Origin of the sequence: Lactobacillus corticis, assembly GCF_018327645.1 — a bacterium.
Classification (GTDB): Bacteria; Bacillota; Bacilli; order Lactobacillales; family Lactobacillaceae; genus Lactobacillus; species Lactobacillus corticis.
Map to the genome: position 1 here is coordinate 1 of NZ_BMAY01000012.1, position 48907 is coordinate 48907.

General features: G+C 40.9%; 48 protein-coding genes, 10 tRNA genes and 2 pseudogenes. 13 read left to right on the forward strand and 47 right to left on the reverse strand.

The genetic code is table 11. The features are described 5' to 3' along the window. Window positions 1-287: 287 nt before the first annotated feature. The 22 genes and pseudogenes from KI210_RS07010 to KI210_RS07115 all read right to left on the reverse strand — a co-directional run bounded on the left by KI210_RS07010 (window position 288) and on the right by KI210_RS07115 (window position 13594). On the reverse strand, window positions 288-803 hold the full coding sequence (locus KI210_RS07010) for a TetR/AcrR family transcriptional regulator (protein ID WP_212781181.1): 516 nt from the start codon (window positions 801-803) through the stop codon (window positions 288-290). 165 nt (window positions 804-968) lie between these two features. Further along, window positions 969-1424 (reverse strand): SsrA-binding protein SmpB, encoded by a 456-nt coding sequence (smpB, locus tag KI210_RS07015; RefSeq protein WP_212781182.1) that lies wholly within the window; start codon window positions 1422-1424, stop codon window positions 969-971. A gap of 12 nt (window positions 1425-1436) precedes the next feature. After that, complete coding sequence (gene rnr, locus KI210_RS07020) at window positions 1437-3758, reverse strand: ribonuclease R (protein ID WP_212781183.1); 2322 nt, start codon at window positions 3756-3758, stop codon at window positions 1437-1439. Between the two features lie 76 nt (window positions 3759-3834). Further along, window positions 3835-4068, reverse strand: coding sequence for a preprotein translocase subunit SecG (gene secG, locus KI210_RS07025; protein ID WP_212781184.1), 234 nt, complete (start codon window positions 4066-4068; stop codon window positions 3835-3837). A gap of 67 nt (window positions 4069-4135) precedes the next feature. Beyond that, window positions 4136-6199: an LTA synthase family protein gene (locus tag KI210_RS07030; RefSeq protein ID WP_212781185.1), complete on the reverse strand. Its 2064-nt coding sequence runs from the start codon at window positions 6197-6199 to the stop codon at window positions 4136-4138. Between the two features lie 20 nt (window positions 6200-6219). Further along, window positions 6220-7233, reverse strand: a complete 1014-nt coding sequence (locus KI210_RS07035; protein ID WP_212781186.1) for a lysylphosphatidylglycerol synthase transmembrane domain-containing protein — start codon at window positions 7231-7233, stop codon at window positions 6220-6222. A 3-nt stretch (window positions 7234-7236) separates the two neighbouring features. Beyond that, window positions 7237-8283, reverse strand: a complete 1047-nt coding sequence (locus tag KI210_RS07040) for a glycosyltransferase family 4 protein (RefSeq protein ID WP_212781187.1) — start codon at window positions 8281-8283, stop codon at window positions 7237-7239. Continuing rightward, entirely contained in the window at window positions 8261-9442 is a 1182-nt protein-coding gene (locus tag KI210_RS07045; protein ID WP_212781188.1) for a glycosyltransferase family 4 protein, read from the reverse strand. The genes KI210_RS07040 and KI210_RS07045 overlap by 23 nt, the downstream gene beginning before the upstream one ends. A 123-nt stretch (window positions 9443-9565) precedes the next feature. Next, window positions 9566-9650, reverse strand: a tRNA-Leu gene (locus tag KI210_RS07050). 38 nt (window positions 9651-9688) lie between these two features. Beyond that, window positions 9689-9759, reverse strand: a tRNA-Cys gene (locus tag KI210_RS07055). 40 nt (window positions 9760-9799) lie between these two features. Then, window positions 9800-9872, reverse strand: a tRNA-His gene (locus KI210_RS07060). An 11-nt stretch (window positions 9873-9883) separates the two neighbouring features. Next, a tRNA-Trp gene (locus KI210_RS07065) sits at window positions 9884-9954 on the reverse strand. Between the two features lie 4 nt (window positions 9955-9958). Then, window positions 9959-10040 (reverse strand) — tRNA-Tyr (locus KI210_RS07070). A gap of 7 nt (window positions 10041-10047) precedes the next feature. After that, window positions 10048-10120 (reverse strand) — tRNA-Phe (locus KI210_RS07075). Between the two features lie 6 nt (window positions 10121-10126). Further along, window positions 10127-10200: transfer RNA gene (locus tag KI210_RS07080), tRNA-Asp, on the reverse strand. Window positions 10201-10203: 3 nt separating this feature from the next. Further along, a tRNA-Met gene (locus tag KI210_RS07085) sits at window positions 10204-10277 on the reverse strand. Window positions 10278-10283: 6 nt separating this feature from the next. After that, window positions 10284-10372 (reverse strand) — tRNA-Ser (locus KI210_RS07090). A 40-nt stretch (window positions 10373-10412) separates the two neighbouring features. Beyond that, window positions 10413-10484: transfer RNA gene (locus KI210_RS07095), tRNA-Glu, on the reverse strand. Between the two features lie 555 nt (window positions 10485-11039). Further along, window positions 11040-11246 carry a hypothetical protein gene (locus tag KI210_RS07100; RefSeq protein ID WP_212781189.1) on the reverse strand — a complete coding sequence of 69 codons (207 nt, stop codon included), beginning with the start codon at window positions 11244-11246 and terminating at the stop codon, window positions 11040-11042. A 318-nt stretch (window positions 11247-11564) separates the two neighbouring features. After that, window positions 11565-12536 (reverse strand): annotated as a pseudogene (bsh, locus tag KI210_RS07105) (choloylglycine hydrolase). A 124-nt stretch (window positions 12537-12660) separates the two neighbouring features. Beyond that, a complete protein-coding gene (locus KI210_RS07110; RefSeq protein WP_212781190.1) occupies window positions 12661-13032 on the reverse strand; it encodes a pyridoxamine 5'-phosphate oxidase family protein in 372 nt (123 codons plus the stop codon). 1 nt (window position 13033) lies between these two features. Continuing rightward, a complete protein-coding gene (locus tag KI210_RS07115) occupies window positions 13034-13594 on the reverse strand; it encodes a hypothetical protein (RefSeq protein WP_212781191.1) in 561 nt (186 codons plus the stop codon). A gap of 97 nt (window positions 13595-13691) precedes the next feature. Between KI210_RS07115 and KI210_RS07120 the strand changes: the two genes are divergently transcribed. Beyond that, entirely contained in the window at window positions 13692-14333 is a 642-nt protein-coding gene (locus KI210_RS07120; protein ID WP_212781192.1) for a Crp/Fnr family transcriptional regulator, read from the forward strand. A 1-nt stretch (window position 14334) separates the two neighbouring features. Here KI210_RS07120 and KI210_RS07125 read toward each other — a convergent pair whose 3' ends face one another. Both KI210_RS07125 and KI210_RS07130 read right to left on the reverse strand, forming a co-directional pair. Beyond that, window positions 14335-14919: a uracil-DNA glycosylase family protein gene (locus KI210_RS07125; RefSeq protein WP_212781193.1), complete on the reverse strand. Its 585-nt coding sequence runs from the start codon at window positions 14917-14919 to the stop codon at window positions 14335-14337. Window positions 14920-15033: 114 nt separating this feature from the next. Then, a complete protein-coding gene (locus KI210_RS07130; protein ID WP_212781194.1) occupies window positions 15034-16104 on the reverse strand; it encodes a carotenoid 1,2-hydratase family protein in 1071 nt (356 codons plus the stop codon). 169 nt (window positions 16105-16273) lie between these two features. Here KI210_RS07130 and KI210_RS07135 point away from each other — a divergent pair, with 169 nt between their 5' ends. Then, the gene (locus KI210_RS07135; RefSeq protein ID WP_212781195.1) at window positions 16274-16816 is read left to right on the forward strand and encodes a glutathione peroxidase; all 543 of its coding nucleotides are present in this window, start codon (window positions 16274-16276) and stop codon (window positions 16814-16816) included. A 393-nt stretch (window positions 16817-17209) separates the two neighbouring features. Here KI210_RS07135 and KI210_RS07140 read toward each other — a convergent pair whose 3' ends face one another. Both KI210_RS07140 and KI210_RS07145 read right to left on the reverse strand, forming a co-directional pair. After that, a complete protein-coding gene (locus KI210_RS07140) occupies window positions 17210-17455 on the reverse strand; it encodes a hypothetical protein (RefSeq protein ID WP_212781196.1) in 246 nt (81 codons plus the stop codon). Window positions 17456-17682: 227 nt separating this feature from the next. Further along, window positions 17683-19017: a PTS sugar transporter subunit IIC gene (locus KI210_RS07145; RefSeq protein WP_212781227.1), complete on the reverse strand. Its 1335-nt coding sequence runs from the start codon at window positions 19015-19017 to the stop codon at window positions 17683-17685. A 194-nt stretch (window positions 19018-19211) separates the two neighbouring features. On the opposite strand from KI210_RS07145, the gene KI210_RS07150 reads away from it, so the two are divergent. The 3 genes from KI210_RS07150 to KI210_RS07160 all read left to right on the forward strand — a co-directional run bounded on the left by KI210_RS07150 (window position 19212) and on the right by KI210_RS07160 (window position 22693). Next, a complete protein-coding gene (locus tag KI210_RS07150) occupies window positions 19212-19943 on the forward strand; it encodes a MurR/RpiR family transcriptional regulator (RefSeq protein WP_212781197.1) in 732 nt (243 codons plus the stop codon). 132 nt (window positions 19944-20075) lie between these two features. Beyond that, window positions 20076-21503: a 6-phospho-beta-glucosidase gene (locus KI210_RS07155; protein ID WP_212781198.1), complete on the forward strand. Its 1428-nt coding sequence runs from the start codon at window positions 20076-20078 to the stop codon at window positions 21501-21503. A 185-nt stretch (window positions 21504-21688) separates the two neighbouring features. Then, window positions 21689-22693 (forward strand): aldo/keto reductase, encoded by a 1005-nt coding sequence (locus tag KI210_RS07160; protein ID WP_212781199.1) that lies wholly within the window; start codon window positions 21689-21691, stop codon window positions 22691-22693. 35 nt (window positions 22694-22728) lie between these two features. Here the strand turns inward: KI210_RS07160 and KI210_RS07165 are convergent, their stop codons facing one another. Together KI210_RS07165 and KI210_RS07170 are read right to left on the reverse strand one after the other, a co-directional pair. Further along, window positions 22729-23322: a PepSY domain-containing protein gene (locus KI210_RS07165; protein ID WP_212781200.1), complete on the reverse strand. Its 594-nt coding sequence runs from the start codon at window positions 23320-23322 to the stop codon at window positions 22729-22731. A 157-nt stretch (window positions 23323-23479) separates the two neighbouring features. After that, window positions 23480-24391 (reverse strand): LysR family transcriptional regulator, encoded by a 912-nt coding sequence (locus KI210_RS07170; RefSeq protein WP_212781201.1) that lies wholly within the window; start codon window positions 24389-24391, stop codon window positions 23480-23482. A gap of 114 nt (window positions 24392-24505) precedes the next feature. Between KI210_RS07170 and vprA the strand changes: the two genes are divergently transcribed. Beyond that, window positions 24506-25948, forward strand: a complete 1443-nt coding sequence (gene vprA, locus KI210_RS07175; RefSeq protein WP_212781202.1) for a vinyl phenol reductase — start codon at window positions 24506-24508, stop codon at window positions 25946-25948. Between the two features lie 68 nt (window positions 25949-26016). Here vprA and KI210_RS07180 read toward each other — a convergent pair whose 3' ends face one another. The 6 genes from KI210_RS07180 to KI210_RS07205 all read right to left on the reverse strand — a co-directional run bounded on the left by KI210_RS07180 (window position 26017) and on the right by KI210_RS07205 (window position 31740). Further along, window positions 26017-26442 (reverse strand): Rrf2 family transcriptional regulator, encoded by a 426-nt coding sequence (locus KI210_RS07180; protein ID WP_212781203.1) that lies wholly within the window; start codon window positions 26440-26442, stop codon window positions 26017-26019. A gap of 60 nt (window positions 26443-26502) precedes the next feature. Beyond that, window positions 26503-27351, reverse strand: coding sequence for an NAD(P)H-binding protein (locus KI210_RS07185; protein ID WP_212781204.1), 849 nt, complete (start codon window positions 27349-27351; stop codon window positions 26503-26505). 397 nt (window positions 27352-27748) lie between these two features. Further along, window positions 27749-29590: a beta-glucoside-specific PTS transporter subunit IIABC gene (locus tag KI210_RS07190; RefSeq protein WP_212781205.1), complete on the reverse strand. Its 1842-nt coding sequence runs from the start codon at window positions 29588-29590 to the stop codon at window positions 27749-27751. 21 nt (window positions 29591-29611) lie between these two features. After that, a complete protein-coding gene (locus KI210_RS07195) occupies window positions 29612-30532 on the reverse strand; it encodes a DUF7916 family protein (protein WP_212781206.1) in 921 nt (306 codons plus the stop codon). Between the two features lie 18 nt (window positions 30533-30550). Then, window positions 30551-31081 (reverse strand): ribose 5-phosphate isomerase B, encoded by a 531-nt coding sequence (gene rpiB / locus KI210_RS07200; protein WP_212781207.1) that lies wholly within the window; start codon window positions 31079-31081, stop codon window positions 30551-30553. Window positions 31082-31083: 2 nt separating this feature from the next. Further along, entirely contained in the window at window positions 31084-31740 is a 657-nt protein-coding gene (locus KI210_RS07205) for a ribulose-phosphate 3-epimerase (protein ID WP_212781208.1), read from the reverse strand. Between the two features lie 183 nt (window positions 31741-31923). Between KI210_RS07205 and KI210_RS07210 the strand changes: the two genes are divergently transcribed. After that, on the forward strand, window positions 31924-32907 hold the full coding sequence (locus tag KI210_RS07210) for a LacI family DNA-binding transcriptional regulator (protein ID WP_212781209.1): 984 nt from the start codon (window positions 31924-31926) through the stop codon (window positions 32905-32907). Window positions 32908-32960: 53 nt separating this feature from the next. On the opposite strand, the gene KI210_RS07215 is transcribed toward KI210_RS07210, so the two are convergent. From KI210_RS07215 to KI210_RS07240, 6 genes are read right to left on the reverse strand one after another with little or no spacing between them, the layout of a single operon-like run. After that, the gene (locus KI210_RS07215) at window positions 32961-33320 is read right to left on the reverse strand and encodes an MmcQ/YjbR family DNA-binding protein (RefSeq protein ID WP_212781210.1); all 360 of its coding nucleotides are present in this window, start codon (window positions 33318-33320) and stop codon (window positions 32961-32963) included. Window positions 33321-33324: 4 nt separating this feature from the next. Then, the gene (locus KI210_RS07220; protein WP_212781228.1) at window positions 33325-33603 is read right to left on the reverse strand and encodes a DUF1905 domain-containing protein; all 279 of its coding nucleotides are present in this window, start codon (window positions 33601-33603) and stop codon (window positions 33325-33327) included. A 55-nt stretch (window positions 33604-33658) separates the two neighbouring features. Further along, on the reverse strand, window positions 33659-34972 hold the full coding sequence (locus KI210_RS07225) for a Y-family DNA polymerase (RefSeq protein ID WP_212781211.1): 1314 nt from the start codon (window positions 34970-34972) through the stop codon (window positions 33659-33661). 27 nt (window positions 34973-34999) lie between these two features. Next, complete coding sequence (locus KI210_RS07230) at window positions 35000-35362, reverse strand: hypothetical protein (protein ID WP_212781212.1); 363 nt, start codon at window positions 35360-35362, stop codon at window positions 35000-35002. Window positions 35363-35395: 33 nt separating this feature from the next. Further along, window positions 35396-35827: an ImmA/IrrE family metallo-endopeptidase gene (locus KI210_RS07235; RefSeq protein ID WP_212781213.1), complete on the reverse strand. Its 432-nt coding sequence runs from the start codon at window positions 35825-35827 to the stop codon at window positions 35396-35398. Between the two features lie 2 nt (window positions 35828-35829). Beyond that, window positions 35830-36156, reverse strand: a complete 327-nt coding sequence (locus tag KI210_RS07240) for a helix-turn-helix domain-containing protein (protein WP_212781214.1) — start codon at window positions 36154-36156, stop codon at window positions 35830-35832. Window positions 36157-36344: 188 nt separating this feature from the next. Between KI210_RS07240 and KI210_RS07245 the strand changes: the two genes are divergently transcribed. Then, the gene (locus tag KI210_RS07245) at window positions 36345-36680 is read left to right on the forward strand and encodes a winged helix-turn-helix transcriptional regulator (protein ID WP_212781215.1); all 336 of its coding nucleotides are present in this window, start codon (window positions 36345-36347) and stop codon (window positions 36678-36680) included. Then, window positions 36680-37690, forward strand: coding sequence for an NADP-dependent oxidoreductase (locus KI210_RS07250; protein WP_212781216.1), 1011 nt, complete (start codon window positions 36680-36682; stop codon window positions 37688-37690). The genes KI210_RS07245 and KI210_RS07250 overlap by 1 nt, the downstream gene beginning before the upstream one ends. Window positions 37691-37814: 124 nt before the next feature. Here KI210_RS07250 and KI210_RS07255 read toward each other — a convergent pair whose 3' ends face one another. The 5 genes and pseudogenes from KI210_RS07255 to KI210_RS07275 all read right to left on the reverse strand — a co-directional run bounded on the left by KI210_RS07255 (window position 37815) and on the right by KI210_RS07275 (window position 40698). Then, window positions 37815-38924, reverse strand: a complete 1110-nt coding sequence (locus KI210_RS07255; protein ID WP_212781217.1) for an agmatine deiminase family protein — start codon at window positions 38922-38924, stop codon at window positions 37815-37817. A gap of 93 nt (window positions 38925-39017) precedes the next feature. Continuing rightward, on the reverse strand, window positions 39018-39344 hold the full coding sequence (locus tag KI210_RS07260; RefSeq protein ID WP_212781218.1) for a putative quinol monooxygenase: 327 nt from the start codon (window positions 39342-39344) through the stop codon (window positions 39018-39020). An 18-nt stretch (window positions 39345-39362) separates the two neighbouring features. Continuing rightward, a pseudogene (locus tag KI210_RS07265) lies at window positions 39363-39899 on the reverse strand (NAD(P)H-dependent oxidoreductase). A gap of 10 nt (window positions 39900-39909) precedes the next feature. After that, window positions 39910-40317, reverse strand: coding sequence for a MerR family transcriptional regulator (locus KI210_RS07270; RefSeq protein ID WP_212781219.1), 408 nt, complete (start codon window positions 40315-40317; stop codon window positions 39910-39912). A gap of 63 nt (window positions 40318-40380) precedes the next feature. Then, window positions 40381-40698: a DMT family transporter gene (locus KI210_RS07275; RefSeq protein WP_212781220.1), complete on the reverse strand. Its 318-nt coding sequence runs from the start codon at window positions 40696-40698 to the stop codon at window positions 40381-40383. Window positions 40699-40973: 275 nt separating this feature from the next. Here KI210_RS07275 and KI210_RS07280 point away from each other — a divergent pair, with 275 nt between their 5' ends. The 4 genes from KI210_RS07280 (at window position 40974) to glyA (ending at window position 45687) form a co-directional block, all read left to right on the forward strand. Further along, a complete protein-coding gene (locus KI210_RS07280; protein WP_212781221.1) occupies window positions 40974-41822 on the forward strand; it encodes a hypothetical protein in 849 nt (282 codons plus the stop codon). Window positions 41823-41957: 135 nt separating this feature from the next. Then, window positions 41958-43259 carry a glycosyltransferase family 2 protein gene (locus tag KI210_RS07285; protein ID WP_212781222.1) on the forward strand — a complete coding sequence of 434 codons (1302 nt, stop codon included), beginning with the start codon at window positions 41958-41960 and terminating at the stop codon, window positions 43257-43259. Window positions 43260-43270: 11 nt separating this feature from the next. Beyond that, window positions 43271-44395: a glycosyl hydrolase family 8 gene (locus tag KI210_RS07290; RefSeq protein WP_212781223.1), complete on the forward strand. Its 1125-nt coding sequence runs from the start codon at window positions 43271-43273 to the stop codon at window positions 44393-44395. Between the two features lie 56 nt (window positions 44396-44451). Further along, window positions 44452-45687 (forward strand): serine hydroxymethyltransferase, encoded by a 1236-nt coding sequence (gene glyA / locus KI210_RS07295; protein ID WP_212781224.1) that lies wholly within the window; start codon window positions 44452-44454, stop codon window positions 45685-45687. A gap of 47 nt (window positions 45688-45734) precedes the next feature. Here the strand turns inward: glyA and KI210_RS07300 are convergent, their stop codons facing one another. Together KI210_RS07300 and KI210_RS07305 are read right to left on the reverse strand one after the other, a co-directional pair. Further along, window positions 45735-46811 (reverse strand): mandelate racemase/muconate lactonizing enzyme family protein, encoded by a 1077-nt coding sequence (locus KI210_RS07300; protein WP_212781225.1) that lies wholly within the window; start codon window positions 46809-46811, stop codon window positions 45735-45737. Beyond that, entirely contained in the window at window positions 46804-48744 is a 1941-nt protein-coding gene (locus KI210_RS07305; protein WP_212781226.1) for a serine hydrolase domain-containing protein, read from the reverse strand. Before KI210_RS07305 ends, KI210_RS07300 begins: the two co-directional genes overlap by 8 nt. Window positions 48745-48907: the final 163 nt, after the last annotated feature.

Sequence of the window (48907 nt, forward strand, 5' to 3'; positions counted from 1 at the left end):
GGCTTCTTTGTCAACTGCTTTTTTTGATATCTGCTCGCCGCCTTGGCTCCTCGCCAAGCGACGTATATTACTTTACAGGTCCTCGCCTCTTTCGTCAACTCCTGCTTTTTCTCTCCTTTTTCCGCTATGTTCGTTCTTTGACGCTTTTATCCTGCTGTTCCTGGTGTTTTATTTTTATTTTGTGAAACATTTTGGCCTATCGTCCTGGTTTTCAACTTGTTTTTTCTGCAAATTGCGAACTTAATTTTTTTTGCAAAAAAAATACTTGGACATCGTCCAAGTAGCTTTTACAGGTTAACCCACTTCTCTTGACGCAATTGCAAGATCACGGCGCGGTATATATCATGAATATCCATGTTGCGACAGCGATGCCGAATCCAGTCGCGCACGATCACATAAATATTATTAGCAATAATCCGCAGACTCCGCACTTGCAAGCTCTCTTCGATTTGTGCTTCACGTGCCAATGCACGATAAACGGCATTCTTGATTGATCGACATTGGCAGCCGCCAGTTTGAACCTGTTTAGATAAATTTTGATAAAATAGCGCATTTTCTTGCAAATACTCTAAATATTCATAGATTCTTTTGCTTAATGTTGCTTCCTTTTGGCGCTTTTCATTAAATCGAACCTCAAATTCATGCACAATAACATCTACACAGAGATAATTAATGTCAGGATAAGCCCAGTAGAAACTTGAGCGAGAAATTCCAACAAGTTGGCAAAATTTGGTAACCGTTACTTTTTTAAAAGAACGATCGGCTAAAAGGCTCATTAAAGTCATTCTTCCTTTTGTCAGCATTTGCTTTCCTCTCTTCCCTAATTTCGGTTTTTTAAATATATCAAACCATTAATATATCTGCAATAGTATTGTATTAATAATAACAAGTACTTTGCATAAAATTGTTGGTAGATCAATGCTCGGCGCGGATAAAATAAAAAGACCAAGTAAAAAATACTTGATCTTTTACACCCGATATTTTCTTCGCAATTCGCGTTCTTGGTCTCTTTTTTTAATAGTCTCACGTTTATCATATTGCTTCTTACCTTGTCCAACACCAATTAAGACTTTGGCAAAGCCATGTTTTAGATAAACTTTCAACGGCACAATCGCAATCCCGCGCTCAGCTTGGGCCTTGGCTAAATGGGCCAATTCGCGCTTATGCAGCAATAGTCGCCGAGACCGTAAAGGTTCATGGTTATAGCGATTTCCTTGCTTATATTCACTGATATGCACGTTTTCCAAAAAAGCCGAGCCATTAACAATTTGCACATAGCCATCACGCAAATTGATCCGCCTAGCCCGCACTGATTTAATTTCGGTACCGGTTAAAGCGATGCCGGCTTCATAAGTTTCCTTAATAAAGTAGTCGTGACCGGCTTTTTTATTTTGGGCAATCAAATTCTCTGCTTTTTCTTTCATTTGCTTCCACCCTTAGTGGCGATTACGCCCACGCTTGCCTCGATAGCCATTTCGAGACCGATTTTGGCCATGTCCGCGCCGATTATTATTTCCTCTGCCAGGACGCCGATTGCGACCTTGTCCGCGGTCAGTGTGCGCCTTTTTAGGAGCATTTGGATCATAAATTTCAAAATCCAACTGATGTTGTTCGACATTGGCATTGATCATGGTAACCTTGATCGGCATCCCAATCTTATATTGCTTATGGGTAGTTCGGCCCGTTAGCGTTAAGGTCTTTTCATCAAAGCTGTAGAAATCATCAGTTAAATTAGAAATATGGACTAGGCCTTCAACCGTGTTTGGCAATTGAATAAACATCCCAAAACTGGTTACTGAAGAAACAACTGCATCAAAAGTTTCACCAACGCGGTCAGCCATGTACTCGGTCATCTTTAAATCATTAACTTCGCGCTCAGTATCGATCGACCGGCGTTCTTGAGTTGAGGTTTGCTCTGCTACTGCTTCTAACTGGTTGGCAAAGTGGCTCGTAACCTTCTCGCCCATCCCGGCATCAGCATATTGGTGAATCATCCGGTGAACCATCAAGTCTGAGTACCGTCTAATTGGCGAGGTAAAGTGGGTGTAGTAGGTAGCTGCCAAACCAAAGTGTCCCAGTGGCTGATCGGAATAATGAGCCTGCCGCATGCTGCGCAGCATCATAATTTGAATAACTGCAGCTTCTGGCGTGTCTTCTGTTTTAGTTACGACCTCTTGCAAGTTCTTTGGAACCACGTTATTTGGATCAGCATGAATGTTTAACCCTAAGGCCGAGCAAAATTCAAAGAAATGCGCCATTGTTTCGCCGTCGGGCGTTTCGTGTACCCGGTACAAAAATGGAACATGCTTTTTGAAATAAGCTTCCGCAACCGTTTCATTAGCAATCAGCATGAAACTTTCGATCATTTTTTCTGCTGTGCCCCGTTCATGCAAAACGATGTCGGTTGGCTTACCCTTGGCGTCAACAATAATTTTTGCTTCGGGTTCTTCAAAGTCAATGGCTCCGCGAGCATGCCGCTTTTGATACAAAGCTTCATGCAGCTTAGCCATATCTTTCAGCATTGGTTGCAGTTTTTGGTATTTTTCTTCCAAATCGCTAATTTCGCTTGGATCATTGGCTGCTAAAGCTTGATTTACTTTGTTGTAAGTCAAACGACCATGTGACCGCATCAAAGATGGGTGAATATCATAGCTTACCCGGTCGCCGTCAGGAGTAATTTCCATATCACAACTTAAAACCAGGCGTTCAACCCCTTCATTCAAAGAACAAATTCCGTTTGATAAACGAAATGGCAGCATCGGAATTACGCGGTCAACCAAGTAAGTCGAATTGCCTCGTTCAAAAGCTTCCTTGTCTAGTGGGGAGCCTTCCGTGACATAGTGAGCCACATCAGCGATGTGCACGCCTAAATGATAGTTGCCATTTGGCAAACGCCAAAGGACTACCGCATCGTCAAAGTCTTTGGAGTCATCTCCGTCAATCGTTACGGCCGGTTGATCGGTGATATCAATTCGGCCCTGTTTTTCAGCTTCCGTCACGTGGTCAGGAATCTGGTTGGCTTGTTCCATTGCTTCTTTTGGCCAGTCGGTAATGACGTCGTGGGCAGCAACAATCGACATAATATCGACTCCAGGGTCGTTTTTATTGCCGATTACTTTGATGACTGCGCCCACCATGGCTTCAGGCATATCTTCAGAAGGATAATCCTTCAAAGTAACCTTAACCATGTCACCCATTTGCGGAATTAAGCCATTATCGCCAACATAAACCCGATATTTGGCTAATTTCTTATTGCTCGGAACAACGTAACCAATGAAGTGGCTCAACTTTACTTGCAAATCAGATAGCGGATGGTATTCTCCAACTAGGCTGTCGACACTGTGTTCCAGCACTTCAATGACTTGCCCTTCAGGGCCTTTGCCATTCCAAGGGTTGCCGCCAGCGGTAATTTTTACCTTAACCCGATCGCCTTGAATTGCGAAATGGGTATAATCACTGGCCACAAAGACATCATCGGCTTCTTCATCGTCCAACTTAACAAAGCCAAGGCCCTTATCATTAGCCCGAAATTCACCTTCAACCACTGTATTTTCTTGAGCTAATTGGTATTGCCCTTGGCCATCGGTAATAATCATTTTTTCTTGTTCTAAATAAGCCAGTGCCTTGACCAGTTCAGTAAAATTGCCTAAATGATCACGGCGCAGCATGCGTTCAATCTGGTCAACGCGGAACTGTCTTTGGGGATTGTGCCGAAAGAGTTCCAAAACCCCAGCTAGCATTTTTTCGTTTTGTCCCATTAATCAAACTCCGTTCTGCTCTTAATAAAAATAAAATAAAAAACCTCCCGTCAATTTGATCGGGAGGTACACAAGACTATTTTGAAGATAAGTACGCCAAAATTAGTGAAAGCGCGAAAAATAGCACTAATAAGACGGAAGTTACCTTTTCCATAAATGCTTCAAAACCACGCTTCTTAGACTGGCCGCTGAAAACAGCACCGCCAGATAAAGCGTTCAAGGCATCTTGTTGTTTTTGTGGCTGCATCATTGTTGCAATGATAATTAAGATTGAAACAATGATTAGTAGCGTCATACATACATTATACAAAGCGCTGCCTCCATTAATCAGATACGTTACTCGACTCATTCTACCATAAGTCTTAGCATTTTAATAGTTATTTTTTCAGTTCGGGAGCATCAGTCTTGTAGTCTTTGGCAGTTGATTTATCCTTATTGCGTGCATATAAACTAGTGGTTGTTTTATCCTTCAGCAATTTCTTCAAAGCCTCAGTCTTGTTATACGAGTAGTCGCTAGTTTTAACATATTTAAACCACTTTGGCTTGTAAAACCGAAGCAAATTGCCTTCAATTACCCGGTCCGATAAGGAAAGCTCGGTGGTCACTTTGTTGTTGATGGTGCTCAATTCGCGCTTTTGCTTTTTGCTTAGCTTGGTTAGTTTTTCACCGGTTTTCGTATCGTAATAGCCGCCGTCAACCTTGGTATAAGTTGGCGTGATAAAATCACCATTTCGCTGCGCAACAATTTGGGGTGCCTGTTTGCTCAAAAGGTCATGTCCAAATTGGATCATCCCTTTGTTGGAAACCCCTAATAAGTTAAGCAAGGTTGGCAAGACATCAATCTCTCCGCCATAAGTGTGGTTAATTTCACCCTTTAGCCCCTTCATGTTAATTATCAAAGGGACGCGCTGGAATTGCACATTATCAAAGTCGTTAAATGTTTTTTGACCAAGCAATTCAGCACTGGCCGCATGGTGGTTGCCACTAATGCCGTAATGATCGCCATAAAAGACCAGCATGGTGTTTTTCAAAAGACCGGTTTTCTTCAGATACTTCATCAATTCTCCAACTGCCTGGTCCAAATAATGGGCAGTTTGGACATAGCCGTCAACCGTTTCGTCCCCAGTCTTAGTTTTAGAAATTGTTTGGTTAGGCTTGTCCAGTTGATATGGATAGTGATTCGTAACGGTAATCATCTTCAAATAAAATGGTTGGGGCAACCGTTCCAAAAAAGGAACTGATTCTTTGAAAAAAATTTTATCTTTTAATCCGTAGCCAATTGAATAATCCGCTTTGTTTTTGTAGTAATTCAGTGAGAAAAAGTAATCATAGCCAAACGACTTGTAGGCATTGTTCCGGTTCCAAAAACTAGCCGTTCCGCCGTGCATGACTGCCGTCGTATAACCAAGTTTTTGGCTTAAAATTGCCGGTGCGCTTTCAAAGGTGTTGGTCGTACCATAAGTCGACATGGCTGAACCTGATTGCAATCCAAAAAGTGAATTTTCCAACATCATTTCGGCATCACTGGTTTTGCCTTGCCCAACTTGATTAAAGAAATTATCAAAACTCAAGCTATTCTTGCTATGATAGATCTTATTTAAATTGGGAGTTACATATTTACCTTTATATTTATAGTCAATCAGAAATTGTTGAAAACTCTCCAAGTGAATGATCAACACGTTTTTTCCCTTAGCTACTCCGGTATATTGACTATTTGGCTTGACATAATTGGCTTTTAAATAGTTTTTAACCGCCTTAATGTCCGAAACGTTGGCCCGTGCCATTTGCGCACTTGACTTGGCCGTCTTTACGCCATCATAAACGGCATATTCGTTAATTCCCAAATATTTAACAATATAGTTATTGTCAAAAGTCCGTGTCAATAAACCTGACCGGTCATGCTGGGCCAGTAATAAATTGACTCCCATCAAAAGCAAGGCAACAACTTCAACCAACATTTTCCAGCGCAAGCGCCAGGCGTGAGTTTCCATTTTGATCAGCTTAAAACTCAGTAAAAGCAAGATAATCAGCACATCCAAATAGGCTAAAAAATCAGTCGGCAAAAGGATGCCAACAATGCTTTTACCTAAGTTTTCACTGGTTGAACCAGAAGTTTTGATAATTGAGATCGAAAGAAAATTGGAAAATTCGCGATAATATAAAATATTGGCAAATAACCAAGTAGTTAATAGTAAATCAATAATCCAGGTAATCCAATAGGCCTTGCGCCCTTTGAAGAACATCCCCACCCCTAATAGCAGCAAAGCTGAAGGCAGGGGATTTATGAACAGTAAAAACTGTTGCATCGCGCCAGTGGCGCCTAAATTGAACTTGGTCTGGTAAATCAGATAGGTTTTTAACCAATAGGAAAGCACCATAATCGTTAAAAAGCCTGCTCTAGTTTGCGTTAACCAGCCCAATCCCCGTTTTAGACGTGACATTAAGTTTCCTTTCTAATAACTCAGTCTGCTACCTTCTTCGGTCTGATGATCCAGCCAAAAATTCCTAGAAGCATGCCAAAGAAGTAAGTAACAAAGCGCCAAATAAACATCCCTAAGACTAATTGACCGGAATCAGCAATAAACATCGAAAATAAGGATTGAAAACTAAATTCTGCCCCGCCACTAGCTCCAGGGATCGGGATAACGGCCATAAACATGATAATCATTAAAGTTGTTTCAGTAACGGTCAACCAAGATGCGTGAATGCCTAAAGCTTGGATGGTCATAAAAGGAATTGAGTAGTAGCACAATAACTGCAAAACCGTCAGGCCAGCGGCTTTCACCAGTCTGCCCTTGTCTTGCTTCAGCTTTTGACTTTCAGTGTAAAAAGTAGCTATTTTCTCCATTGTGGCTTTTTCCCACTCGGCAACTTTTTGCGGATTGATAAATTTAGCTAACAAGCTCATGAGCCATTTAACAAATTTTACCGTCCAATCATGGGCAAACATTACTGCCAGCAAAAAGATAATCGAACTGACATGCATGACAAAGCCAAGCAAAATTAAGACCGCAATACCAGAAAACTTGGTAACTACCAAATGATAACCAGAGGCAAAGGCCCAAATGTAGGCCACAAAAACCGCTAATTGATAAATAATGAACTTCATCATTAAAACTGAAGTAGCCCGGCCGCCTTCAATCCCCATTTGCACCATGGCTGCTAATTGGGAAGCCTGTCCCCCACTGGCCAAGGGCGTAATTGCATTAAATAGCGATTGGATGATTGGGATGCGGCACCAGGCCCAAATTGAATGCTTGGGTGAAGCCGGTCTTTTGGCTAATAAATGCAGGATCATGGCCTCGCAAGCATACGATCCGAGCATCAGGATAAAGACCAATACCACCTTGCTCCAAACCAAGCTATCGGCTGCTTTCAGCAAAACCGCAAATGATGTAGCTTTAATTTCGCTGTAAATAACATAGGCACTGATTGCCAAAACAATCAAGATGCCCCATAAGTGTTTTTTATTCATATGCTAAACGTGAATTTGTCCCAGTTTCTTACCTAACTGATACTGTTCTAGATAAAATTCTCGCCAAATCTTGGCTAAGTGCTCTTCAGAATATTCTTCACTAGCTGCTAGTGATTTGGCTTGATAGTCCTTTAATAGCGCTGGATTCTTCACTGCTCCGCGCAAGGCTTCGTTCAGCTGGTCAAAATCTGCACCCTTTAGGTAATAGCCATCCAAGATTGCCTTATACAAATCAAGGTCGCGCAAGAGCACCGGCGTGCCGCAACTGAACGCCTCTAACACGGACATCGGGAAAAGCTCATCAAATGATGGCAAGAAGAACAAGTCGGCAATGTTTAAATAGTGAACTAATTCTTGCCGATCAATAATCCCGGTAAAAGTTAAATTCTTTGGTGGGTTTTTCACCAAATCCCGATAGTGATCATAGCCATCGGTAATTTTTCCAAAAGAAAAACCACCAGCCCAAATAAATTGCAAGTCAGGATGGGCTTCCGCCATTTTAGCAAAGTCGTCAACTCCTTTGCGTTCTTGAACTTGTCCATCGCCAAAGACCACAAATTTATCATGGGGAATTCCTAACTTATTCCTGAAAGCATTCTTTTCAGCCAGGCTTTCCGGATAAAATTCTTGTTTGGAGACAAAGTTGGGAATATAGCGAACCTTATCCCGATCGATGCCATAATCAACTAATTTATCAATAAATACCGGATTGACCACGACAATCTGATCCATGCGATCGTAAAAGTCGATCACATACTTGCTGAATACCTTAAAGGCAAAACCGGGCAATTTAATCGACCCTTCCAGCGTATCAGGCAGAAAATGCACGTAGCCAATCTTCCGCCCCCGAGCCGGAGAAAAACTATTGGCGTAATAAGTTGGATTGATCGTGTGGTAGTGCGTTAAATCTGAATTGCCATAACGATTAACCGTCACATAAAAATCATCCACTAAGTCAGTTCTTAAAAGGCGCATCAGTTCCTGGTAGGCACTGCCAACTCCCTGGCCTTTTACAGAGTCAGCTTGACTAAACATGTTTATCCGTATCATTTACATTGTCCTTTGGTTCATAGTGAGCTATTGCATATTGATAAAAATCTGCTACTGAATCGGCAAAATGTTTGGCAGAAATTTCTGCTAATTTGCTTTTTAATTCAGCCGGTGGGATGACAGAATCTGGTTTACGCAGGTAGGCCAAAATCTGATCTAACATTTCTTCCTTAGTAGTAAAGACTGCGCCAAATTCTGGTCGATTGAAGACATGTTCGGTGTAATCCGTATCGTAAACCACGCACCTGGTCCCTGAAGCTAAGGCTTCGATGTAGGTTAAGCCTTGAGTTTCAGTATCACTAGCTGAAACAAATAAGTCAGCCATCCGGTAGTAGTTGCCAACTTCTTCGTGATTAATTTCTCCGGTGAAAATGACATAGTCTTCCAGCGTTAATCGTTCTACTTGGTCTTCAAGCAAGTTAACATCCGGTCCATCACCCGCAATTACCAATTTAACATCTGGAAATTCTTCAATTATTTCCGGCATCACATTTAAAATGCGATCAATTTTCTTTTCCTGAGCAATTCGGCTTAAAGTCAGAATTACCGGTGCATCTTCACTGATACCATAATCTTTCCGGATATCACGCTTTACGGGGGTGTTAATCGCCTCAATGTCCACACCAGTAGGAATGACCCTAATTGGAATCTCTACTTTATAGCGATTTAGCAAAGCCTCAACCCGTTTAGAAGGAGCAATCACCCCATCCATGTTTTTCAAATAAGAATGGGTAAACTGTTTAACGTGGATGGGCTTGATCAAGTGCCCATTTAACACATAATGTAAATAATCTTCATACATGGTGTGGTAAGTGTGAATGGCGGGAATGTCCAATTGGTGAGCAACATACTTGCCGATTGCCCCCAAGGCAAATTCAGTTTGTGTATGGACCACATCCAGCTGCACTTCTTTGGCCACTTTGGTTGCCTCAAACAATCCCCGGACGGCGATCCGTCGATCCGTAAACGAAACAAACGGCATCGAGCCAAAGCGAAACACGTTGGGCTCAACTGTTCCCTTTGGGACATGAGGATCAGTCGTCGTAAAAATAAATACATTATGACCTTCTGCTTCCAGTGCCTCTTTCAAGGTCTTAACCGACGTTGCTACTCCACTAAGTTGTGGAAAGTATGTATCAGTAAATAAGCCGATATTCATAAAAAATCCTCCATGCTTTTCATTATAAGGATTCAAAAGAAGGCTTGCAATTCACCTACCAAGTTTGACAAGAAATTTAGTAGAAAAACAAAAAAACGATCTACCACAGTAGATCGTTCTTTATAGCGGTGATCGGGGTCGAACCGATACGTCCAAAATGGACACCAGATTTTGAGTCTGACGCGTCTGCCAATTCCGCCACACCGCCATATTCATATGTAACTTAACTCAGGCTGAGCTAAGGAAAGGCGGGGATCGGATTCGAACCGACGATTAAGGTTTTGCAGACCTCTGCCTTACCACTTGGCTACACCGCCATGAGTTTCAAATTTTAAAGGATCAACATAGTTGATCAAGGGCGGAATGTGGGAATCGAACCCACGTATGTCGGATCCACAAACCGATGTGTTAACCACTTCACCAATTCCGCCATGGTTTTAACAGGGATAGTAGGAATTGAACCCACACTAGCGGTTTTGGAGACCGATGTACTACCTTTATACTATATCCCTATTATGGAGGAGGGTGGATTCGAACCGCCGAACTCAGAGAGAACGGTTTTACAGACCGTCGCGTTTAGCCACTTCGCTACTCCTCCAGGTTGATGGCGCGGGACGGAATCGAACCGCCGACACAAGGAGCTTCAATCCTTTGCTCTACCAACTGAGCTACCGAGCCATCTTACGGTCCATGCGGGATTTGAACCCGCGATCTCCTCCGTGACAGGGAGGCGAGATAAACCACTGCTCCAATGGACCATATTGCGGGAGCTGGATTTGAACCAACGACCTTCGGGTTATGAGCCCGACGAGCTACCAGACTGCTCCATCCCGCGATATTAAGGAGGATGTGGGATTTGAACCCACGCGCGAGCAGAACCCGCCTGACGGTTTTCAAGACCGTTCCCTTAAGCCACTTGGGTAATCCTCCAAAGATGAAAAGTACCAATAATATTCAATTGTATTGGCAATGACCCGTACGGGATTTGAACCCATGTTACGGCCGTGAAAGGGCCGTGTCTTAACCACTTGACCAACGGGTCGAATTGTCATTTTGTGTTATGTCTTTCGCAGAACACTTTTATTATGTTACATTGATCAGAAGTTTTTGTCAACAACTTTTTTCAACTAATTTTTTGAGTTAATTGTGAGAAAAACCTCTTAGCAGTTGCCGACTTGCTTCATCACAAGTGCGTATTTAATACTACTAGAAACTTTTAGGTCTTGCAAGTAAAAATTGCAATTTTTTTGATTTTTCTGCTGAAAGCTTGATCAAAGCCCGTTATCATGCCTGATTGTCAAATTCCTTAACCACCCCCAAATTCTGGCTATTTCTTGCTATTTCTTGCTAAATTTGAAAGTATCATTTGTTATTTTTACTCCGCTTCAGTAGCTAATACAGCAGTATTTCTAGGCTTTTTGTGACTTTATTAAATGCAAATTACTGGTACCTGCTAACCTAATACTCTACAATGAACCCTGGGTTATTAAGTTGAAACTAATAATCCAAGTCATTCATAAAACCGCACCAACTTCGGTGTCTCTCATGTTTTAGCAATGACAAATTCTCACACACACATTTCGAATGAAAAGGCGCCCTACTGGACGCCTTTTTGTTTATTTTCTGCTAACAAGGAAAGTCTGGTCTCGATATAACCCTTAATCGCCTCCAAATCTTCCTTAGTCGCTTTTTTTAGAATAAAGTTTTTACAAGTCGAACGCTGCGTTAAATAAAGTTTGCGTTCTTTGTTTTTTGCGTCCCAGCGCCGATTTGCTCGTGCGTGGGCCTCGGTGATCTTGGACATATTGTCTCCTCATATCTTTACATTACACATTACTTGTGTCCACAAATCTTCTGTAGACAAAACAATAATATCACAACATCAAACAAAATTTAGTTTATGACAGAACTTCTAATCCTTCCGTAAAATAGTCAAACAAACGGCTACAATTAAATTATTACTTCTGACTATAAAACTACAATTTTTATTATGACAGCAAAAAAGACCTAGATTATCCTCTTCAGATTTAGGTCTCTCACTCAAATGTTTGAATTTGTTGATTCATATTTACTTACGCAAAGATAATTGTAACCGATTTCATAAAATTTTGCAATAACCCTGCTAATTTTGAAAATTGATTTGGTTAGCTGCTTGGAGCGGATAGCGGCCGAGCTGCTGCGATTTCAACTCATAGCGATCTAAGCTAACACAATTGATTTGCGGGTTGTGATAAGTCGTGTAATAGTACCGGCCTTTCGTGGCATTAGCACAAGACGAATAAATCGTATACTCAAAATTTCCATTATCCAATTGGTTGGTGCCCTTAACTTGGGCCGTGCTTGCCAATATATGGAAAAATTGACTCACGCGCTCGCCCTCATTGGCTCCGAGCGTTGCGTGCATTTTCGTAAAAGCTGCGCGCACAAACCGGCCAGGCGAACTTAAATCACCAGGCAGGCCGAGGCTGCCCAATCCAGAACAGTAATTTCGGACTATCAAGGAACCAAATTTTCCTTGTGGATTTTGCACCTGCAAGCCTTGATAATTGTTTAAATTAAACTGCTGCAAGTCAAAACTGGGATTGTTGGTCAAAACGCCTATAGGATTATCATAAACGTACAAACCAGTCTTATTTTGTTCAAGCACGATTGATCCTTTTCGATCGCTCACCAGCCAGTGCAGAGTACCGGGTGCTAGATCTGGCATAAAGGCATCATCAGTAATGTTCAACTGCTTCACTAATTCACGGGCATCTTTGACCGATTTAGCCTGTCCTAAAATCCAGGGAATTAATTCAAACGAAGCAACATTGGCTTTTTTATCCACAGGTGCAAAATATTGGGCATTCCCAGGATAATTAAGTCCTGCCATCCCTAACCCTTGTTCGTTCACGGCATCAAAATACAGGGGATAATCCTTCATGACTGTAGCCATGCCAATCATTGCCAAGTGATGTTCCTGCGCAGGCAGATGACGAAAAGTCAGCGGAAAATTCCGTGGACAAATCACAACTTCTTAGCCATAGCTCGTATCCAGATCCAAATTTCGGCCAAAGTAATGGTCTCCGGCGACCCAACTAATTCCCGTGCACATAAGCAGCGTCCTTTCAGTAAAAAAATATTTTTTCTATTAGTTTACCACGGGCTGATCCAGGCAAAAGAAAAAAGCCGAGCTTCAGCTCAGCTTTTATTGACCAATTCAGATGTTCAACCGGCCCTTAAATTTTCTGGGTCACGGCAGTAATTTTTACGGCTAAAACCTTCCGCAGCCATGGGAATTGCTCTTTCATTTCTTCGTAGATTGGTCCATCAGCAATGAAATAGCCTTTTCCACTCACATGAAAGCCAGCTCCAGGTCCTTCTGTCCCCATGACTGCTTTTGAACCAAAAGTCAAAAGCAGCCGGTCGTCATCAGGCAAGACGTGCTCAATTGAGCGCATCCCCGCTGCCGGCAAGTAGAGCTCGGTTTGCTCTGAATTTAGTTTTACGTAACTCATCCAGGTATTAACTACAGGAGCGGGGCTAGCATACGGTGCAATGATCGTAACAGGCCCTTCATGCTCCAAGACCTGTAAAAAAGTTTGATCCATCCTAATCCACCTTCACAATCTTTCCACAAGCAATCGGCAAGGTCGTGTGGCAGGTATACTTTTCGTTCAAGTTGCCACCAACACTTGCTGGCATGGGCATTTCTGGGCTCACTCCGTGAACGTAAACTACCCGCTTGTCCAAAGCTAAATCACTAGTCTTAAAAGTCTTTTCAAACTGTGCTTGTAAGTTAGCTAGGGGAACTTCCTTTTCATACTTGTAGTGTCCTGCTTGGTCACTCACAGGATAGGTATCATTAGGAATGTTCATCGCATCAGGTTGGTCGTCAAAAGGAACCATTGTTGTCCCTGATACTGGAAAAGTTTCTTCCAAGTCAATAAAACCATCGCCATTAACATCTTGGACCATGGTCGGCACTTCGGCTTCCCGGCCATCAGGAAAACCGTGGAAGTGTTCCCAGTGCTGCATGGAAGCAGGAGTATCAAACATTTCTACCACGATCTTTAAGGTCGTGGCAGTCAGTTCAAATTCTGCTGTTCCATGAGCACGTGTACCGATCTTGTCCGCATTTAACGGCTTAATTTCAGCACGATATTTTGTCATTTTTCTCACCATTGTTGTCACATTTCGAATTTACAATTGTATTTTAGCAAGCTAAAATAGAATAAAAATTGATCTATGTCAAATTGAGGCAAAAAAAATGGCACATTCAGAAATAAATTGCATCAGAAATATTAGTTTCTTCCGCGACTTGCCTGAAAAGACCCTAAAGCGCTTAGTCAAAATCTCGCGCCACCGGCAATTTTTCAAAAAAGGCGACTTCATTACCACCCCGGCCGACCCCAAAGCCTTGATGTTCATTGATGAAGGCCGCGCAAAAGTTTACACAATTGGCGCAAATGGCAAAGAAAAGCTGCTTTATTTTATCAGTGCTGGAACGATTGAAGGCGTTGAAAATCTCTTTGATCCAGCTGACTTTCCCAAATATGTGCAAGCTACCCAAGATTCTTGGGTTTGTTCCATGCAGCATGATGATTTTCAGAATCTCCTCAAAAGCGCGCCAATTTTAACTTTAGAATTATTAAACGAAATCGGCTCAAAGCTTTCAGCCACCGAAGTCAGCATCTCAAGACGCAACTTGTTGGAAGCCCGCGACCGGATTCTCGCCTATTTCCAAGATTGGTCATTGGAAGCTGACAGCAATGAATTTGATCTTCCCTTGAAAAAGCAAGAATTTGCCAGTTTGATCGGCGTCAGTCCGGAAACGCTCAGTCGCAACCTCCGAGCTTTAGAGCAGCAAGGAGAAATAAAAATGCAGGGTAAACATATTACCCTGCTATAAATTATTTCATTGCTTGTGCTACTTCCTGTTTAAGAACGGGCAAAACCTCTGCAGCAAACCAAGGATTGCGTTTCATCCACAACTGATTGCGCGGTGAAGGGTGAACCAGTGGGAAGTAGTCAGGCTGATAAGTTTGATAATTTTTTACAACCTCAGTCAATTTGGCTGAGCTTTTTAATTTCAGATATTTCTTAACGGCATAGCTGCCCACGAGCATCGTTAACTCAAGTTTGGGCATCATTTTTAACAACTGGGGATGCCATTTAGCCGCAAAATCAGCCCGCGGCGGCAAATCGCCCGACTTGCCCTTTCCTGGATAATAAAAATCCATCGGCAAAATTGCGACTTTTCCTGAATGATAAAACTGATCCCGGTCGATTCCCATCCAGTCCCGCAAACGGTCACCAGAAGGATCATCCCAAAAGATCCGCTTTTCTTGGGCAATCCGGCCTGGAGCCTGGCCGATAATTAAAATCGTCGCTTCAGGATCAACAAAAAACAAAGGATCAATCCCTGCCTGGGTAAACTCCTGATTTTCAGGATCACGTTTAATTTCTTCGATAATTTTTGCAACTTCTGAATTCATACCTAATGCCTCTTTGATCTAATAATTCGAATTTAGCACATCCTTAGAAAAAGTAAATTGATGTACATCAATAAATTAAAAAAAGCCGCCCAATTAAGCGGGTGGCTTATTGCTTTAGACATTGCGATCACGTTTAAAATACATTAATTCCCAGGTTGCCGGACCTTGGTACTTTTCGACAACTTTGCCATCTTCAATTTTTTCTAAAACTGCTTCCCCACTGAAGCGATCATAAGTTGGATCCATGCCTGTTAAACGGAAAATTCTCACTTTAAGCAATGAAGGCTGGTGCTGCTGATCGCCTAACAAAGAAAAACTCGAAATATCTTCTCGCTCATGATAAGTAATGCGGTAGTGGCCATCGGCGCCTTGGTATTCGTAAACCAATCTTTGATGATAATGTTTACGCGTCTTATGAGAATAATGGGGATCAAGCTGGCTAAACTGCAAATTGGCGGGATTATCGCAAACTAATTGTTTGCCCTTAGCCAACATAAAAATTGGAAAATGATGATAGCCATATTTCTTGGTACTGGTAATGTAACTATTAATCGCGGTATAAGGGCCTATTTTAGCTCTTCCCCAGTACCAGTGGTGCAGGATTGAAATTAACGAAACATTGCCCCAGTTATGGTCATGGTAACCAGTACCACGATAATGTTTTTCCTGACCATTGAGCGTAATGTCGGCCTCGGTAGTACCTTCAGGAACTGCCGGCAGCCAGGCAAAGTAGCCATCATTGCCATATTTTTGAAATCCCGTTGCCGGACGCCAAGGTTGGGTCCGACTTTTGAGCGTAATTTTTGCCGTTAATTTACTAGTGCGAACGTAAATCCGGTATTGGTCTAAATCCCCCATAAACTGATTTATCCCCATGCGAATATGGCAATGCCTTGGAGAAAAGTAACAATTCTCGGCGTCAAAAAATAAGCGATCACTGACCTGAGTGCCATCAGGATTGGTCAAATTGACCTGCATGCTGGGATTGAAGCCAGCAGTACCAGCAGTGGGATCCGTCGTAAAAAACGTAATTGTGATGGCAGTTCCGTCGGTCATTTTGGCGTCATAGTACCACCACTCAAATTCACCTTCCTTGCCACTAGTGCGCAATCCATCCTCCCAAACGGCAACTTGTTGACCTAAGTTTAGTTTTTGATAATTGGTCTCTAAATACGCTTTAGCCATACGCATCCCCTCAATCCAAATTACGCTTAGTAAAAACCTAGTCCTATAATTTTATTGTACACTATTAATAAGATAAATGCTCATTTTTCTGTAAGCCTTTTAATTAGCTCTAAATGTACGACAATAAACGTGGTACAATAACAATAAAATTTTTCAAGGAGGATTTTTAATGGGTATTTACGACTACACCATCCCCACTCCTACCGGCAAGCCTTACTCTTTGGCACAGGACAAAGACAAAGTACTCTTAATTGTCAATACGGCGACTGAATGTCGCTTTACCCCGCAATATAAGGACTTGGAAAATATTTATGAAAAATACCATAAAGCCGGACTGGAGATTATCGATATTACCTGCAATCAGTTCGCTGGTCAAACACCTGGCGACGATGAGGAAATCGAAGAATTTTGCAAAGGTGAATATCATACCAAGTTTAACCAAATGAAAAAGTCTGACGTTAATGGCGAACATGAACTGCCCCTTTATACTTATTTAAAGTCCCAGCGTCCGTTTATCGGTTTTGGCAGCGGACCTGGAGCAATGAGAATGGCAATTATGCTGCGCAAATATGATCCGGATTATCGTCATAACAACAAGATCAAATGGAATTTCACTAAATTTTTGATTGATCGCAATGGTAACGTAGTTGATCGCTTTGAGCCGAATTTTAAAATGAGCCAAGTTGAAGAAGCGATCAAAGAAATTTTATAAAAGTTATAGAACAGAATTTTCAGGGCACGCATCCCGCAAAAGATTCTGTTCTTTCTTTTTGCTTTTGGAACAAATATGGAAAGCCTATGGAGAGTTTACCTATGCAATTTGGAAGATTTCCATAAACCAAAGGTAAGCAGCAAAACAAAAAAGACTTGGCAGATTAACCAAGACTTTTCATGTTGCAGGTTCAGTACTGTGCTGTTCGAGAATGACTGCTATTTTCTGCATAATATACGCACCCTTAAGATACAAAACATGACCAAAGATCGCCCTCTTGGGTTGATCAACTACTATTGACAGCCCCTCTGGATATTGAATCCCTTGGAATTTCTGCTTTACGTCCTCAAGCACATATCTGTTGACGGCTATAATTTCCGCTCCGTTTAAAAATCATTCGCCCTTTAGCCGTTCCATTAATTCTTTATTTTCATCAAACAGTTCTTTGATCATTTCCATCGTCTCTGAACTAACAGTTTGTTTTTTGCGGAAAGTAATAGTTTGTCCATCAGGAGAGAGCGTTTTTTCAAATTCATCTCCGATATTTGCGCCTAAATATTTTTTATCACTTTTCGTTAAACGCAATCCAAATGAATTGCCTGTTTTAAACAGTTTGGATTTTCCTTTTAGTTCTTGCATGTTTTCCACCTCGTAATTACATTATGCTTGGTCGTGATTACCAAATTCAACTATTAACAGTCATAATTCTATTATTCCAAGTCCACTGCCCTGGCACAAAAAATGTGTCTATTGACAAGTCTAACTTGTCCGTTGTTTCTTTAAATGAAAAGTTAGAGGGGGTGCAAGTTATGTTTGTCTGCCTTCAAAAAAGGCGCCCCCTGCGGGCGCCTTTTTAGTAGACAATATTATTTATCATTAACAACTGCATTTTGTTCCTTTTCATATAGCATATTGTCATAGCTCCGAGCGAACGGAAGGTAAACAAAGAATGAAACAACAAGTATTATGGCTTGCCAAATTGCGACTTTCCATCCTCCAATTAAGAAACCTGATACAATTGGCGGTGTTGTCCATGGAACTTGTACACCGTTTAGATAAGGTAAAATACCGGCCTTAATCAAGAGATAAGTAGAGCCTGCCGACAATGGTGGCATTATAAAGAATGGTAATGCCAATAGAGGGTTCATCACAATAGGAATACCAAATAAAACTGGCTCATTGATATTAAAGATTCCTGGGATTAAGGCTAGCTTACCAATGCTCTTCATTTGTTGAGACTTGGCAAAAAAGCACATGAATACTACCAATCCAATTGTCATCCCTGCACCAGTAACAGTTGAGAACTGGTCAAATAACCCTTGAATTACAATATGGCCACCGTGAGCACCATCAACGTAACCCATTTTTTTGAAAATAGCTGCATTTTCTAACGCATTTGCACTCAAAATAGGTCCCGCAATACCACCTACCAAAGTAGAGCCATGGACACCAAAGAACCAGAAGAATGGTACCAACAATGTCAACAGCAAGATCCCTCCGAATGAATCAGTTACACCTTGTAGTGGAGTTTGAATTGTTGAATAGATCCATTGGGTCATTGTGGTGTGAGCAACTTTTTCAAAGAAAATGTATACTAAAAGCCACCAACAGGTTAAGACAGCAGAAGGAATCAAGGCGATAAAAGAGTTAGCAACTGCTGGTGGAACTTGATCAGGTAACTTAATAGTAATCTTATGAGTTACAAACCATGAATAAATCCAACCGGTAAAAAGGCCAACAATAATAGCAGCAATCATACCTTGGCCACCAAGCCAAGTTCTATCAATAAATCCTTGTAATAAAGTAGGTGCTTGGCTAGCTGAAATTACTGTTTTACTACCATTCATTACGGCAGTCGTCGGATTCATAATAATCAAAAAGCCAACAAAGGCTGTCATTCCTGCCGGTAGTCCCTCTACACCATCATTTTTTGCCCAAGTATTAGCGATACCAATAACAGCAAACACAGCTACTATTCCAAATGATGCATTATATGCTTGATTCCAATATTGGGTCAAGCCAGTTGCTGTCATCCAATTAGCAACTGCTGGAATTGGAAATGAAGCAAGGAGCAAGAAAACCGATCCTACCATAATAAATGGTAATGAAAGGACCATACCATCCTTCAAGGCAACAATAGGCCTTGTATTTACAAATTTCATGATAGGAGGCAGTATTTTTGTGTTTATGAAGTTTTGCATTTTTTTCTCCCCTCTAACCTTTACATCCTTTTCAACTACAATTTTATGTAAGCGATTTCTTATAATCAATAGTTTTAACATCCTTAGGTATGTAAGTTTTTTTTAGCTCAATATTTCATAGATGAAACACTATGTTCCAAAAATAATTAGAGTATGATAACCTATCCTTAATAGATATCTATGGAGATTTAAGTATGGCATTTTTTGGATTTAAGAATTTATCATCACTTTCTGACGTCGACATGACAATTTATCGCTACGTCACTCAAAATGTGAATGAAGTTGTATATATGCGCGTCCGCGATATTGCAACTAACGCAAACGTTTCTAGTTCATCGGTAATGCGTTTTATTCATAAAATAGGATTTAATAGATTCCCAGAATTTAAAGCCTATCTAAAAAATACCAATCTACATACAGACACTAGTTCACTATCATTCAAATTTGTGGATGAGAACAGCTTTCCTAAAGACATTGAAAGTCGTCTTATTGTAGTAGCTAATGAAATTTATCAAAGTGATAATGTGACAACTTTGGGAATGGGTGAATCTGGATTTTTAGCTGAGTATGCCGCTAGAAGATTGGCTTCTCTGGGAATCAACACTACTCCCGTTTCCGATCCTTTTTATCCTTTAAGTTCGAAATTAAAAAATACCACAAATGATATACTATTATGCTTTTCCGTTTCAGGTAACTCTGTTGAATTAATTGAGCTAATAAATGACTTTGTAAATAATGAGGATGTAACTATTATCTGTATTACAAGTGACGAGAAAAGTTCCATTGCTAAAATGAGTCGCTATGTGTTGCCTTACTACGAAGAGACTCATAGATTAGTTAATGGAAATGATCTATCCTCACAAGTTCCTGTAATGTACATAATTGAAAAAATTGATAGTATTTTGGAAAGCATGTTGTCAAATTAATGGAACACTGCGTTTCAGGATTGATAATCCAACCTTTTTTACTGTCCTATGCCAAAAGCTCCTCTATTACTGTAATCTACCATTTAATTACCATATAATCTTGGTTAAAAGCAGCAAGAAAGGAGTTTTTTTATGCAAAAAAGTTTCAATAATAATTTTTTGTGGGGTGGTGCTGTTGCAGCTCATCAATTGGAAGGTGCTTATGACAAAGACGGAAAAGGCTTATCAATTGCTGACTTTATGACATTGGGTAATAAGGACCAGCCCAGGAAAATAACAAAAACAATTGAGTCAGATAAATATTATCCTAATCACGTTGGAAATGACTTTTACCATCATTATAAAGAAGACGTTAAATTAATGTCTGACATGGGATTTAAAGCATTTCGAACTTCAATTGCTTGGACCAGAATCTTTCCAAACGGTGATGAACAAACTCCAAATGAAGCAGGATTGAAGTTTTACGACAATCTATTTGACGAGCTTCTCAAATACAACATCCAACCAGTCGTAACTTTGTCACATTTTGAAATGCCAATTCATTTAGTAAATAAGTACGGTGGATGGTCAAACAGAAAAGTAATTGACTTCTTTGTTCGCTTTGCTCATGTTTGCTTTGAACGGTACCACAGTAAGGTCAAATATTGGATGACTTTCAATGAAATTAATAATCAGACCAATTACCAAAGTACTCTTTCGGTTTATGAAAACTCAGGAATAAAATTCAAGCCTAATGATGACCGACAGAAATTAATGTATCAAGCTGCACATTATGAATTAGTAGCAAGTGCAGAGGCCGTTCAAATTGGTCATGCAATTGATCCATCATTGCAAATAGGATGCATGTTAGCCTTTTGCCCTATTTATCCTAACTCATCCAAACCAGAGGATGTGCTGTTTGCTCAACGTGCGATGGATACTCGCTTATATTTTGGAGATGTTCATGTCAATGGGCATTATCCCAACTTTTTATTATCATATTTCCAAAAGAAACAATACGATATGGACATTACTAAAAACGATCTCCAAATTCTAGAGAACGGAACCGTTGATTATGTTGCTTTTTCATACTATATGTCATTTAGTGTTAAGTATACTGATCATATGGATTATCGGGAATATCAAGATCTTGTTCCAAATCCCAATATAAAAACTAACGACTGGGGTTGGGCCATTGATCCAGTCGGTTTACGATATTCTTTAAATTGGATGACCTCCAGATGGCATAAGCCCTTGTTCATTGTGGAAAATGGAGTTGGCGCATACGATGAATTAACACCTGATTTAAAAGTACACGACACTTATAGAATAGAGTATCTTCGAAATCATATTAGAGAAATGAAGAAAGCTGTAGTTGAAGATGAAGTCGATTTAATAGGATATCTCCCATGGGGATGTATTGATCTTGTCAGTGCCTCAACTGGAGAAATGAAAAAACGATATGGCTTCATATATGTAGATGCAGACGATTACGGTAATGGTTCTTATAAAAGATATCCAAAAGACTCGTTCTACTGGTATAAAAATGTTATTGCTACAAACGGTAATGAAATAGATTAATAAAAAAATCTCGCTTACACCTAAATCTATTTCAAAGAAATTTTGTAAAGAAGACGCCTCCCGCAGGCGTCTTTTTTAGTGAACCATACTCCCTGCTTATCTTTAACGATAAGTTCTTGGTATTGGAAGCCACTTGTAATAACTTTTATGCTTAAGATGAACAGTTTTATAGAAAGGATTTTGCTATGAAATATACAACTTTAGGCAATACCGACCTCAAGGTCTCGCCGCTTGCCGTTGGCTGCATGAGTTTTGGACAACCGGGCTCTATGCATGATTGGACCTTAAACTACCAAGATTCCAAAACTGCCATCGAACACGCACTCGACTTAGGACTAAACTTTTTCGATACGGCAAATGTTTACTCGAAAGGTACCAGCGAAGAGTATTTAGGTCGGGCATTGAAAGACGCAAAAGTAGATCGCTCTAAGGTAGTTATTGCATCGAAGGTTTACTTTAACCCTGGCCGGCTCTCAAAAGCAGCCATTAACCGGGAAATTGAAGGCACGCTCAAGCGGCTAGGAACAGACTACTTAGACCTATATATAATTCACCGCTTCGATTATGATACGCCAATTGAGGAAACCATGACGGCTTTAAATGATTTGGTAAAAGCAGGAAAAGTCCGGGCTATCGGTGCTTCTGCCATGTATGGCTATCAATTCCACAATATGCAGGTTTTTGCCCAAGAAAATGGTTTAGCTCAATTTCAAACCATGGAAAACCACTACAATTTACTCTATCGTGAAGATGAACGAGAATTAATTCCGATCTGCAAACAATATCATGTTTCTTTGATGCCTTATAGTCCTTTAGCAGGAGGTCACCTAGCCCATTTAGGTTGGACCGTCAATACCAAGCGCAGCCAAACCGACCGCGTAATTCGGGGAAAGTATGACCGAATGGAAGATGCTGATTATCCAATTGTTGAACGCGTCCATGAAATTAGTGAAAAGCATCATACCACTATGGCAGCAGTAGCCTTAGCTTGGCAATGGGCTAAAGGGGTAACTGCCCCGATTATCGGAACCAGCAAGCCTCACCACTTGGACGACGCCGTAAGTGCGCTTGACGTCCAGCTCTCACCAGATGAAATCACTTATCTTGAAGAATTGTACCAACCACATCCAATTGTTGGCGCAATTAAAAGCAACCCGCCCCAAGGGACGGTTCTCTTAGATAAAAAATAAGCAAAAAGGCAGCTCACTCATGTGAACTGCTTTTTTTAATCATCATATTCTTTTTTCAAGACCTTGCCAGTTTGAGCGTCCAAGCTAATTTCTGTTTCTTGATGGTTGTGACTCAGCTTGACTTCCCACTTTAGCGTGCCATTGTCATTTTCCAAATCAGCTGATTTTACTACACCGCTTGCTTGAGTTTTAGCTTTTGCAAACGCCGTTTTAAGTGAAATGACCTTGGCTGGATTAATGGCATCGGCTTTCCAGTTAAGTTCATCGTTAAGCTCGCGATTCTTTCTGATTAATTTGCCGCTTTGATCAAAAACTAAAGTGTATTCGTGCTTCTGATCTTGTCCTTCTACTTCAACCTGTGTGCCACCATATTCTTCTTCCCAGCTAAAAGCTGTGATTACGGCCTTAGGATGATCAGCTTTAAATTTTGCAATTGCTTGGTCAAATAATTTATCAGCTGAAATAGCCTTAGCTCTAGTCGAAGATGATTGGCTGCTAGATTTTTTACTAGACTGAACTGATGTACTTTGACTGCTTGTTTTTTGACTTGCCGAGTTTTCTTGTTGGTTTTGACACCCGGTTAAGATGAGACCGCCTAATAAGACGGTTGTAAGCCATAATTTACGCATTACCCTTCCTCCTATTTGGCTATAATTTGTATATTTTTCTTTATATGATTATAATAACTTAATTGGTCCGCAATTTCCACTTTATGTGAAATATTTGTTCGCAATTTTAACAAAATTTAAAAAGGCCAAAAGTCACAACTGACTTTTGGTCTTTTGGTTAATCAATATTTTTCAGACTAGCAATAAACTTTTTTAAAGCTAGTGAATCATCATCCTTACGGTAAATCAGTTGCATAGTATATGTTTGATCGATCTTTTCCGATGCCAATGATTTAAAAACTATATTATCGTCTGGAGCCAAAAATTTTTCTGCCAATCCTTTAGTAATATACGCAAGACCATGGTTTAATGAGCAATTAAACATCAATTGTTCTATTGAAGAAACTCTCTTAATATGAAATGAACTCCATTGTTTTCCCAAAGTTTCTAAGAAAGTATCCCTCATGAAATCACTTGTCTCAACACTATAATAAAGCAATCTCTGACCAACTAAATCACTTTCGGTAATTATCTCTTTCTCTGCAAGTGGATTTTGTTTGCTTATCCCTAACACCATTTCATTTTGATAAACATTCACAAAATTATATAAATTGCGATTGATAAAACGATACTTACCATACTGATTTATATAGCCACAATCTAACCTATGCAAAGATAAATCAGCCAGGATATGCTCAACTGATTCCTCAACCGTTGTAAACGATATCTCTGGTTTGAGTTTACTAGCTTGATAATGTAAAATCTCATCTCGCATTAAAACCCCGTCAAATATTGAAAAATAGCCAATTTTCAAATTTTCTTTTTGTTTATTTTCGATGTCTTGTGCAACATAAATAGCATCATCCATGACATCGAGATATTCTTCAGCTCTTTTAGCAAAGTATTCACCACTGGGTGTTAATTTGATCCGATTTGCCCCACGTTCAAAAAGTTTTAAACCAATTTCATTTTCAAGACGTTTTACCAGTCTCGAAACAGCACGTTGGCTAACATAATTTTGGTCTGCCACACGATCAAAACTACCTTCTTGTGCAACTTGAATAAAAATTCTTAATTGATTTGAATCCATTACCCGTACCTTAATGTTCTACTGCTGACCACTTTACACATACATTCTACCGTGAAACCGTTTTAAAATAAATGTGTAAATGATAACAAACTATTTAGGAAGCAGGTATATTTCATGGAATTCAAATCACAATATGACTTAATCATTGTTGGTAGTGGTGCGAGTGGCGCAGCTTGTGCCTATGAGGCAGCTAAGAATGGAAAAAGCGTATTAGTTGTCGAAAAAGGTCACAAGACCGGTGGTAGCGGCAACTACGTTGAAGGTATTTTCGCAGTTAATTCATATATGCAAAAACAACACAAAGATTACCATTTAACTAAAGAAGCAGCCTTAGCTGAGGAATTAACATATTCTCACTATAAGGCCGATACCAACACTTGGAAACAATACATCGATGGCTCAGCTGACATTATTAAATGGTTAAGTGACTTAGGCGTGGAATACATCGACGTTGCTCCTTTAGGAAGCGGAGAACGGACTTGGCATTTGTTCGAAGGCCGCGGAGATGCTGTTATTAACGAAGTCCTTTTACCAAAGGCAAAAGAATTAGGTGCTGATATCATTACGGAAACCAAAGTAACAGATCTAGTTACTGAAAACGGTAAAGTAACTGGTGTCAAAATTAAGAATACTAAATCTAATGATGAAATGACGGTTAAAGGAGATAACGTTGTTTTAGCCACCGGTGGTTACTTGAACAATTCTGAAATGATTGCTGACTACACCAATTATGATGAAAAGCAATTGATTCCAGTTAACTCAGGCAAAAATACCGGTGATGGACTTTCATTAGCTTGGAAAGCTGGCGCTCAGCGATACAATATGGGAATGGCAATGTTATTTGGTGGGTACATTAAGGATCCAGACAAGCCAATTTATGTTTACCGCTATGATGAACTTAATGGTGCAGCCAACCAACAATCCCTGCTCTGGGTAAATGAAATAGGTAAACGCTTTGTCAACGAAGAAGTAGTTGACAACTTTTCTGAAGCCGGCAATGCTTTGTTTACGCAAAACAAGTTCTATACTATTTTAGACCAAAAAACAGTTGACCATCTGCAAAACGTTGGCCTTTACAAGGCAATGGGCACTTATGACTATCATGATGACAAGCTTCCTAACTTGCAACAAGAAATCGATGATGAATTAGCTCGTGATGCCAAATACTTAACCAAAGCTGATTCGGTAAATGAATTAGCTGAAAAACTATCGTTGCCTGACTTGCCAGCAACAATCAAACGCTACAATGAATTAGCAGCTAAGGGGCAAGACGAAGACTTTGGAAAGAATGCCAAATTCATGATTCCTGTTGTCGATGGTCCGGTTTACGCCATTGAACAAGGCGTTGGTGCCTTTTGTACAATGGGTGGCTTAAAAGTTACCCTTAATAATCAAGTTCTTGATCACGATGGTCAAGCTATTCCAGGTTTATATGCAATTGGTAATGATGCCGCCGGGATGTTAATTGGTGATACTTATGGTCCTAACATGCCTGGTACCGAAGGTGGCTACTCATTCTTCTCTGGCAAACTTGTTGCTGACGTTTTATCAAAATAATTATCGGCATACTCTATTTAAAAAGGCCAAAAGTCAAAACTGACTTTTGGTCTTTTGGTTTACATATATTAATGTTCAACTTGTCGCTTAATCCCGTCAATTATATCCTGCAGACTAATCCGTTTCATCTCAGCAAAAGCTTGATTAGCAATCCTTTGGTACTCAGCTTCCAATACCGTTTGAATATTGCCGCCAATTACGCAATTTGGGTTCGTTTTCGGGTCAACATGAAGCAGCTGCTGCTCACCTTCAACTGCGCGATAAATTTCATAAAGATTGATTTGCGCAGCTGGTTTGGTTAGTTTTGCCCCCGCAATTCCCTGCTTTGATTGAATTAACTTTGCTGCACGCAAACTGCTCATTAGACTGCGGACTACACTTGCATTCGAATTCACACTGCTAGCAATTGCCCGACTAGATAGGTCGCCATCCTGAAACATGTCGAGATAGACCATGATATGGATTGCGTCGCTCAGTTTATGTGAGTACTTCATAAGATTTTTCACCTGCCGTACACGATTGTACTGGGAAAATGAATGGTCTGCAAGCCCGTTTTACCGCTTCAGAATTTCAACTGCAGCTTGATCCAATGCTAAAGTTGGGTGACCAAGCACATCTGCCAAATCTGAACTAGGATGATCTAAAGTACCTTCGTCAATAATGCCTTGGGCAAAAGAAAGCCATTTGGCAGCTCCTTCGTCCATCCCTTGACTAAGCAAATTCTTGACGTACTCGTCTTCACTAACTTGCTTAACCGTAATGTCTTTGCCGGCAGCTGCAGCTACAGCCTTGCCCAGATCAGCATAAGTCTTCATTAGGCCGGCAAATTCGTAAATTTCCTTGTTGTTATCTTGAACCAATACCTTAGCTGCTGCTTCAGCATATTCCCGTTCTAGGGCCCAGCCAGCTAAACCATTAGTCCAATATTCAGCCTGTCCGTCAGCAGCAGATTTAATAAAGGCACTTTCATTTTCGAGGTACCAGTTGTTTCGCAAAAATGCATGCTTAATGTCGCTTTCTTTGATCAGCTTTTCAGTAGCCCAGTGGTCTTCAGCTAATGGCGTTGCAGCATTTTGAGCATTGGGAAAACTGGTATAAGCGACAAAGTCAACTTGCGTTTGCTTTAAAGCCTCCACCATATTTTGATGTTGCTTGAGTCTTGAAACTTCTCCACCTGGTTGGGATGAAATAAATAAAACGCGGTCGATGCCGGTAAGTGCTTCTTGCAATGATTGCTCATCGGAGTAGTCACCGCGACGAATTTCATATCCAGGGAAAAGCTTGTTAGCTTTTTCGAGATTTCGCGCAACTACTACGACGTTTTCTTTTCCAACTAATTCAGTTAAAGTCTTGACAGCTGCTTGACCAAAATGACCAGTTGCTGCTGTTACTGCATATTTCATGTTTATGCCTCCATACTTGTTGCTTTATGTTTTACAAGTTAATTGTATTACGTGTATTTTTATTGTCAACAGGTTAAGCATTATTTGCTGTTTAGTTGTTGAGATCCTAAAAGCAATCAGTGGATATCATGGATTGCATAGAGATAAGCAACAGCAATGTTTTTTACTTGCATCACTGGCTACTTCATTTTTTAAAACACAACTCAGATCCCCAAGATAAATAAATATAAAAAAACAAGGAATTAGCAATTGCTAATTCCTTGTTTTAATTGCATTAAGAACTGAAATACTTGATCAGCCCTTAATAGCTTAATTTCAATAAAGTATATACTCTTGTTGGAACACTACAATATGTTAGATCCACAGTCAAAAAGTTATCTAGTTGAGGGATACATGATTAGGCTTTTACCTTAATGACTGCATTATCCTTTGTCACTTCACCATAAGGCTCTGGAAGTACGGCCTTATATTCGGCAGTATTAGTAATAATTTCCATTACTGTTGGATCATAGCCAGCTTTCTTTATTCCTTCAACATCAAATTCTGCAATTAAATCCCCCTGTTCAACCTTCATTCCTTGTTCTACATGGCTCTTGAAGTACTTGCCATTTAAGTTGACCGTATCAATACCTGCATGAATTAATACTTCTGCTCCATTTTGAGACGCAATGCCGTAGGCATGGCCAGTTTCATAGGCTACTCGAATAATTCCAGAAACCGGAGCATAAATATTATTATCTTTTGGAGAAATTGCAATGCCTTCACCCAAGCTTAGTGATGAAAAGACACTATCATTTACATCACTCAAAGCTAAACTTGTGCCCTTTACAGGACTATTAATTGTTTCATCTTTGATGGTAGAAGCTTCAACTGGTTCTGTTTTCTTCTTTTCCAGCATTGAATCATCATAACCAAACAGATAGGTTAAAATTGCTGTACCAAAGAAGGCAATAGCAATGGCAATCAGAAATGGAATAAACCCTTTACCAACAAATACCGGAATACTTAAAACGCCGACAGGAGTTGAGGCTATGGCAGCACTATTAGCCGCACCGGTAATTGCACCGGAAACGCCTCCCATTACACAAGCAATGTAGAATGGCTTCTTAAACTTTAAATTAACACCATAAATCGATGGTTCAGTAATACTAAACAGCGCAGTAATTGCCGAAGACAATGATAATTCTCTATTTTTGGTATCTTTAGATTTTAAGAATACCCCAAAGGCAGCCCCAGCTTGCGCAAAGTTCGAAGGCCCAATCATTCCACTGATGGTATCACGACCATAGAGGGCCAAGTTATTATAACAAAGTGGAACAATTCCCCAGTGAACGCCAAAAATAACCAGAATCTGCCAAGCAGCACCAAAGACCAAACCACAAATAAGCGGATTAACACCATAAAGTGCCGTATACCCTTTTCCCAACCAAGTATCAAGCGTGTTCATAATAGGCCCAATGATTAGGAATGCTAGTGGAACAGTAATTCCAAGTGTCAGCAATGGGGTCAATACATTCTTAACTGAAGGATGAAAGTGATCATTACAGAAATGCTCAATTTTTGACATCACATAAACAGTGAAGATAATTGGCAAAACAGAAGAAGTATAAGTTGTACTGATCACCGGAATCCCTAAAAATGATAGATGTGTACTTGACTTACTAAATAGGCTCACCAAAGTAGGATATTCCATGGCACCAGCTACAGCTAAAGCCAAGAACGTATTGGTCTTGAATTTATTAGCTGAGGTTACTGCTAATAAAATTGGCAAGAAATAGAAAACAGCATCCCCAGCTGCATACCAGATTTGGTATGTCCCACTTGATTTACTTAAGCCAAACTCGACCGCAAGCATCAATAGCCCCTTGATCATACCTGCACCAATCAAAGCAGGTAAAATTGGGGTAAATATCCCTGAAATTAAATCAATTGCTTTGTTGAACCAAGACTTATCTTCATCAACGGTATCATCTGATCCGCTCATATCACCTAGCATTGGAGTCAGCACATCAAAAACATCACCAACGGTATTGCCAATAACTACTTGATATTGACCACCACTTTCAACAACCTGGATAACCCCGTCTACTTTTTCGGTTGCTTCTTTATCAGCCTTTTTCATGTCTTTCAAGTGAAAGCGCAATCTAGTAGCACAATGCACAACATTGCTTACATTACTAGGACCACCAACAGATTCAAGAATTTCTTTAGCTTGATCTTTATATTTCTGCTTAGCCATTTTTATAACCTATCTTTCTTATTAGTGACTAGCCATACGGAAGTAGGTGTATGGTTTACCTTTGATTGAAGTAGAAAGCTGCAAAATATTTTCAGGAATTGGGCATCCGCTAAAACCACCATCCCCAATTGCAATTACATCCGCACCTGTTTCTTTTATTTGCAGTGCAATTTCTCTAATTGTTTCAGTATCCGAACCTTCTAATGAACTGTCTAAAAAGCTCATAGCTAATGTTTCTTTCGGATAACTGTGAACAAATTCAATTAATTCTTGGATATGTCTTACACTAATGCCACTTCGAGAGCCGGGAGCAGGAAAGTCAATCACATCTGCGCCAGCTTCAATTAATCTCTTAATGACTTCCTTGGTATCGTATGTTGCTAATGGATCTCCGAGGACTTTTTCATCAACACCGTCCTCCCACTTTCCGGCAAAGATGAGCGTATCCGGACCTAAAATTTTTCGAACCATTTTAGTTCCGGAAATAATATCTTCTAAACTAGTACCGGTTCCAGGATTACCTCCTAAGATTACGTAATCGGGAGCAAGCTCTTTTAGCTTTTTAATGTGTTCAATAGAAGCTAGCATGCCATTTTTGTCGTAAATCTGGTCATCTTGCGTACTGCCTTTTCCCGGACATCCCAAATAGATTCCAACTGGTACTCCAACTTTATCTTTTAAATCTTGAACAGTGTTACCTTGCAATCCTAGGTTTTTTGCTGAATCATCAAAATTATATGTATTTAGCAGAATCATATCAGCTCCAAAGGCCTTATTTAATTCCGTATTGGTAATACCACGAACTAAACCAGTTGACGCAAACAATAAGTGTTGCGCCATAATTACACGACCTTCAGATTTTTTGATAGATTCCTTTAAATCACGTCCAGACATTTTTCTAATGTCGTCACTTTTGGCACTAATTAGTCTAACAACGCTCATTTTTACCCTCTATTTTTATTAAACACTCTGATCTTCAAATTGTTCTTTACCGTCATAATCTTTGGAGTTTCTGATAGTTTCGAATTCTTTGTCATCTCCAGCTTCGATAGCAGCTAATTCATCCACTCTTCTTTGGTGACGGCCACCAATAAATTTAGCTTCAAGCCAATTTTTAACAATCATCTTGGCCAATTCTGAACCGACAACTCTTGAACCAAATGCCAAAATATTCGTATTATTGTGCATCCTCGAAAGTTTAGCTGAGTAGCAGTCACTGCATACACAAGCTCTGATTCCCTTTACCTTGTTTGCTGCTAAAGAAATACCGACACCAGTACCACACATCAAAATTCCTAGGTCGTAATTGCCATTAGCCACTTCTTCGGCAACCTTCTTACCGTAGATTGGATAATCAGTTCTTTCATCACTAAATGGTCCAAAATCATGAACTTCATAGCCTAAACTTTTAACATATTCGATAATAGTAGGCTTCAATTCCAAGCCTACGTGATCTGATCCAAATGCAATTCTTAGTTTCTTTTTTGTCATGGTTAATCGTTTTCCTTTCTTATATCAGAAATAATCGTCATATAATCCTCGTCTTTGCCGAATAAGGCCGAAGTTCCAAGAATAAAATTATCTACTCCAGCCTTATGAAGCTCCATAATTTTCTCTCTTGAAACAGCGCCATCAATGCCAAGCACATACCCGTATTGCTTCTTGGCTGCAATAAACTGATTCAATTTTGGCATTACAAAGTCCTGAAATGGCTGTCCGGCAAAACCAGGATGGACCGTCATTACCAAAACATAATCAATATTTGGGAGCAGCTCTTTGACTGATTCAAAAGAAGTACCAGTATTTACTGCAATTCCTGCTTTCATTCCAGCGGCGTGAATATCATCGATCGTTCTTGCCGGTTGCTGCTCGGCATCTGGACAAAAATACACTAAATTGGTGCCCAATTCTGCAAAGAATTTAATGTACTGTCTTGGATTTTTAATCATCAAATGAGCATCCATCGGCTTATCTGTTAAATCTCGAATAGTTTGATAATCTTCAGGGCTCAACCCAAAATTAGGGACATATTGGCCATCCATAATATCCATATGGTACATATCCACTCCAGCTTCATTTAGTTGTTTAACGTCAGAAGCCAAATTTTTAAAGTCTGCACACATCATTGATGGGCTTAATAATAACGTCATGCTTGTTCTCCTTTTTAGGTAAACGTTTACCTTAATGATTACAGAATTATCATAGGTCATTATGAAAGCGATGTCAATATTACCCAAAAAATATTTTCCCTATAATGCATTTTTTTGGGAAACGTTTACCTGATTCTAAGTGGTATACTGGTAGTAAATCCTTTTAAGCTTTAGGAGCAAGCTATGAGTAAATATTCAATCAAAGATATAGCGGCTATGGCAGGGGTATCAATCGCAACCGTCTCCCGAGTTATCAATAATAAAGGCAAATATTCGGAGGAAACTAAAGAAAAGGTTCTAAAAATAATTAACCAGACTGGTTACAAAGTAGACGGCAGTGCCCAAAGTTTAAAGACTAATATCACTTTTACAATCGGAATATTGGTACCTGATATCAAAAACTTTTTCTTTGCTGATCTAGTACAAAAAATTGAAAAAGAGCTTTTTGATAAAAACTACTCCACCATTATTTGCAATACTGATTCAGATGAAGAAAAAGAAAAATCCTATTTAAGAATGCTAGAAAATAAAAAGGTAGATGGAATAATAGTTATTTCCGGTGCCAAACAAGGATTTAGGTTTGAAAGTTCACTAAAAAACATTCCCTATATATGTATTGACCGAAAACCAGCTGATTTTAACAAAACAATTTTTATATCTTCAAATCATGAATTAGGCGCACAAGATGCAGCGAATTATTTGTTGGACCATGATGTTCAACGACCTGCAATGGTTATCCGAAAACATAGTCCTATCCTTAACGGGCGAATTAATGGATTTCGAAATTCACTAGAAGAGCACAATATTGTTTTTGATCGAAAAGAGAACATCTTTTGTTTTAATGGGATAACCTCTTTAACCAAATATCTCAGTACTTATCCAGAGACAGATGGATTTTTTGCTATTGATGATAGATTGGCCATCGAATTAATCATGGCGCTAAAGCAAATTGGCAAAAAAGTACCTGACGATATTCAAGTAATTGGTTTCGACAATATACCAGCGGATGAAATTATTTCTCCAACTTTAACCACAATTGCCCAAAACACTGATAAAATTGCACATTATACTATAGAAAATATTTTAAAAGTAATTAAAACCCCCAATGAAAGTGGTGACCAAATTCTTATCCCCACCACTCTAGTAAAACGAAATTCAACTTTTTAATTCAGCCTTTCCAACAAAAAATAGCCAAGCTACCTCTTTTCGAAGTTACTTGGCTATTTTTGAGTATTCTCCCAACTGGCAGCTATCAATTTAATCAATTGTTCCTTGGTAACTTGTTCAATTACGACGGAAATCCAGTTGCTCTTATTCATATGATAGGCCGGCAAAAAGCCTGGCGTCTTGCTAGCTAATAAATCATCAATTTGTGTTGGAGCCAGTCGCACATCGATCACATCGGTCGTGCCAGAATCACCTATTCCCAAAGTCTTGTTTGGGGCATCCATCAAGATTGTGAACCATTTCCGTCCATGACCGTATCTAAAAACACAGAAGTTGGGATACTTGGCCCACATATATTCTGGCTCAACGTCATAGGCGTCTTTAAGATAATTTATCAGTTCTTCTCGTTTCATCGCACTAGTCCCTGAGTGAATACTTCACTTCAACTGAATCGCCAACCGTTTTGCCAATGGCTTTTTGGATATCTTTTCTCACGCCGAGAATATAGCAAATCGAACCATCCGCATTCTTCACGCCCATATTTACAATGTTGCCATCATAAGGATAACCATCAAATTCAGCATGAATCTTTACTCGGCCCTTGCCGTATTTTTCCCTAATATCAAAGGGGACCCTAACAAAAGCTCCGCCCTTGTCGGGCACTGGCTCAATTTTTGCAATAAACTGTTCTGGCATTTCAAATTGCTCTTTTCCTCTATCAAAATAATTTGCCATTAACTTGCTTTTTTCTTTAACCATTCCCAGCATTATGACCACCCACCAATTTGCTTCGTCTAATGGCTGTTCCTCCAGCGGTTAAGCTTGACACCTTCACTACCGAGGCAAAACCATATTTTTTCCTAATATCATCAATCACATGGTCCAATTTATGACGTTTCAACTGGGTTTCTGGCTTCTCCAGCAAATTCAGCTGCATGCTGAGATCTGGTGAAAGCTTGCCATAGTTAACCCCAATACAGCGGACCGGTTCACCGTGCCAATGTTGATCAAACAGCGCATACAACTGAGTCACTAAATCATGGCTGGTACTAGTTGGTACAATTTTGCGCTGAACGCTAAAGCCGTGATTGCCTTCCTCATAGGTTGGTTCAGTAAAAGAATACCTAATATATAATTCAACTTTTCCCGCGCGCAAATTATGAGCACGAATTCTACTAGCAACTTGTTCACCGATTTCCCGAATTACTACTTTGATTTCCTTTGCTTCATAGTAGTCTCGTTGCAAGACCTGTGAATTTCCGATGCTCTTTGCTCGGGGATGGTACTTTTGGCTGATAATGCTACGGTCGACGCCCCAGCTTTCCGCAAACAGCTGTTCCCCGATCACCCCAAATTCTCGTTTTAAGACTTTAGGATCGGAATGGGCCAGTTGATACATATTCTCAATGCCGATTTGCCGTAAACGATCAGCCGTTCGGGTATTTATTCCCCAAACATCCTCCAATTTTTTTATCTGCCAAATCGTATCAGGGACATCAATATAGTGCCAGGACGCAATCATCGACTTGTTGTGCTTAGCTTCATTATCCATTGCCAATTTTGCTAACAAGGGATTCTCGCCAATTCCACAGGTTGTGTATAGGCCTAAGCTATCGTGAATATCTTTTTGAATTTTGTGCGCTACATTGTAAGGATCATCACCAAAAAGATGCCAAGATTTAGTCATATCAAGCATGCCTTCATCAATCGAATACATGTGGATATCCTCATCAGCAGCATATTTTCGAAAAATTTCTAACACTTGCATGTTGCGCTTAATATACAGATTCATATGCGGTTCAACTAGCAGTAAGTCCGGTGCTTCCCGACGCGATGGCAAATCACGTGCCCGCATAACATTGTGCAAGCCATATTTTTGCTTGGCTAGGGGCGAGGCCGCCATAATTAAGCCTGAACCCCAATCAGTATCTTTTTGCCGTGAAAGTACGGCCAAACAGACTTTCATTGGATCAAGTCCTAACCGCAAGGCTTCACATGAGGCAAAAAAGCTTTTGTTATCAATCATAAAGATCACTCGATGCGGTTCATAACGATAGTCGTACATTTGATCACATCCCTTCACAGCACTTGGTCAAGCTAACAGTTCAATGTGGTTGATGGCGGCCAAATCGATCTTGCGTCCTGACACGATAACCGTACTATTTTGATAACCTTCAACCCAGCCGCGGACATTATCTAGATAGTCGCCTTCACTAGTAAGTTCACTTAGTTGGATTGACACAGAGTAATGCTCGGCAAAGGCCTTGAGCAGCTGCTGACTGATCGCCGCCTCAGACATGGTTCGCTTTTTAGTGTAAACTGTGGCATTTTTGGCTTTAAATTTTTGGATAGTTGAAGTGTGTTCGCTCAAGTAAAAACCTTGCCACTTTTTCATGCCCCGATCTTGATAATTTTTAAAAAAATTGCTTATTCGCTGATCAAATTCTTTGCTCATTGTGTAACTCCAAATCCTGCAGCTAAAGCTTTATCAACAACTTTTACGTTTTTGCTTCTGTCCTTGCTGGTAGGCCTTCTTAAGCGCAGCAGCCACTGTGTCATAATCTTGTTGCAAATAGTTTGCTAATTCGACAAAATTAGCCGATTCCGCCTCAACTAAATCAGCATAGTCACTGGTCATTTTATCTAGCAGATAATCATTGGCCAGCTTCTCCGACTCACAGCGCACAGCATAATCATCATGGTACTTTTCAGCCATCGTATCATCTGTCAGCAAGTGGCCTAGTTCATGCAAAAGCACAATTTCTTGCTCATCTTCAGATAAGTCAGCATTCAAAAAAATAGTTGCTGGCATTGCCATTTGGCTATTTTCAGGAATGAATTGGCCCAGACTGTGCAAGCCATCGACTAGGTGATAGTCGACCTTTAACTCACGCAGCTTATCTCTTAGATAACGTTTCATACTTATGCCTTCTTACCTGAATAATAGCCACGAATGATGCTTTTAATTAGATTGCGATCGTGGTCATCCATCGGTTTGCCGTCAAAACTATGAGCCTGATCTAGCAGCTTGTCTAAATCTTGTTCAGCCTGGGGTGAAGCTTCTCGCCCGAGAATATAATCTACTGACACATGATAATGATCGGCTACTTTAGCTAATTTGCTTGACGAAGGTGATCGCCGGTCCCATCTAGCAATCGTCCCGTTGCCAAAATCCAGCTTGCGCTCTAGCTCAGCAATTGTTTCATCATGTTCTGCTGCTAAGTTTTTGATTGTATCTCTAATTGTCATCATGCTACCTCAGTGAAAATTCCGTTAAGTTAGTTGTTAGCTTTTAGGCTAGTTCTTGCAATAGATATTAGACTAAAATCTATTGTTTTGCAAGATCAAATTAGCATTTTTTCAATTTAAAAATTGACTTAATATTATGCATCTTGTATACTAACTAAAAGTTATTAACTAACTAAAGGAGAGTGCTTATGGCTAACCAACTTCCATCTTGTCCAATTGCCACGGCTATCATTTTAGTCGGTGACAAGTGGAAAATTCAAATTATGCGGGAATTGCTTAGAGATCGGCCTGCTTCAAAGCACTACAGTGATTTCAAACATGCAATTCCAGAAATCAGTGACAAAATGTTGTCCAAAAGTCTAAAGGCTTTAGAATCTGACCACCTACTAAAACGTCAAATAAGTACAACGACCCCGCTACGTTCAACTTATACGTTAACTCCAATGGGAGCGGACTTAACCAAAGTAGTAGCTGCCCTAAAAACTTGGGGTACTAAATATAAAAAAGAATTTGAGGAAAAATAATGCAAGCAATTCAAATTGATCGCTACAGTTCAGAAATTTCACCAATTCAACGAACATTGCCTACTCTAACTATTAGTGCTAATGAAGTATTAATCAAGGTTGTCACAGCTGCTGTGAATCCCGTTGACTTGCTTAATATGACAGGATCTGTAAAACTTATTCAGCCTTTGTCACTGCCTGCCACTCTAGGGAACGAATGCTCTGGGATTATTAGTAAAGTTGGCAAAGCGGTCACCGGCTTTAAACCTGGAGACCGCGTATTCACCCGCCTGCCCATGGAAAAAATCGGCGCCTTTGCACAAGAAGTAGCGGTTAGCCAAGAAGCGGTTGCCAAAATTCCAGACTTTTATGACTTTGATACTGCGGCTGCCATCCCCTTAACTGGCGTCACTGCGTATCAAGCCCTCATCGAAGAACTTGCAGTAAGCCCCGGCAAAACTTTATTAATTCCAGGAGGATCAGGTGGTTTTGGACAAATGGCCGTTCCGCTTGCCAAAGAGCTAGGCTTAAAGGTACTGGTAACAGGAAACGCTAAAGCAAAACAACACATTTTAGAATTAGGTGCGGACCAATATTTTGATTATCGCAAAGAAAACTATTGGGATAAGGTAAGCAATGTCGATTACGTAATCGACACTTTAGGAGCTAACGAGATTCCGCGTGAATTATCCGTAATGGCTAAGGGCGGACGATTAGTCAGTCTTAAGGCAATGCCTAATTATGCCTTTGCGAGAAATAATCAGTTTGCTTGGTATAAGCGAATCCTCTTTGGTATTGCGGGCTATAGACTAGATCACTTGGCAGCCAAACAAGGAAAAGAATATCGTTTTTTATACATGCGACCTGACGGTCAACAGTTAACTAAAGTAGCGGCAATTATGGCTAAGCGTAAAGTGATGCCTGCTCTTGATCCTCACTACTTTGACCTAGAACATGCTAAAGAAGCACTAGAATTGGTAAAAAATGGACATCCTAATGGCAAGGTTCTTATCCACATTGCTCAAGCCTGAATCATTAATGGCGACTATGCTAGACATGGAGCAATTTTTTAATATTCGAATGATGTTGCAGATTTAATTTTGATCTTTACTAAAAAGGCACTCAGTTCAAATAACTAAGTGCCTTATTATTTCATTAATATGGTTGTTGCTGCGTTACGCAATGCAGCATGCCGCCATTTTTATAGAGCTTGGTGACGTTAATCGGAACTACTTGATGGTGAGGATAAAGCTGTGCCATCTTTTTAATGGCCACAGCATCATTAGCATCCCCATACACTGGCAATAATAGTACCTTGTTACCTAAATAATAATTCAAATATGAGCCTTTATAATCGAGACCAGTTACATTCTTCTTGGTAAGCGGAATTTCGATATATTTATAGGGCTTACCCGCAGCATTTTTCGCAGACATCAACTTTTCGTAATCAGAGGTTTTCATACCTTCATATAGATCGAAAAAGTCCTTTTCCGGAACTGTCATAATGGTGCGATCGTTATAAAAACGGGCAAAACCATCGATATGGGCATCGGTAATATCTTCGCCGCTTACCCCATCTAACCAAATAAAATGTTTAGCTCCAAGATAGCGCCGCAAATATTGTTCTACCTGCTTCTGCGACAGATGCGGGTTCCGGTTAGAATTAGTAACTGAACTGCGACAAGCTAAGATTGTGCCATCTGAAGCCATGTCAACGGCACCACCTTCTAAGACCAGTTTGCTGGCATCAACAATTGGAAGATCCATCGCTTTGGCCACTTTTTGCGGAATTTGGTCATCATGGCGATATGGCGTCTTCTTGCCCCAGCCATTAAAGCCAAAGTCAACAATTTTCAAATGATCCTGTCGATCATAGACAAACATCGGACCAGTATCGCGGGCCCAGACATCGTCTGACTTGGCAATAACATAATCAACATGGCTTAGCTTAACTTTGGCTTGCCTGAGCTGCGTTTGAATATGCCGCTTCAAAGCTTCATTATAAGCAATGATATGAACCCGTTCTCCCGGTGCTAGGGCCTTGGTCATCTTAATCCAGATTGGTTCGAGCTCACGAGCATACTTTTTGCCATATGTATGTGCGTGCGGCCAGATTAGCCACGTACCTTCATGTGGCTCATTTTCGTCTGGAAAAGTATATTGAACCTCAGTGTTGTTCATCTTCTTTTGTTCAACCCCTTTGCCCGTACAAGCTGCTAAAGTCAAAACGGCTACTAAACTCAAAAGCAACCAAATCTTCTTCATTTTCCTTCACTCCATTAAAAATCAAGTGTTAATGCAAAGATTGTACCATGAACTGAGGCAAAACTAAAATTCCTTGAAGCAGACGGATTCATTTTATTTGCGTAGAAATTTTTCATCCCCCGGCGCATCATTAGCGGGAACCATGCGTTCCACCCGCATATGCAAATCATACTTTTCCCGTAAGTCTGCTAATTCTTGCATCATTGGCGAAGCGTGGTGGCGGTCTAGTGATGCTTGGTCAGCCCACTGATCAATTAGCAAAATCGTATCTGGATCATTCAAAGGTTGGAAATAATCATAACGCTCATTGCCCGCTTCCTGGCGAATTCGCTCAGCGCAGCCACTAGCTTCCATTTCTTTGACGAAAGCCTGCGCCGCCCCTGGCTTGCCGGTGTAATATAAATTAACTATCAAACTCATGATTGTACCTCCTAAGTATTAGTCAAAATCACCTAACGTTGGCAAAGCTGTCTCATGCAAGTAAGTATCATATTTTTTAGCCTGTTGGGCGATTTCAGCTTTACCGATTGAACTAGCTCCTACTGTTATAAACGGCACCTTGAAATCCATTCCGACCAAACGACTCATTGCTTGTAATGGTCGCAATAGTTCGTGCACAGTATATTTGGCAAACTTTTCACGTCCGTAATTGTCGGCTCCTGGCGAAACTGCCAAAACTAATTCTTTACCATGCAGAGCTGTGCCACCAGTGCCATAAGCCCAACCATACTCAAGCACCTTATCTTCCCATTGTTTTAACAGTGCCGGAGATGATTACCAGTACATTGGAAATTGCAAAACTACTCGGTCTGCTGCCGCTAATGCATCTTGTTCTTTTGCAACATCAATTTTGAAATCTGGATATAAGGCATACAAATCACGCACTTCAATATCGTCGTCCAAACTGTTAGCTAAAGCGGCGTTAACCCGCGACTGACGCATTTTAGGGTGAAATAAAAAAACTGTTGTCTTCATGAATTGCCTCCTAATCATCTATAATGCCATAATCACTGAAATAGCTCTTGCCCTGTTTAATTTCTCCTGTTTCATAGAGATGGATTTTATGCTGCAGGCGGGAAATTGACCGCTCAAGATCATGTCGCTTTTCTTCCAATTCTGCCAATTGTTCGCGCAATAAATTTTCCCGTGCATCTAAAGTTGCATCCCCTGCCTGCAGCATTTGGGCATAATCAATCAATTTTTCTACTGGTACGCCGGAATGACGCAGGCAGACAACCATCTCAATCCAGCTTTGAAGCTCATCTGGATAATATCGATTGCCGTTTTTGCTCCGCGGAACCTGCGGCAAAAGCTTAATGCGTTCGTAGTAGCGCAAAGTATCAGGTTTAATGTGGTATTTTTCACTGACTTCAGTGATAGTTAAATCAGCCATTTCAGCACCTCCATGATTAACTTAGCACTTGGAGTTAAGTCCAAGTCAAGTCATTTAAGCAGCTTACTTGGCAAAATAATTACAGACCACAACGCCAATCACAATCAGCATAATGCCGATCCCTTCAGGCAAATTAATTTTTTCTCCCCAAAAGAAAATAGCAATAATTGTTGTTAAGACAATCCCCAATCCGCCCCAGGTCGCATAGGCCACGCTTAAATTGACCGTCTTCAAAGATTGGGCAAAAGCATAATAACAAATTGCATAAAAAATTATCGTCAATAAGCTCGGTCCTAATCGAGTGAAACTATGCGATGCTTTTAAAGCATTGGTCGCCACGATTTCACAGACGATGGCAATAAAAAGCTGTAAATACCCCAACGTTATTCCTCATTTCTATATTTATTCAATTTTATAAAAATATCTAAATATGACCAATTATTCATTTAAATCAGTATATTTCTTCGATATAGTTTTACATGTAAAAGCAACTGTATGTTAATTAAACAATGCAGATTTTATAGATTAGTTTCTTGATTAGTATTAAGAGCAAGCTTTCATTCTAAAAAATATTCTTTTATAACCTATACTCAGACTATCAGCTTGCCTATTTTGCTGTATAATATTAGCATTGTCAAATTATGGAGGGATGAACAATGAATCGCAGGCGTATTAGAAGGGCAAAACTATTGCTTTTATCAACTTTGGTTATTTTAATTTGGCTAATGTACTTAGCTAGAACTTTTCCTGCCAATGTTCAGCTAGGCTTGGCCGGTACGCTAACCCTGGCAGTGATCATGCCCTTAGTTTTGCCTAATCTAATCGGGGTTTGGCTGAATCTAATTATGATCATTATTGGTACAGGTTTACTCTTGTTCGGCTACATCATCATGCCTACCAGCCAAAAAATGATCTTAATTTTTGCCGGGCCGCTGACTACCTTGCTCTTAACGGGCCTAGTCAACTATCTCTTTCATTGGTCTAGTTTTAGCCCTCGGAGTCGGGCCGTTCAACGCTATGTGCGCCACTTTGTACCACTGGTAAAAATGGCGGGAATTGAAGATGCTGAAAAGCTTTATGCCGATGAACTTCGTTCGATGAAAGAACACCCTAAAATGCCCTTGGTGATGAACCTGCGCCTGGTGCATGTCGAAGCTGAGCAATTTAAGCAGTTCCACCAACAAGAATACAATGAGATGCTAATTGCCATGTCAGACCTATTAAAGAATCATCGTTTACCGAGCGAACGTTTATTTTACACTGGCGATGCCAGTTTTTTAGTCGTCTCTTACTCAATTGATCCCCAGGTCTACGCCATCATCAACTCGGAGATCGGCAAACGGCTAAAACAAATTTTGCAGCCCTATGGGATGGAAGCCAGCGTGGTTATGCAAAAAATTACTTACGCAGATATTGAAAAATTCCCTGATTTTAAAACAGCTTTCCATCACCTTAAACGACTGCTTGAAACTGAAATTCGCGTTGAATATTTGGAGAAAAACTAATGCTAACTTTCTTTTATTATGCGGCTAGTGCCATCACCTTATTTTTTCTATTTTGCTTTTTAGTTTTATTTATTTGCGGCACCATCATCCTGTTCCGCAATGAAAAAGCTTTTATTACCAGAAGGAATGATAAAAATGCTGACTAACGTCCTAATCATCATCACCCTTTTTTCAATTTGGTGCTCTTTGATCATGGGAATCGTAACTTTAGCAGGAGCAGTTCACTTTTGGCTGCCCCATTCTAAAAAGCTGGTTAAAGTTACGCCTTTAGCACGTTACCCCAAAATAACCATTGTCGTTCCTGCCCACAATGAGGCATTAGTAATTCGCAAAACAACTGAGGCAATTTTAAATTTAAATTATCCAGCCAGCTGTGTCCAGCTTTTGCTATTTGCCGACAATTGTCAGGATAATACTGCCGAAATCATGCGGAAAATCAAGGCCAACTACCCGGGGCGGAAGATCACGGTAATTGAACGAACTGGTAGCGGCGGCAAGGCGGGCGTTTTAAACGATGCCCTAAAGCTAGCCCAAGGGGAATACATCGGGGTGTACGATGCCGATGCTATGCCTGAGAAAAACGCGCTTTACTTTTTGGTCAAAAAGGTCCTAGAAGATCCTAAACGTTATATGGCCACTTTTGGCCGCAATAAAACGCGCAATGCCAAGCAAAATTTCTTAACTCGTTGCATCAATCAGGAAATAGTCGTAACTCAGCGGATTCAACACGTTGGGATTTGGCATTTATTCAAAATCGGCCGCATCCCCGGAACCAACTTCATTATTAATTGCGACTTCGTAAAGTCGATCGGCGGCTGGGAAAACGGGGCCTTAACTGAAGATACTGATATTTCCTTTAAAATTATGCAAACTGGCCGCCTAATTGCTCTAGCGTACAACAGTGAAGCTTTTCAACAAGAACCGGAACGCCTTAAAGACTACTATTTTCAGCGCCTGCGCTGGGCCAAGGGGAACTATGAGGTAGTCATCAAAAACTTTAAGTACTTATTCTTGCCTGCAAATTGGCGGGTAAAATTAGAAGTCTTTTACTACTCCTGTACCTTTTTCTGGTTTAATGCGGCCATTGTTTTATCAGATATTATTTTCTTCAGTAATATCATCGCCCTGCTCATTAACTTGTTTATTCCCCTGAAGCTGCCCTTCACCTTTGCCGGTTCAAACATGATGATGATGCAGCTTTTGCTCTTCAACTGGATCTTGATGATTCTGCTTTATGTTTTACAAATTGGCATTTCCCTAGCAACCCAATTTGGGCAAGCAACTACCGATCAAGTATTCATTAGCTTGGCTTCGTATTTCACTTATTCACAGCTATTCATCATTGTGGCCCTCCACGCTGTCATTAGCGTTAGCTTGGACCACCTGTTCCACCGCAATGGCAATAAGTGGGTTAAAACTAAACGCTTTGCTGACTAGGGGGGACGACTATGAAAAAAAGAACTAAAATTTGGTATCTGATTTTAGGTTTATTTTTTATCAGTGCCTACACCTTGATCATGCTGTGGGTGCGAAAAGATAATCCGACTGCCGTGCGCACGCACTACTTCACTGCTTGGCGTAAAAGTTATCTGGTCAAAGTGCCCAAAACCAAGTCAAGTTATGTCCGGATGACCGTTAATGGCGAAAAACGCTATACCACTAGCGAAGCGGTCGGCTATGGGATGTATTTAACCGTTATGGGAGCTGATAACAACCCACATGCCCAGCGCGACTTCAACCAATTGACCCGCTACTATCTAGATCATCGTTTAAAAAAGAGCTCTTTAATGTCCTGGCGCCAGCACATTAAATGTAAAAAATATTCCGCTGACCAAACCAGTGCGTCCGATGGCGATATCATCATTGCCCATGCTTTGATTCTCGCCTATCGCAAGTGGCAGCAACCGTCCTATCGGAAACTAGCTAAAAAACTCGCAGCCGATATCATGGCTTCCGAAATTAATCAGCAAAACTACACGGTTCAGCTTGGCAATTGGGTTAGTCCGAAAAGCAAATATTATCATTATATTCGCACCAGCGACTGCATCCCCTACGCCTTTGATGACTTGTACGACTTAACGGGTGACGAACGCTGGATCAAAGTCCGCCAAAGCATGCTGCACTATTTAGGGACTTTATCAGCCCAACATAAAACCGGGCTAATTCCCGATTTTGCTAAAATTAGCGGCCAAAAAGCCGTTCCGGCTAAACCAAACAGCATTGCGACCAAAGAAGACGGCGATTATAGTTATAACAGCTGCCGGATTCCGATGCTGCTAGCAGGTTATCAAAAAAATGGCGCCCCCAAGATTTTGCACAAGATGTTGCGCTTTTTCAAAAATACCAATTATGCCGCAGCTGGCTACAAGTTAAACGGCAAGCCCTTAACTTTAAGTCAATCAGCTAGTTTTGATGCTCCAATCTTTGCTGCCGTCAATGTGGATAAGACTCCGGAATTTAGCGATTTGTACATGCGGACCCAGTATATTTTTGCCCGCAAATTGCCAACTGATAATTATTATGATGCAACCCTAACCTTGTTGGCCTTATACGAAACCCCGATTAAAGACTAGTATTTTCAGCAAGCTGCTTGCTAAAATAAACTTAACTAGTAATAGGAGGGACTCATATGCAATATTCACTTAAATCCCCTGCTCTTTGGAGCGCTATTAAACGTGAAGAAAGGCGGCAGCAAGACACGATCGAACTGATCGCATCGGAAAACATCGTTTCTGACGCGGTCCGTGAAGCTCAAGGCTCTGTCTTAACCAATAAATATGCTGAAGGCTATCCTAACCAGCGTTACTATGGCGGATGCGAATACATCGACCAAGTTGAACAACTAGCAATTGACTATGCTAAAAAATTGTTCGCTGCTCCCTATGCCAACGTCCAGCCCCACTCCGGTTCACAAGCTAACATGGCGGTTTATCAAGCTTTGCTTAAACCAGGCGATGTCATTTTAGGCATGGGAATGGACGCCGGCGGCCACTTAACTCACGGCGCTAAAGTTAATTTTTCCGGCAAACTCTACCGCTCTTATAGCTATGACTTAGATCCCGAAACTGAAGAACTTGATTACGAGGCAATTCGCCAGCAAGCCTTAGAGGTCAAACCTAAGCTAATCGTTGCTGGGGCATCTGCTTACAGCAAGATCATTGATTGGCAAGCCTTTCGCAAAATAGCTGATGAAGTCGGAGCTTATCTCATGGTGGATATGGCCCACATTGCTGGTTTGGTTGCAGCTGGCCTGCACCCTAGCCCGATTCCCGTGGCCGACGTGGTTACAACCACGACGCACAAAACCTTGCGCGGACCTCGCGGCGGGATGATTCTTGCTAAAGATCCGGCTTTAGGTAAAAAAATCGACTCCGCCCTCTTCCCAGGCACGCAAGGCGGCCCTTTGGAACATGTAATTGCCGCTAAAGCTCAAGCCTTTTACGAAGACTTGCAGCCTGAATTTACTGACTATATCAAACAAGTTGTGCAAAATGCGGCCGCCATGGCAGAAGTCTTTAAAGAGAGCAACTTGGTGCGAGTCGTGTCTGGTGGCACTGAAAATCACCTTTTAAACTTAGATCTGACTAAGAGTGGCATCACTGGTAAAGATGCGCAAAACTTGCTTGATTCAGTGCACATTACCACCAATAAAGAAGCTATTCCCAATGATCCGCGCAGTCCATTTATCACCAGCGGACTGAGAATTGGGACGCCAGCTATCACTAGTCGCGGCTTTCAAGAAGCGGATGCTAAAAAAGTGGCCCGGTTGATTTTACAAGCTTTGGCAGCTCCACATGATGAAAATCAGCTGCAGCAAGTGCAAGCTGGAGTTGATGAATTATTAGCCAAATATCCAATTTACTAAGAAAAAATCCTGTTGCCTCAAGCAACAGGATTTTTTAGTAGCTTATTTTAAAAATCATATGCAATCCCTAAACCTGGTTTATCAGTTAGGGTAATTACCCCGCCTTTACGCGTAAAGCCCCCCGGCATCCCCATTTCAGGATCTTTCGTCAGCAAAAAGCTATCGCAATCTGATTCCGTCACATTCGCATGCGCAGCGACAAAACTCAGCCCTGCCGTAATGCCAATCTTAGTTTCGGGCATGCAGCCAACCATACAATTGATGTCGTTAACTTCAGCAATGGTATTGATCTTTTCCGCATTATACAAACCACCACACTTCATCAGCTTAATGTTAAAAGTATCGGCCGCTCGCAGCTTGGCAGCTCTCATCGCGTCGTGGGGCGAATGGATTGACTCATCCAGCATCAAGCTGATCCCAGAAACTTTTTGTTTTAATTCTGCTGCTCCAGCAAAATCCCACTCTGGCAAGCATTGTTCCGCTGCTGCCACCTGGTATGGTTTCATCCGGTTTAAGGTATCAACGGCTGTTGCCAAATCGTAGCCTTGGTTAGCATCAATGCGAATGACCACGTCTGGCCCAACAGCTTTTCTGATTAAAGCAATGGCTTTGACATCATCAGCTGGATTAAGGCCGGTTTTTACTTTTATAATCGAAAAACCAGCTTGCACTGCTTGTTTAGCTTTTTCTGCCATTTTTTCTGGCCGATCAATACCAATCGTCAGATCATTGACAACTGTCGGCTTATTTCCGCCTAGCACTTGATAAAGCGGAGCTTGCATGATTTTGCCTTTGATATCATAAAGCGCAATATCCACGGCACATTTAGCTGCCGTATTATGTTTTAAAGCGCGGTCCATCACGGCGTGCACGCCACTAATATCATTAGCTTCCATTCCGCAAAGCAATGGTCGGAACAACTCCAAAGCGGCTTTAACCGTGGCAATCGTTTCACCTGTGACAAACGGGACGGGCGCTGCTTCGCCTAGACCATAGATGCCATTTTCAGTTTCCACTTTGACGATCACGCTAGTAATAGCAGATATTTCGCCTAAACTAACCTTAAAGGTATATTTCATGGGAACTTCCACAACTTGATAAGCTAATCCAACAATTTTATTCATGCCCCGACTCCTTTCCTGCCAGCTCAATTGAAAAATTCTTTTTCTCTTCGCTCACAAATATCACATAGCCATCCACTAAATGCGGATGCGTTTCGAGATAAAAAGTCGCTGCCTCCTTGCCATCGGCGCTAATCGTGGCGGCATAGACTCCCTTGGGCAATTTACCGCTTAGCTGTTGACCTGATTGCGTTGCAAAAACAGCATTTTGATAAGCTGCTAATTGCACCTGCCCTGCTTGCAAACTAGGCACTTGGTCTACCGGCAGGAGCTGATAATTCCACAGCTGCAAAACTTCACTCTCACCAGCTTGCTTAAAACTCGGTGCCCAGCTTTCCCGACTTCCCATCCCAGGGGCATCCAAGCAGTAAGCCGTGGCATTATCTGAACAAGGCTTGGCAGTTAATGCTCCCGCATTTGTGGTGAAAAAGACCACCTGGCCATCACCAAAAGTTGCTAATTTTGCCAAAAATGGGCCGCCACAAGCTTGGCCTGAATTTAGGCAAGCTGGATTTAAATCACAGGTCACATAAACGTTGCCTAGACGATTGCGCCAAGCTTGAGGCAAAGTTTCAACGGTGAGAAATTTTTTGCCAATTGGCACCAGGCCTAAACCATTTGCTAAATTATTGCGCAGCAGATACACGGCTTGACCATGCTTTTCAAAGAGCACTTTATTTTTCGGCCCCACAAAACTGCTGCCGTCATAACTTAAGTCAGTTAAAGCTGGGACTTTCTGCCAACCTGTTTCGGCAGATTGTTCAACTTGGAGTTTGTCATTTTTAAACATTACGCGATAAACAGTATCGCCGCCATAATAAATCCCGCCATATTCCGCCGCTAACTTGGCTGGCAGCTTTTTGGCTGCAAGGTCGTTAAAAGCAATCTGAACTAGGTCCAAATCCAATTCTTGCCCCACGATGTTCAAGAGTTCGTAGGCAGTTGCAACAGGATTTAGCCCCGTGTCCAAGGTCGTCGAAAATGAAAGAACCAGATCATACTTAGGAACTACCAACAAGTAACTGCCAAAATGCAAGGTGCCGCCACCCTTGTGGAAAACTTTCGGCCCTAAGTCTAAGACGCTGTCTGGTCCAACGCTATCCCAACCAAGACCATAGTTAGGCGACATCTGATCATGGGCTAAAAAACTAACGCCAGCAGGTGTGGTCATTAACTTTATTTCAGCTGAACTAATGACGCCGGGATGCAAGAAAGCTGCGCCAAAAAGCGCATTATCAGCCATGGTGCACCGCATTGCCCCGGCCCCAGTTACAAAAATATATTCCTCTTGGGAATTCAATAAGTATAGGGGATGTTTGGCAGCAGAAGGATGATCAGCCAATTCAAAACTTTTTAAGCCTAAAGGTTCGAAAAATTCCTTCCGCAAAAAGGCCATAAAGTTCATCCCGCTTACTTGCTCGACCAAAGTCGCAGCTAGGGTAAAGCCTTCATTGCAATAGACACTAAAAGCCCCGGGAGCAGCTTTTAATTTTGCCAATTTCCAATAGTGGTCATTTTCTTGTTCATAATTTTGGTGCAAAACGCCCGAAGTGATGGAGCCGCGTAAATTTGTCCCAGGCAAACCCGAAGCGTGGTTCAGCAGCATTTTAACGGTAATTTGATCAGACCGGGGATCGTTAGTTTTAAAGTTAGGCAAATATTTGACCACTGGGTCATCCAAGTTTAGCTTTCCTTTTTGCACTAGGCGCACGACTGCCAGAGCCGTATAGACTTTAGTGATCGAGCCAATATCGTATAAGTCGTTGATACTAGCCGGCTTTTCCCCATCGCCGGTAGTACCAACTGCACACTCGGCTAGCAAGTCATTTTGATAAACTACTGCTGCAGCACAAGCAGCACCGTGACCAGCTCGAAGTTGACTTAATTTGGTGTGTAAAGCTTTAGCTAGGTGAGAATTTTTACCGTTTAGCTGCATAATTGTCGCTCCTGTTTTAATAATTTTTTGCTTAAACTTAATTTAACTTATTTTCGCCGATTGTAAAATCAAATTGAACACTTTAGAAAAATAAAAAAGTCCATTTGGACCTGTTTGATAGAATGTTAATGACCACAAAAACATCTATTGGAGGTCACAAATG

Coding starts and splice junctions, on each gene's coding strand:
- KI210_RS07255 (WP_212781217.1), bottom strand. CDS start 38,924: ATGAAGAAGATTTGGTTGCTTTTGAGTTTAGTAGCCGTTTTGACTTTA.
- KI210_RS07185 (WP_212781204.1), bottom strand. CDS start 27,351: ATGAAATATGCAGTAACAGCAGCAACTGGTCATTTTGGTCAAGCAGCT.
- KI210_RS07270 (WP_212781219.1), bottom strand. CDS start 40,317: ATGGCTGATTTAACTATCACTGAAGTCAGTGAAAAATACCACATTAAA.
- KI210_RS07230 (WP_212781212.1), bottom strand. CDS start 35,362: ATGAGCAAAGAATTTGATCAGCGAATAAGCAATTTTTTTAAAAATTAT.
- KI210_RS07155 (WP_212781198.1), top strand. CDS start 20,076: ATGCAAAAAAGTTTCAATAATAATTTTTTGTGGGGTGGTGCTGTTGCA.
- KI210_RS07115 (WP_212781191.1), bottom strand. CDS start 13,594: ATGACAAAATATCGTGCTGAAATTAAGCCGTTAAATGCGGACAAGATC.
- KI210_RS07290 (WP_212781223.1), top strand. CDS start 43,271: ATGAAAAAAAGAACTAAAATTTGGTATCTGATTTTAGGTTTATTTTTT.
- rnr (WP_212781183.1), bottom strand. CDS start 3,758: ATGGGACAAAACGAAAAAATGCTAGCTGGGGTTTTGGAACTCTTTCGG.
- glyA (WP_212781224.1), top strand. CDS start 44,452: ATGCAATATTCACTTAAATCCCCTGCTCTTTGGAGCGCTATTAAACGT.
- KI210_RS07045 (WP_212781188.1), bottom strand. CDS start 9,442: ATGAATATCGGCTTATTTACTGATACATACTTTCCACAACTTAGTGGA.
- smpB (WP_212781182.1), bottom strand. CDS start 1,424: ATGAAAGAAAAAGCAGAGAATTTGATTGCCCAAAATAAAAAAGCCGGT.
- KI210_RS07100 (WP_212781189.1), bottom strand. CDS start 11,246: ATGTCCAAGATCACCGAGGCCCACGCACGAGCAAATCGGCGCTGGGAC.
- KI210_RS07215 (WP_212781210.1), bottom strand. CDS start 33,320: ATGAAACGAGAAGAACTGATAAATTATCTTAAAGACGCCTATGACGTT.
- KI210_RS07125 (WP_212781193.1), bottom strand. CDS start 14,919: ATGAATTCAGAAGTTGCAAAAATTATCGAAGAAATTAAACGTGATCCT.
- vprA (WP_212781202.1), top strand. CDS start 24,506: ATGGAATTCAAATCACAATATGACTTAATCATTGTTGGTAGTGGTGCG.
- KI210_RS07170 (WP_212781201.1), bottom strand. CDS start 24,391: ATGGATTCAAATCAATTAAGAATTTTTATTCAAGTTGCACAAGAAGGT.
- KI210_RS07235 (WP_212781213.1), bottom strand. CDS start 35,827: ATGAAACGTTATCTAAGAGATAAGCTGCGTGAGTTAAAGGTCGACTAT.
- KI210_RS07250 (WP_212781216.1), top strand. CDS start 36,680: ATGCAAGCAATTCAAATTGATCGCTACAGTTCAGAAATTTCACCAATT.
- KI210_RS07160 (WP_212781199.1), top strand. CDS start 21,689: ATGAAATATACAACTTTAGGCAATACCGACCTCAAGGTCTCGCCGCTT.
- KI210_RS07010 (WP_212781181.1), bottom strand. CDS start 803: ATGCTGACAAAAGGAAGAATGACTTTAATGAGCCTTTTAGCCGATCGT.
- KI210_RS07165 (WP_212781200.1), bottom strand. CDS start 23,322: ATGCGTAAATTATGGCTTACAACCGTCTTATTAGGCGGTCTCATCTTA.
- KI210_RS07285 (WP_212781222.1), top strand. CDS start 41,958: ATGCTGACTAACGTCCTAATCATCATCACCCTTTTTTCAATTTGGTGC.
- KI210_RS07150 (WP_212781197.1), top strand. CDS start 19,212: ATGGCATTTTTTGGATTTAAGAATTTATCATCACTTTCTGACGTCGAC.
- KI210_RS07035 (WP_212781186.1), bottom strand. CDS start 7,233: ATGAATAAAAAACACTTATGGGGCATCTTGATTGTTTTGGCAATCAGT.
- KI210_RS07300 (WP_212781225.1), bottom strand. CDS start 46,811: ATGAATAAAATTGTTGGATTAGCTTATCAAGTTGTGGAAGTTCCCATG.
- KI210_RS07040 (WP_212781187.1), bottom strand. CDS start 8,283: ATGATACGGATAAACATGTTTAGTCAAGCTGACTCTGTAAAAGGCCAG.
- KI210_RS07305 (WP_212781226.1), bottom strand. CDS start 48,744: ATGCAGCTAAACGGTAAAAATTCTCACCTAGCTAAAGCTTTACACACC.
- KI210_RS07240 (WP_212781214.1), bottom strand. CDS start 36,156: ATGACAATTAGAGATACAATCAAAAACTTAGCAGCAGAACATGATGAA.
- KI210_RS07130 (WP_212781194.1), bottom strand. CDS start 16,104: ATGGCTAAAGCGTATTTAGAGACCAATTATCAAAAACTAAACTTAGGT.
- KI210_RS07280 (WP_212781221.1), top strand. CDS start 40,974: ATGAATCGCAGGCGTATTAGAAGGGCAAAACTATTGCTTTTATCAACT.
- KI210_RS07220 (WP_212781228.1), bottom strand. CDS start 33,603: ATGCCAGAACAGTTTATTGCAAAAATTGAGCCAGTGCCCGACAAGGGC.
- KI210_RS07135 (WP_212781195.1), top strand. CDS start 16,274: ATGGGTATTTACGACTACACCATCCCCACTCCTACCGGCAAGCCTTAC.
- KI210_RS07180 (WP_212781203.1), bottom strand. CDS start 26,442: ATGAAGTACTCACATAAACTGAGCGACGCAATCCATATCATGGTCTAT.
- KI210_RS07210 (WP_212781209.1), top strand. CDS start 31,924: ATGAGTAAATATTCAATCAAAGATATAGCGGCTATGGCAGGGGTATCA.
- KI210_RS07205 (WP_212781208.1), bottom strand. CDS start 31,740: ATGACGTTATTATTAAGCCCATCAATGATGTGTGCAGACTTTAAAAAT.
- KI210_RS07140 (WP_212781196.1), bottom strand. CDS start 17,455: ATGCAAGAACTAAAAGGAAAATCCAAACTGTTTAAAACAGGCAATTCA.
- KI210_RS07120 (WP_212781192.1), top strand. CDS start 13,692: ATGGCACATTCAGAAATAAATTGCATCAGAAATATTAGTTTCTTCCGC.
- KI210_RS07260 (WP_212781218.1), bottom strand. CDS start 39,344: ATGAGTTTGATAGTTAATTTATATTACACCGGCAAGCCAGGGGCGGCG.
- KI210_RS07145 (WP_212781227.1), bottom strand. CDS start 19,017: ATGCAAAACTTCATAAACACAAAAATACTGCCTCCTATCATGAAATTT.
- KI210_RS07110 (WP_212781190.1), bottom strand. CDS start 13,032: ATGGATCAAACTTTTTTACAGGTCTTGGAGCATGAAGGGCCTGTTACG.
- KI210_RS07190 (WP_212781205.1), bottom strand. CDS start 29,590: ATGGCTAAGCAGAAATATAAAGATCAAGCTAAAGAAATTCTTGAATCT.
- KI210_RS07245 (WP_212781215.1), top strand. CDS start 36,345: ATGGCTAACCAACTTCCATCTTGTCCAATTGCCACGGCTATCATTTTA.
- KI210_RS07195 (WP_212781206.1), bottom strand. CDS start 30,532: ATGAGCGTTGTTAGACTAATTAGTGCCAAAAGTGACGACATTAGAAAA.
- KI210_RS07030 (WP_212781185.1), bottom strand. CDS start 6,199: ATGTCACGTCTAAAACGGGGATTGGGCTGGTTAACGCAAACTAGAGCA.
- KI210_RS07225 (WP_212781211.1), bottom strand. CDS start 34,972: ATGTACGACTATCGTTATGAACCGCATCGAGTGATCTTTATGATTGAT.
- rpiB (WP_212781207.1), bottom strand. CDS start 31,081: ATGACAAAAAAGAAACTAAGAATTGCATTTGGATCAGATCACGTAGGC.